This window comes from Rhodoblastus acidophilus, from assembly GCF_009720655.1.
Lineage (GTDB): Bacteria > Pseudomonadota > Alphaproteobacteria > Rhizobiales > Beijerinckiaceae > Rhodoblastus > Rhodoblastus acidophilus_A.
Window position 1 is genome coordinate 1 of record NZ_WNKS01000014.1, and the last position, 56,954, is coordinate 56,954.

A 56,954-nucleotide genomic window follows, 5' to 3' on the forward strand; every position below is an offset into this window, starting at 1 on the left:
AAGGAATCGCGCACGGGAGCGACGTCGGTCACGATCCGGGGCGACGCGAGCGCCAACGCCGCCGCCTTCGCCGCGAGCACGAACAATGTCTCGTCGCGGACCAAAACCTCGGCCAGCGTCGGCTGGACCATCGCGCCATGGGGCGCGATCGGCGCGGCGGGCGTCGACCAGCGCACGCCCGACCTGACCGCGATCATACAGCAGATCGTCAGCACGAGCGGATGGGCCGCGCTCAACAGCATGGCCTTTGTCGTCACAGGCTCCGGCACGCGCACGGCCTGGGCCTATGACGGCAACGCCGCCGCCGCCCCGTTGCTGCACATTGAATATACGATGACGCCGCCGGCCGTCGGCGACATCTCGATCAACGACGTCTCGATCACCGAAGGCGATGCGGGAACCAAGACGGCGACTTTTACGGTCAGCCGCACCGGAACGGCGGCTTTCGCGGTCAATTACGCGACGGCGGACGGAACGGCGACCGCCGGCGGCGATTATGTCGCGGCGTTGGGCGCGCTGACTTTCGCGCAAGGCCAGACGTCGCAGACGATTTCGTTCACGATCAACGGCGACACGACGGTCGAACCTGACGAAACCTTCTTCGTCACTCTGACCAACCCCACCAACGGCGGCGTCATCGTCAAACAGCAGGGGCAGGGAACGATCACGAACGACGATGCGGCGCCCGTCGTCGGCAACATCTCGATCAGCGATGTGTCGATTACGGAGGGCAATTCGGGAACGAAGATCGCCACCTTCACGGTGAGCCGCACGGGAACAGCCGCCTTCACCGTCAATTACGCTACGTCCAATGGAACGGCGACGGCCGGCGGCGACTACATCGCGACGTCGGGCGCGCTTACTTTCGCGGAGGGGCAGGCGTCGCAGACGATCTCGGTCACGATCAACGGCGACACGACGGTCGAACCCGACGAGACCTTCTTCGTCACTCTGTCCAACCCCACCAACGGCGGCGCCCTCGCCAAGGCGCAGGGGGTGGGAACGATATCGAACGACGACGCCTCGGCGACTCCGGTCACGTTTGAAAAGCGCGTCGCCGCCTCGATCGACGATGTCGAGCAGTTCGCCTCGGGCTTTGTTTATGCGGGCAGCTCCGATCTCGAACTGACCGATGACGTCGAAACCACGGGAGGAACCGGGCAGACCGTCGGCATCCGCTTCACCGGCGTGAACATTCCCGTAGGCGCCACCATCACCAACGCCTATATCCAGTTTCAGGCTAAGGAATCGCGCACGGGAGCGACGTCGGTCACGATCCGGGGCGACGCGAGCGCCAACGCCGCCGCCTTCGCCGCGAGCACGAACAATGTCTCGTCGCGCACCAAAACCTCGGCCAGCGTCGGCTGGACCATCGCGTCATGGGGCGCGATCGGCGCGGCGGGCGTTGACCAGCGCACGCCCGACCTGACCGCGATCATACAGCAGATCGTCAGCACGAGCGGATGGGCCGCGTTCAACAGCATGGCCTTTGTCGTTACAGGCTCCGGCACGCGCACGGCCTGGGCCTACGACGGCAACGCCGCGGCCGCCCCGCTGCTGCACATTGAATATACGATGGGGCCGCCCGCCGTCGGCGACATCTCGATCAGCAATGTCTCGATCACCGAAGGCGATTCGGGAACCAAGGCGGCGACCTTCACGGTGAGCCGCACGGGAACGGCGGGTTTCGCGGTCAATTACGCGACGGCGGACGGAACGGCGACCGCCGGCGGCGATTACGTCGCGGCTTCGGGCGCGCTGACTTTCGCGCAAGGCCAGATTTCCCAGACGATCACGGTGACGATCAACGGCGACACAACGGTCGAATCTGACGAAACCTTCTTCGTCAATCTTTCCAACGCCAGCAACGGCGGCGTCATCGCCGTTGCGCAGGGCGTGGGGACCATCACGAACGACGACGGCTCAGGCGTCAACCACGCGCCAACCAACATCGCCTTGTCCACGACACAGCCGTTCAAGGAAAACGTCGCTGGCGCGGCAGTCGGAACGCTGTCCACCACGGACGATCCGGGCGACACGCAGAGCTACACGGTCAGCGATTCTCGGTTCGAGGTTGTCGGCAATACGCTCAAACTGAAGGCGGGACAGCGTCTGGATTACGAGCGTACGCCCACCGTCAACCTTTCCGTCACCTCGACGGATCAGGGCGGGTTGAGCGTTTCGAAGCCGTTCACCATCGCTGTCGGCGATGTTGCCGAGGTCAGGTTCGCGGCGTTCGGCGATTACGGCGGCAACGGCTCGGGGGTACAGGCCGTCGCCAACCTCGTTTCGAACATGAATGTCGACTTCGTCGTCACGACAGGAGACAATGTGTACGTCAATGCGCCAATCGACGAGCAGATTGGGCGCTACTACTCGAATTATATCGGGAACTATGTCGGCGCCTATGGCGCAGGAAGCGCAATCAACCGCTTCTTTCCAACCGTCGGCAATCACGAATATGAGGATCCCGCCGGCGGGGTGAACGCGATCAATTACTACAATTACTTCAATTTGCCGGACAATGAGCGCTACTACGACTTCCAGATGGGGTCCATTCATTTCTTCTCGCTGAACAACACGCAATACGAGCCGGATGGGTACACAGCGAATTCGACCCAAGCCGGTTGGTTGCAGTCAGGACTTGCAGCCTCTGATTCGGCTTTCAACCTGGTGCTCGGCCACTACCCGCCCTACTCTTCGGGTGTGGAACATGGATCGCAAACATCCGCGAAGTGGCCTTTCGAGGCCTGGGGCGCCACTGCGGTCCTGAGCGGACATGATCACGATTATGAACGGATCATGCGCGATGACAATTCTGACGGCAGCTCACTGCCGTATTTCGTCACGGGTCTTGGCGGCGCTCAAAGGTACGCTTTTAACACGCCAGTCGCGGGCAGCCAGGTCCGCTATAATGCCAATGACGGCACAATGCTCATTCAGGCCAGCGACGCCACCATCACCTTCGAGTTCTGGTCCGTCGCGAACGGCGGAACGCTGATCGACACTTACACGATCGATCGTCAAGGCGCCGATCCGCTGCTGGCCAGCGACGATGACGTGATGAACGGCAGTTCAGACTCGGACTACATGAACGGGCTTACGGGCAACGATCGCCTCGAGGGCAAAGGCGGCGCGGATATGCTCATTGGCGGAACGGGATCGGACACGTTCGTATTCAATTCGGGTTTCGGAAAGGATGTCATCGCCGACTTCACGGTGTCCGGGGCGGAGCACGACACCATTGAAGTCTCGACGACGGTGTTCGTCGACTGGATCACCCTGATCGGCGGCATCAGCGACAGCGCCCAGGGCGCCGTCATCACGGCTGATCCCAACAATACGATCACGCTGACCGGCGTGACCGCGTCTCAGCTGATCGCCAACCCGGCCGATTTCAAATTCGTGTAATACGGTTTCCGAACGATCAGTTCGGAAACCTATTCCGCTTGCGCGAACGTCAGCGTTCGCGCAGCGCCTCCTGTCCGGCCTTTTCGAGCGGCGAAAGCAGATAGCTGATGATGCGGCGCGAGCCCGTGCGTATCTCGACCGTCACGGCCATACCGGAACGCAGCGGCGTCGCCTTGCCGTCGATCCGCATCTCCGGCCTGTCCAGCGCGATCCGCGCGACATAGTCGAGTGACGGCGCCTGCTTCTCACCGCCCTGCGCTTGCCGCGCCTCACCCGATTTGGCCTGAGGCGCGGCGTCCTGGGAGACGTTCGCCACCACGCCGTGCAGCAGACCGTAGCGTGTGAAGTTGAACGTTTCGACCTTGATCGCCGCGTCCTGCCCCGCATGAACGAAGCCGACGTCGCGGTTGCCGAGCGTGGCCTCGATCTCGACGGCGTCGCCATCGGGCACAATCACCGCGAGCGTCTCCGCCGGCGAGACGACGCCGCCCACCGTGTGGACGGCAAGTTGCTGCACGACGCCGCCAACCGGCGCCAGCAGTTTTTGCAGACCGGCGCGGCGCTCGGCCTTCAACGCGTCCTGTGCGAAACCCGCGGCGCGCTGTTCGGCCTTGGCGAGATCCGCGTAGACGGCGTGGCGATATTCCGCCTCATTGCGGGCGCGGGCCTCGCGCAGGGCGGCGATCGCGGTGTCCGCCTCGCGCAGCCGCCTGCGCTGCACCTCGGCGTCATGCTTCATGCCGACGAGATCCTGATACTCGGTGAGATAGACGAGCTTGCTGCCGAGCGCCTTGTCATAAAGCACCTTGCGCACGTCGACGCGCTCCTGCAGCACCGGAATGGTTGCCTCGATCTTGGCGATCTGGGCGTCGACCGTGGCGCGTTCCGCCGCCTTCTGCGCCTCCTGGCGCATGAGCTCCGCGCGCTTGGCCGCCTGTTCCGAGGTTTCGCTTGTCAGAAACTGGCGCTGCGTCTCGATTTGCTGCGGCGTCGCGCCGGCAGGCGGCGTGAAGAGCTCGGCCGGCGTCCTTTCGGGTTGCTCCAGCCAGGTCAACGCCGCGCGCAAGCGGGCCACATCGAGTTGCGCGGAGACAAGATCGCCGCGCAGGTGTTCGAGTTCCGCGCCGGTCGTGGTCGGGTCGAGCTCGATCAGGATTTCGTTGGCCTTCACCCTCTGTCCGTCGCGGACATGGATGGCGCTGACGACGCCGGCTTCCAAAGGCTGCACCAATTTGGTGCGGCCGCTCGGCACGATCTTGCCGTTGGCGGTCGCGACAATGTCGACCTGGCCGAAGGTCGCCCAGATCAGCGCGAAGCAGAAGATGACGACAATGGTCGCGCCGACGGCGCGTCCGACCGGCGAGGGCGGCGTCTCCGTGATTTCGAGCGCGGCGGGCAGGAAGGCGATGTCCTGCGCCGTCCGCTGCGGGGTTTTGCGCGCCGGAAACGGGACAATCTTCTGGCTAGCCGACGTCATGGAGTCCCGCCTGCATCTGGTGAAGAGACGCGTAGCGGCCGCCGCGTCGCAACAGCTGTTCATGCGAGCCGTCTTCGACGATTCGTCCGTGTTCGAGCGTGATGATGCGGTCGGCGTTTCGGACCGTGGAGAGCCTGTGCGCGATGACGAAAACCGTTCGGCCCGCGGTGATGCGCTTCATGTTTTGCTGAATGACTCGTTCGCTTTCATAGTCGAGGGCGCTTGTCGCCTCATCCAGAATGAGGATGCGCGGATCTGTGACCAGCGCGCGCGCGATGGCGATGCGCTGCCTTTGCCCGCCCGAAAGCGAGCCGCCGCGCTCGCCGACAATCGTGTCGTAGCCGTCGGGCAGTTCGAGGATGAACTCGTGCGCGCCGGCGAAACTGGCCGCCGCGATGACGCGATCCATGGGAATCGCGGGGTCGGCGAGCGCGATATTGTCGCGGATCGACTGGTTGAACAGGGTGGCGTCCTGCATCACCACGCCGATCTGCCGCCGCAGCCAGGCGGCGTCGACCATGGCGAGATCGACGCCGTCGACCAGCACGCGGCCCTTCTCCGGCACGAACAGCCGCTGCGCCAGCTTTGCGAGCGTGCTCTTGCCGGAGCCCGACGAGCCCACGATGCCGATCATCTCGCCGGGACGCACGGTGAAATTGATGTCGTCGAGCGTCGTCACGCCGTCGATGCGGTAGCGGAAGCTCACATGTTCAAAAGTCACCTCGCCGCGGATGGCCGGCAAAGCGATCCGGCCGGGCGCAAAACTCGGCTCCGGCGCGGTGTTGAGGATGTCGCCCATGCGGTCGATGGACAGGCGCGCCTGGTGGAATTCCTGCCACATCTGCGCCAGCCGCAGCACCGGCGCGCAGACGCGGGCGGACAGCATGTTGAAGGCGACGAGTTCGCCGACCGTCAGATCGCCTTCGATTACCAGGCGCGCGCCCACATAGAGCGTCGCCGCGACGACCAGCTTGTTGATGGTCTGCACCGCCTGGCTGGCGTTGTTGTTGAGCGTGAGCACCTTGAAACTCGCCGCCACATACCCTGCGAGCTGCTCCTCGTAGCGGCGCTGCATCTGCGGCTCGACCGCCATGGATTTCAGCGTTTCAACGCCGGTCACGCATTCCACCAGAAAAGAGTGGTTTTCCGACCCGCGCCGGAATTTTTCGTCGAGGCGCTTGCGGAACAGCGGCGCGGCGACCACCGAAATGCCGACGTAAAGCGGGATCGAAGCGAGCACGATTCCCGTCAGCGCCGGCGAATAGTTCAGCATCACCGCGAAAAAGGCGAAGGTGAAGACAAGATCGACCATCAGCGTGAGCGCCGAACTCGTCAGGAACTGGCGGATGTTTTCGAGCTCGCGCACTCGCGCCAGCGAGTCGCCGACGCGGCGCGCCTGGAAATAGGCGATGGGCAAAGCCAGCAGATGGCGAAACAGCCGCGCGCCGAGCTCCACATCGATCCGGTTCGTCGTATGCGTGAAGAGATAGGTGCGCAGGGCGCCGAGAACGCCTTCCGCGAGCGTCACGGCGACGAGGCCGCCGATCAGGACGTCGAGCGTGCTGAGGCTCCTGTGCGCCAGCACCTTGTCGATCACGACCTGGAAGAACAGCGGCGACACCAGGCCGAAGAGTTGGAGAAAGAAGGAGGCGACCAGCACTTCGCCAAACAGGCGGCGATATTTGTGCATGGCGCCGACGAACCAGCTGATGTCGAAACGGCGGGTGACGTCGGCGAGCGCGCTGCGGCGCGCCATCAGCAACAGGCGGCCATCCCAGCACGCCTCCAACTCTTGCCGCGTCATGGTTTCGGGGCCGGGCGCGGTCGGTCGCTGAACGAGCGCCGCGCCGTCTGCGATCTTGCCGACGATCAAAAAACTCCCGTCGCGCAGGGCGGCGACGCCCGGCAGCGGCGCGCGCGCAAGGCGGTCCCAATCCGCCCGGCGCACGCTGGCCTTGAGACCCAGCTCGCGCGCACAACGCAGCATTTCGACCAGGCCGACGCGCGCGACGCCCAGCCTGTGGAGGATTTGCGCGGGCTCCGCGCCGATCCCATGACAGCCGAGCAGCAGCACGAACGCGCCCAGGCCTGTCTGGTCGCCATCGGCGGCGCCGGCCTCGAAGGCGAGGCGCTCGGACCCGGACGCGGGCCAGCGCGCCTTGCACCGGGCCACGAGCGCGCGGCCGAAGAGCAGAAGCGGCTCGACCAATCGCTTGACCCGCGAACGCGAGTCTTGAGAAGGCGCGCCGAAGACAATGCGGCCCGTCCAAACGCGATCAAAGACCTCGCGGGACATCAGCTCGGCCTTTGGGCCGCGCTCCGATCTGCGCACGACAACGACGCCGGCCTCGCCGACGCGGCCGACCACGAGGTAGCCGCCGTCGCGCAATTCCGCCAGCGCCGGCAAGGCCGCCGTCGCCAAGCCGTCCCAATCCGTGGAGCGGACCTGCGCACGGAGTCCCGCCGCCTGCGCTCGGGCCGCCAAGGTTCTCGGACTGCAACGCGCCCGCCCCGCGGAGCGAACGGCCTCCGCCCGCGCGTCGGCGACGCCGCACAGGCGCAAGAAGAGCGCCAGCGCGTCGGAGTCGGAGTCCAGGGCATGCGAATTTTCCTGCCGAGACATAGGCCCGCCATCAACTGAGATGATAAGCGCGCCCGATGGCGCGCACCAGAGCATTTTCACGTTTCATGGAAACATGAAAATGCTCTAGGCTTTTGTTTTTATGCGCTTTATTTACGCTAACCGGTATCCGTTTCGCTCGAAAACGCTGTGGTCCGGTCAGTGATGACGCGGCGAGGACAAGACCCCATGGTCTTGGTCAAGGCCGGTCGCGGCGACGCTCAGAGAGGCTGCGCCTGACGTCGCGCCGAAGTCGCCCGCCATCGCTTGGTTCAGCAAGGCGAGCTGGCTGGTTTGCGCGGCGGTTGAACTGGTGGCGATCGTCATGGACTGGGCGGTCGAGGTGTAGGCGACGCCCGCGACCGTATCGCTGGCGGTGAGCGTCAGCGTGGCGGTGGGGTGCCCGGAGCGGCGATAGTTCGACGTCAAGGTCAGGCCGCTGTTGACCTGGGCCGCGGTCAGCGTGATCGACGAGCCGGAGAAGGTCTTGCCGTCGAGCTTGTCCGTAATGGTCTCATAACGCGGAAGACCGGTGATCGTGACTTTGACATTGGTTGCGCCGGCGGGCGCGGTCTCCTTGATCCCCAGGTCGATGGAGCCGTGGGGCGCCACCGTGAGGGTGGTATCGGCGATGGTGAGCGTCGGCGGTTGCGGGTGGGGCGTGGGATCGGGGACCGGCGTCGGATCGGGGGCCGGCGTCGGATCGACCGGCGGATTGCTTGCGTTGTGCGCGGCAAAGACCGCGAGGAGGCTGGGATCCGTCGCGAGCGCCGTATCGCCGTTTTGCGTGCCCCAGCTGTAGGCAAAGTCGAAGGCGGGATTCGGCGTCACCGACGCCCACGTCGCCAGGATCTGTTGGGCCTGCTCGGGAGTTGGCAGAATGTAGGTGTCATATCCGCCGCCGCCGAACGCCTGATAGACGGGCACGATGCTGGCAAGCGGAATGCCCGCCTTTTGGGCGGCTGCAACCGCCAAGGGAATGATGTTGTAATCGAGGTTGTTCGGAACGTTGGTCTGAACGGGATAGGGATCGAGGCCGTAGAGGTCGATGCCGGTGTTCGCGGGGGTGTAGTAGAAACTCGGATTCGTTTCGCTGCTGAGGTTCTGCTCGGTCATGTAGGTGATGGCGCCAGGAATGTTGGCTTTGATGTAGGCCACTTCCGCTTTCAGGTTTGCGGCGGTCGTTGCGCTCGCGCCCGGCTCATCGACCATATAGAAGCCGTAGAGGTTGGGATTGCCCTTGCAGGCGTCCACAGCCGCCTTGAACGCCGCCGTGACGCCATCCGTCATGCCGAGATAGACGAGACCCTTCACGCCTGATGGCAGCGCGTTCAGTTCGTCGGCAGAGCCGACATCGGCAAGGTTGAAACCAGCCGAGCCCGGCGCATAGTCGCCATTCACGAAATTTCCGTTGGCCGCGTAATGCAGCGAAGTTATCGGACCTGCCAAAGCCATGATCGCCCCTGTTGTTTCGAGATTTCATTATGTTGTTGGTGATTGCAGGCGGGAAAATCACGATGGTTTCAGTCGAAAATGTGGCGCAAGCTAAACAATGTACAACTTATTGTGATTCATTGACTTAAGCTAAGCGATCGAAGATTGATCTTTATGCGTTTTATTATTTGCAATACCCCTTATGGAGAAAAAGGCGTACCTCTTTCGGACAAAACCGGACTCTCGAAAGACCGCTCCAGCGGCCAATTCCCGAATCAGTTTCCGATTGAGTCTCCAAAGGCGCGGCGCCCCGCCCCCCGCACTCAAGGTCAGGCGAGGCCGGGGGCGCGGAGGCGATCCTGCCTTGGCGCGGAAGTGAGCCGCGCCGTCGAGTTCAGACCGGCCGCAGGGCCACCAACCGCTCGGGCGGCCGTCCGAACGTCTCGGCGACCGGAGCGTCCGGGGCGAGGTCGAGCGGCAGGGCGGTCGTGGACTTGATTTGTTGCAATTCGAATCGCGACGTCACGCTGCGCAGCGGCATGATCGCGGTGAGGCGCTTGTAGAAGGCGTCGTAAGCGGAAATGTCGGTCGTGACCACTTTCAGCGCGTAATCGACCTCGCCGGCGAGTCGGCTGAACTCCAGAACCTCGGGCATGGCGGAGACGGCGCGGACGAAGGCCTCAAGCTTCTCGGTCGAATGCTCGCCCGCCTGGATGGAAATGTGGACGGTCAGGCCGAGGCCGACCTTCGCCGCGCAGAGCAGGGCGACTCGCTTCCTGAGAATTCCGAGCGTCTCCAGCTTTTGAATCCGCTTCCAGCAGGGGGTCGCCGACAGCGCCACGCGCGAGGAGATGTCGGCGACCGTGACGGTGGCGTCCTCCTGGAGAATTTTCAGGATATGAAGGTCGATGCGGTCCATGAAAGCGGCTCCGGAGCAAGGCAGTTAATTTAGTCTATAAAATTAGTATAATATGTCAAATCGAAACAGCATGGGCGGTCCCATCAGGCGACGTCCCCTCGTCGCGAAACAGGGCCGCGCCGTCGCGCGAAGTCGAAGACGCGGATTTGCCTCTCGGCTGATCCGTGCCAAAGTTGGCCATGACTTTTTCAGCATCTCCCGGCGAACGTTTGTTCGAGCGGCCGAGGCCCCCGGGGCCGGCCGCCAGGGGACGATTCGCCTTCATCCTCGTGATCTGCTTCCTGCTTCACGCCACCCCGATCTGGGTTTTCATCAATTTCGACCGGTCGCAGGAATTGGCGCCGGGAGAGCAGGAAATCCCTGTCGAGGTCGTCGTCGAGCCGCCGCCCAAGGAGCCGGAGCCTGAGCCGCCTCCGCCCCAGAAGGAAAAACCCCTCGACGAGACAATCGCCACCGACGCGCCGCGCCCGGCCAATGAAGAGAAGGTCGAGAGGAGGGACGCGCAGGACGACGCCTCGCATTCGCCGAAGACGAACAGCGTCGAGCCGGCCGCGCGCCCGCCCGCGGACGCCGCCGCCTCGAAGCCGGAGGCGTCGCCGGCCGCTGAGCCCATGGATCAGGACCCGAACGGGGAGCCGATCGTAGCCAAACCATCTCCGGCGCCGCAGGAGCAACAGAAGGCGCCTCAGCCCACGCCCAAGCCGGACACACAAAAGAAGCCGGCGCAAGACCCCATGTCGGCTTTCGCCGCCTTGCCTGACTACAGTTTCGCGCCCGTTTCCAAAAAAACGCCCATCGCCACGGGCAAGGCGGCTTCGACCTATCTTTCCATCATCTACGGCATGGTGATGTCGCGCATTCGTTACCCTGAGGGCGCGGCCGGTCACGGGCAGAATATCGGAGAGATCGTCTTCGGGGTCGATGGCGTCGGCCATCTTGTCGGGCAGCGGGTCATCAAGTCGAGCGGCTCGCCCGAACTGGACCTGGCCGCGCTGGCCGCCATCCGCGCCGCCGCGCCCTATCCGCCCCCGCCCACGGGACGCGGGATCACCCTGAATCTTCATTACCGACGGTAAGGCGCGGTCAGGTCGGGCGTCCGCGAAACCAGATCGTGTGCAGCGCGGACAGCGCCGCGACGAGGCTGACGACCAGGATGATGAGCGTTCCCAAGGCGTTGATCTCGGGATTGAGGCCCAGCCGCACTTTCGAGAACACCACCATGGGGAGGGTGGTCGAACCGGGGCCGGAGACGAAGGAGGTGATGACGAGATCGTCGAGGCTCAGCGAAAACGCCAGCAGCCAGCCGGAGAGCAGGGCGGGCGCGATCAGCGGCAGGGTGACGAGGAAAAAGACGCGCAACGGCCGCGCGCCCAGGTCGGCCGCCGCCTCCTCAAGGGACACATCGAGTTCGCTCACGCGGGTTTGGACGACCACGGCGACGAAGGCGGTCGAGAAGGTGATGTGCGCCATGACGATGGTCTGGACGTCGCGATGCGGCCAGCCCGTCGCCGATTCCAGCGCCACGAACAGCAGCAGCATGGAAATGGCCATGATGATTTCCGGGATCGCCAGGATCGCGATCACCATCCCGGAAAACAGGGTGCGGCCCGGGAAACGGCCGAACCGCGCCAGCGCATATCCGACCATCGTTCCCAGCACGGTCGCGCCCGTGGCGCTCAGAACCGCGACTTCAATCGAAATGCGGGCGGCGCGGAGGATCTGGTCGTCCTGGAGCAGGGCGGCGTACCATTTGGTCGAAAAACGCGACCAGACCGTGACGAGTTGGGATTCGTTGAAGGAATAGACGACGATCCAGAGGATCGGGGCGTAGAGGAAGACCAGCGCCAGCGCTGACATCCCCTTGACGATCCTTCCCGCGCTCATGGCCTGGCGCCCTTGGTGCGGTGGTGTTGCAACGCCAGCAGTGGTCCGACCAGCAGGGCGACCAGCGCCACCGCCACAGTCGAGGCCACCGGCCAGTCGCGATTGCTAAAAAACTCGTTCCAGAGCGTCGCGCCGATGGTGAGGGTGTCGGGGCCGCCGAGCAGGGCGGGGACGATATATTCGCCGACCGCCGGGATGAACACCAGCAGGCTGCCCGCGACGATTCCCGGCGCGGCGAGCGGCAGCGTCACCTTGCGGAACACACGAAACGGCTTCGCGCCGAGATCGCTGGCCGCTTCGAGCAGCGACCAGTCCATTTTTTCCAGATGCGCGTAGAGCGGCAGCACCATAAAGGGCAGATAGCCGTAGACCATGCCGACGATGACGGCGAAATTGTTGTTGAGAATGACGAGGGGTTTTTCGATGACGCCAAGCCAGAGCAGGGCGCCGTTGATCACGCCATTGGGTTTTAGAATGCCGATCCAGGCGTAGACGCGGATCAGGAACGAGGTCCAGAACGGCAGCATCACCAGCAGCAGCAGCGGCGCCCGCCATTTTTGGTCGCGCGTCGCGATGAAATAGGCGAGGGGAAAGCCGAGCAACAAGGTGAAGATGACGGTCACCGCCGCATTGCGCAGCGACGAGGCGTAGGCGATGAGATAGATGGGGTCGCTGAAGATGAGCTTGTAATTGCCGACATGCAGGGTGAGCACAAGCGCGCCGTCGTCAGCCCAGGAGATCAGCGGTTCGTAAGGGGGGATGGCCACCGCCGCGCTGGACAAACTGATCTTGGCGACGATCAGGAACGGCGCGAGGAACAGGGCTCCAAGCCACAGAAACGGAATGGCGATGACCAGGAAGCGCCCGAGCGCGCGCTTTCGCTCTTCCGAAAGCCCTCTCATTTGTCGAGCGCCACGCCGGCGTCGGCGCCAAAGCCGATGCGCACGGGCTGTCCGGACGAAAACCGGGCGCCGAGGTTGGGCGCGGCGACCCTGACCAAAAAACCGCTCGGCAGAGCCACGCGGTAGAGCATGGATTCGCCGAGATAGGCGACCTCCCTGACCACGCCCTCACACACATTGTCGGCGGCGAAATTTTCGTCCAGCGGCGCGATGCGGATTTTTTCGGGCCGCACGCCCAGCGCGACCTGGTGGTGGTCGAGCGCGGCCAAATCCTGCGCGGTGCGCAAGGGCCAGTGCGCGCAGTCCACGCGCCAACCGTCCGGGCCGTGCGCCGCCATGCCCTCGAACAGGTTTATCGAGCCGATGAACGTGGCGACGAAGCGGGAGTGCGGATATTCGTAGATTTCGTGGGGCGCGCCGACTTGCACGACGCGCCCCTTGTCCATCACGGCGATGCGGGTGGACATGGCCATGGCCTCTTCCTGGTCATGGGTGACCATGATGAAGGTGACGCCGACCTGCTTTTGAATGTTGATCAACTCGAACTGGGTGGCCTCGCGCAATTTCTTGTCGAGCGCCGACAGCGGCTCGTCGAGAAGCAGAATTTTGGGGCGTTTGACCAAGGCGCGGGCCAGCGCCACCCGCTGTTTCTGTCCGCCGGAGAGTTGATTGGGTTTGCGATGGGCGAATTCCGACAATTGCACCAGTTTCAGCGCGTTGACGACGCGCTCTTCCAGGTGGTCCCGCGAAAGCCCTTCGCTGCGCAGCCCGAAGCCAATGTTTTGCGCCACGCTCATGTGCGGAAACAGCGCGTAGCTCTGGAACATCATGTTCACCGGGCGCTCGTAGGGCTGCAATTTCAGCAGGTCGAGCCCGTCGAGTTCAACCGCGCCCCGGTCCGGGAATTCAAAGCCGGCGAGCATGCGCAAAAGCGTGGTCTTGCCGCAGCCCGAGGCGCCGAGCAGCGAGAAGAATTCGCCACGATAAATGTCCAGGCTGACGTCGTCCACGGCGGCGAACCCTTCGAACGTCTTGACGACGTTGCGGATTCGCAGTTGCGGAGTCGCGGCGGCGTCGGCCCACGGGCTGTCTTGAGGCGCCGGGATCATCAATGCCCGGTCTTGATTTCGGTCCACAGCCGCGTGCGCAGCCGGTCGGCGGCCGGATCGGCGCCGGTGATCGTGTAAAGGGTCTTTTCCACTTCGGGCGACGGAAAGATGACGGGGTCGGCTGCGGCTTCCGGCGACACGAACGGCTTGGCGTCGGCATTTCCGCTCATGGCGTAGACTTTTGAGGACGTCTTCGCCACTTCCTCCGGCTGCATGACGAAATTGATGAATTTGAGGGCGGCTTCGGGATGCGGCGCGTCCTTGGGGACGGCCAGCACGTCGATATAGCGCTCGGCGCCCTCCTTGGGGATGACGACGGAGATATTGACCCCCTTGCCCGCTTCCATGGCGCGATGTTTCGCCACCTCGAGGTCGGAGGAATAGCCCCAGGCGAGGCAAATATCCCCGGCGGCCAGCGCGTTGATATATTCGGAGCTGTCGAACCGGCGCACCGACGAGCGGATTTCCTTCAACAGATCGGCGGCTTTTTTCAAGTCCTCGGGCTTCTTGGAATCCGGATTGAGCCCGAGCCACAGCAGCGCGGGCGGAAACACCTCGGTTGGCGAATCCATGATGGAGACGCCGCATTCCTTGAATTTCGCAACCACTTTCGGGTCGAACACCATGCGCAGGCTGTCGAGCGGCGCGTCGGGCATGATCTGCTTGATCTTGTCGACATTGTAGCCCATCACCACGATGGCGGAGAGCCACGGCACGAGATGGTCGTTGCCTGGGTCCTGCGCCTCCATGCGCGCCAACAAACCCTTGTCGAGATGGCCGTAGTTCGAAAGTTTCGACTTGTCGAGCGGCTGGTAGAACCCGGCCTTGATCTGGCGCGCGGCGAAGGGCACGAGGGTCGGGACGACGATGTCATAGCCCGAATTGCCGGCGGACAGCTTGCCTTCCAGCGTCTCGTTGGCGTCGTAGAGGTCGTAGCTGACCTTGATGCCCGTGGCTTTTTCGAAGGCGGGGACCGTGTCGGGCGCGATATAATCATTCCAGTTATAGATGTTCAGGACGGCGTCGGCGGCGGGGGCGGGCGCCGCGCTGATCATCACGGCGACGGCGCCGGCGAGAAGGGTCCTGCTTTTTTTCATGTCCGACCTCGTTACGTCTCAGGCGCGCGCCGCGCGCAACTTGACAATATGAGGGTATCGCCGATTCCGTCGAGCCCGATTTTCAGTGTTTCCCGCATTGAACGGGGTGCGCGAATCTGTCCAATCGAATTTTAACGAGTGATTCGCTAAAGGGGCCGCGATCCCTGGACAAAATAGAATTTGAGGAAACCGACTTGCTGAATTCCGACATCCGCGACCGTCTGGCCGCCGCGCAGGCTTTCCGCTGGGAGGTCGCGCAGACCTTGTCCGACATGGCCGAACGCCTGCGCAAATCCGACGGGCGGGAACAGGAGTGCGACGAGGGCCGCACGCTCCTGGCCGAATGGCTGCGGCGCGGGGCGGAGGGCGGACGCGACCTCGAGTGATCAGAGGGAACCGCGTCGCGTCACGTTCGTTTTAAGAGTGAACGCGCGACGCACTTTTGCTCAAAAGGTCGAAATCGGAACCATTTTGCTGGCATGGGGCGTGAAGCGAGCCGGAGACGACCGCTTGACAGTTTGCACAGCAATGGAAGCCACATTGAAAGCGCGGTCTCCCTCAGCGAGCCGCACATTCGGGAACTTGGCGCCGTGACGGATCGGCGCCCCCTGACCCACCATGAGATCCTGCGGCTGATCGAACCGTTCACCCGGCGCAACCACCACGTCGATCTCGCCGCGAGCGACCGCGCCGAGCGGCGTCTGTTGTTCAAGCCGATCGTGCATGGCGCCGACGCCGACGTTTTTGAAGGCGCCAGCGAAGGTCTCACGCTTGAAGACCTGCGGCCCAACGTCTGGCGGTTGATCCGCACGGTGACCCTGGCGACCGGCGAGACGGCGAAGCTGGCCACCGAAGGCTCCGACCTGGGAGACCTGCTGGACCGAATCGAAGCCGTTTCTCTCGGGACCCATTTCATCGAGGTCGGCGGCGTCGTCCTCGCCCGGAGCTATCGGCTGGAGCCCACCGCCCGCACCCTGGGCGCGCCGGTTGTGATGGCGCTCACGGCGGCCGAAGCCAGGCTGGACGGCCTGACCCTGAAGATGAAGCTGAGCACAGCGCAAGGCTATCCGGCGGAAATCGAACTGTTGCCGCAGGCGGATCAGCCGCATGACCTGCCCGACGACATACTCGCGGCGCTGGGCTGGGACTGGAGGGTGCTGCGCCGGCGCGGAACCGGCTGGATCGGGACCCTGCGCGCGCCGGGCCGCGAACCCGAACGCAGCAAGCGCATCGAGACGGCCCTGGAGGTGGGCGTCGCGCATCTGACGCGGACGCTGGCGGAGCCGCCGCGCCGTTTTCACGAACGGTTCGTTCGGGCGCGCTGGCTGGTGTTGATCAGGCGGATGACGCCCGCGCTGGGGCTTGCGGCCCTGCTGGCGGGCAGCGTCGCGCTGGCCTTCGCGGATATTCCTTCCGACACGCCGCTGGCGCGGTTCCTGTTGGCCCTGCCGGGGTTCATGTTCTACGGGATATTCGGATTGCGCGAATTGCCGCGGCTGGAAGTTCCGGCGCCGCCGCGTCCGTCCAGCGCGCCCTCATGGTTTCCCCTGCGGGCGAGCCGTGAGGCCCAGCACGTCGTGAGTGTTCAAAACGCCTGAGCCAGCGAGGTTCGATGCGCGGAAATCCGATGTACATCGACCGTCTGGCCGTCGCGGAGGGAGACCCCGTCCGACCGTCTGCGCAATTCCGAGGGCCGTTCTCTATGGCTGCGGCGCGGGGCGGAGGGCGGACGCGACCTCGAGTGATTCGAGGGAACCGCGTCGCGTCGCGTTCGTTCTAAAAGGGCACGCGCGACGTACTCTTGCTCAAAAGGCCGAAATCGGACACATTTTGCTGGCATGGGTGTGAAGCGAGCCGGAGACGACCGCTTGACAGTTTGCACAGCAACGGAAGCCACAGCGAAATCGCGGATTCCCTCAGGTAACCGCAGATACACGGAGCAGGCGGCGTGACGGAGCGGCGCCCCCTGACCCACCACGAGATCCTGCGGCTGATCGAGCCCTTCGCCGGGCGAGGCCGCCACGTCGATCTCGCCGCAAGCGACCGCATCGAGCGGCGCCTGCTTTTCAAACCGATCGTGCATGGCGATGACGCCGAAGTTTTCGAGGGCGCCATCGAAGTTCTCCAACTCGAAGACCTGCGCCCCAGTGTCTGGCGGCTGATCCGCACGACGAAATTGCCGACAGGCGAGACGGCGCAGCTGGTCACGGAGGGTTCCGATCTCGGCGAATTGCTGGACCGCATCGAAAGCGTTTCCTTGCGGACACATTTCGTCGGGGTCGGCGATGTCGTTCTCGCCCGAAGCTATCGGCTGGACCCCACCGCCCGCGTTCCCGGCGATCCGTTTCTGATGGCGCTCACCACCGCCGAAGCGCGGTTGAACGGCCTCACCCTGTCCGTCAAGACCAGCACCGCAAGAGGCTATCCGGCCGAAATCGAGCTGTCGCCGCAGGAGGAACAACCGCACGAACTGCCGGACGACCTTCTCGCCGCTCTCGGCTGGAACTGGGGGCTGTTGCGCCGGCGCGGGACCGGCTGGATCGGAACCCTGCGCGCGCCGGGCCGCGAACCCGACCGCAGCCGTCGCGTCGAAACCGCGCTGGAGAGGGGCGTGGCGCATCTGGCCCAAACGCTGGCGGAGCCGCCGCGCCAGTTTCATCAAAAGTTTGCGCGCGCGCGCTGGGGTGTGGCGTTCCGCCGCACGATTCCGCTGCTGGGGGCCGTGGCGCTGTTCGCCGGCGCTCTGGCGATGGTCTTCATCGATGTTCCTCAGGACTCGCCCTTGGCGTTGATGATGTTCAACGCTCCGCCGATCCTGCTGGCCACGCTCTTCACCCTGCAGGAAATGCCGCGGCTGGAAATCCCTTCGGCGCCGCGTCCTTCCCGCGCGCCGTCGTGGTTTCCCGGACGGGCTCAAAACGTTCGTCCAAGTCCCGAAGGAGGGGAAAGTCCCGAAGGAGGGGCAAGTCCCGAGAAAGGGACTGGTCCTGAAAACGTCAGGAGTTCTCAGAACGTCGCAGGTCCTCAAACTATCTTGCCAAGCGAGGTTTGATGCGCGGAAATCCGATGAACATTCCCCCGGTCTCGATCGCCACGGCCAAGGCCGCGCTGATCGAGCAATATGCCGACCCGGTGCTCCGGCGCCGCGCCACCATGCTGTGGGGCACGCGCGGCGTCGGCAAATCCTCGATCGTCCGACAGGTCGCCGACCATTTCAAAATTCCGCTGATCGACCTGCGCCTGACCACGATCGAGCCGGTGGACATTCGCGGCGCCATTTATGCCGATGACGCGCTGGCGAAAACCGTGTGGTTCCCGCCGGAATTCCTGCCCAACGCCGAGACGCCGGAAGGAATCCTGTTTCTCGACGAACTTACCGCCGCCGACCAACGGCTGCAAATTTCCGCCTATTCGCTGATCCTCGACCGCCGCGTCGGCAATTACGTCCTGCCGGATCGCTGGCAGGTGGTGGCCGCGGGCAACGCCAGTTTTCACGGCGCGGTCAGCCACGACATGGGCACGGCGCTGGCCGACCGCATGTTCCATTTCAATGTACAGACCGTGATCGACGCCTTTCTCGACCATGCCGGCGCGGGCAATTTCGCGCCGGAGGTCATGGCCTATTTGAAAGTGCGGCCGGACAAGCTCGACGACACCCAGGCGCAACTTGCGGGCGACCATCTGATCGGCGCGAGCCCGCGCGGCTGGGAGGATATTTCGAATGTGCTGAAGTCCGGCCTGTCCAACGCGGCGAAACGCGTGTTCGTGCAGGGCCGCATCGGCGCCGCCAACGCTGCCGAGTTCTTCGGCGTGCTCAAGGAAATTCAGGCCGGCGCCGATGTGGTGCGCCTGCTGGCGGCGCGGCCCGGCGCGGAAACCGTCGCCCTGCTGCCCAAAACCCTCGACGCCCTCTATGGCATGATCTACGGCCTGCTGGCGGCCAGCACCGATGAAAACACGCTTTCGCGCGCCGTGGAGATCATCGGGCAATTGCCGGAAGCTCGGGGGAGCGGGCTTCCGCTGCGCGAGGCGCAGACACTGGCGATGGAGCTGCTGATGCAGCGCGCGCTCGCTTCCGGCCTGGAGGCGGCGGTCCTCGACAGCCCCACCTACCATCGTTACGCCGATGCGCGCCGCCGCGATGGCGTCGATGCGTGACGACCACAGGGGCGTTCGCGCGATCCAGCGCATGGTGGAATTCGCGCCCTCCACCGGCGGTCTCGCCCTGTGGGTCCGCCACCGGAACAGCGACGATCCCGCCGCGCCCATGGTGATGACCGACGGCGAGACCCTTGTGTACGGCCCCCGCTTCGACAGGCTCGCTTTGCCCGAGCAGACCGGATGGGTCGCCCACGAGGTTTTGCACGTTGCGCTGCGCCATCCGCAGCGGGCGCTCGAATTGCAGCGGCTGCTCGGCGACATCGACATGCGGCTGTTCAACATCTGCGCCGACGCCATCGTCAACAGCGCGCTGTCGCATCTGAATTGGCTCAAACTGCCGCCGACATCGGTTTTCCTCGACCAGCTTCTGGCGCAGGCGCTGGAGCGGAAACAGGATGTCGAAACCGCGCTGCTCGAATGGGACGTCGAGCGGCTCTATCGCTCCATCGACGATCGCCGCGAGACCAGCGGTCAGCAGCGGGCCGACAGCGGCTCGACGAGCAGTCAGGACTCCCAGTCGCCGGATGGCGGTTCGCCGAAGCAGGGAGGCAGCCCGTCGCGGCCGAGCCCCCGCCAGGACGGGCCGCGCGCGGCGCAGGTGCGGGCGATGGGCGCGCAAACCGAGTCCGATCTCGCGCCGGGCCCGGAAGACACGGCGCCGGAGCTGGAGGCCGAACAGTCCCGCGAATGGAGCGAGCGCCTGCTGCGCGGCCATGCCGGCGATGGCGATTTTTCCATGCTGCGCGCCCTGATCGCCGATCTGCCGCGCACCCGCACCCCCTGGCGCCAGCTGTTGCGCACACGTCTCGCCAAGGGGCTCTCACGAAAACAATCCTTGTCGTGGTCGCGGCCGACGCGCTCCTACATCGCCAACCAGGGCCGCGCCGGCGACAAGCGCATGCCCTTCGAGCCCGGCCATTGCGCCAACAAGATGGAGCCGCGCCTCGCCGTCATCGTCGATGTCTCCGGCTCGATCGACGACGATCTGCTTGAATGTTTCGCCGACGAGATTTGCGCGATCAGCCGCCGTCAGGAGGCGGGCCTCATTCTGGTGATCGGCGATGACCAGGTCCGCCGCGTCGAGGTTTTCCAGCCGGGGCGTCTGGACCTCGGGCGCGTCGATTTTTCCGGCGGCGGCGGCACCGATTTTACGCCGTTGCTGGAGTGCGCCAACCAATATCGCCCTGATATCGGTGTGGTGCTCACCGATCTCGATGGACCCGCGCGCTTCCAGCCGGTCTGGCCGGTGATCTGGGCGGTTCCCGAAGCGAACGCTTTGGCGCAGCCGCCCTTCGGCCAGAAATTGACGCTGGAGCACGGATGATCGTCGCCGATGGGTGTCGAACTTGGGCCTGACTTTTTGGGTAAGCGAGCGTAGGCTGACTTAGCATTAGCGCGACGTCGAGCCGGGATTGCTCTCATGCAGGACAACAAGCGCTCGTCCTTGTCTCGCAATGTGATTATGGCCACCAGCGCGGTCATTGTCGCATTGGCCGTTCTGTGGAATTTGGACATATGGCCTGTCCTGAGCGTTTACGTGGCTAGCATGGCCCTCGCGCTCGGCGGCACATCCTCGTCGCCTTCCTCGGATGGCGGGTTCCCTACTGGCTCGGCGCCGATCTGGCGCTCCCGACAGGCGTGTCCATTTCCGTGCTCGCGGGCGTCGGTCTTTGCGCGGCCCTGGGCTTCGGAGTTTTCTTCCTGGCGACGGCGTTGATCGGTCTGGCCATTCCGGCGTGGACAATCCTGCCGCTCGGCGCCGTGCTGGTTCTGGTGGTCGCGGCTTTTGATTTTTTCGATTGGTGGTGAGCCGCGCCTGCAACTTCCGGTCGTCGTTGTTGACTTGCAACAATGCGGATTCTCGCCTGCTTGCTAATGTTAACATCAAGGTTGCGGGCGTCGGCAATCAGATCGCGATCATCCCGCTGCCGAGTTTCGCGCCGGGAGCGCCCGGCGCACCCGAGTGAGGAGCGCGTCATGTTTTCCGCCTCGAAACTCATCTTGACAGGTCTGGTCCTCGCATTCGCCGTCACCATTGCGCCGGGCGCGCTGCAACCCGTTCGAGCCCAGGCGGGCATGAGCTGCGGCGAACTTTGGTACGCGCGCAACAAGATCTATGCGCGTAACGGTTATTGTTTCAAGACGCCGCGCGCCATTTCCGTGTTTGGCGAGGGTTGCTTCCCACCCTTCGGCCGCTTGAGCGGCTGGGAGAAAGACCGCGTCGACGAAATCCAAATGTGGGAAGCCCGCAAGGGCTGCTGAACCGTTCGGTGAACTCCCGATCGCCGAACGGGCTTTCGTCTTTTGTTTCTGCGCGTCTTCGTTGATGCGGCCCTTCGGGTCTTCATGCGAACCAGCATTCGCTTCGCTCGAAGACGCTGTAAAAACCGGCGCCAAGCTGGGAGGCAATCATGCTCGTCTGTCCCACACGGTCGGCGGTCGCCATGCTTTTCGCCGCATTGCTGTTGGCGCACGGCGCTTCGGCGGAGGGCGCGCTGGACAAGCTGGTCGCCGCCTATCCTGCCTTTCTCGTCGGCCATGACAGTCAGACGCTGCAATGGAAGGATGGAACGCGAATGCCGGTCTCCGACGGCAAGGCGGACAAGGCGTTTGACCAGAAACTGCGCCATCCCAGCCTCCTCGACCAGATGGAATTGCCCTATCCCAGGGGGCCGCTCGCTGCGCCGCCCGGACCTCAGGACGATCCCGGCCGATTCCGTAACGTCGCCTTCTTCGACAAGATCTATGGCGACTGCTCGAAGGGGCAGGTTGAGAAGAAATTGGTCACAGTACCCTGGTTGCCGAAATCTGGTGGCGGTGTCGTAAAAATCACCTCGGTCAATGGCGTGGCGGAAAAATTGCGCGCTGTGTCGGAGGAACTCGACGCTCTTCCGTCCGCGTTGAAAACTTATGCATTTCCGAGCGCTGGGACCTACAATTGCCGCGTGGTGAAGGACACCGGCAACCGCAGCATGCACGCTTGGGGGGCCGCCATCGACCTGAACACCAAGCACGCGGACTATTGGATGTGGAGCAAGGGCGGATACCGCAACCGCATGCCCGCCGAGATCGTCGCCATTTTCGAGAAGCACGGTTTCATCTGGGGCGGCAAATGGGGTCATTACGACACCATGCATTTCGAATACCGGCCCGAGCTGTTCTGAAACGCCTTAGGTGAACTTCCACTGCGCTTGCGCAAGCTTTCGTCAAGCTCCGGCTTGCATTCCATGTCGCCGCGTTATAAGACCAAATCCATGGAATTTCGTTGGTCCGTTAGGACGGCGAACCGGTCGATGCGGAAGCGCACCCGCCTTGCTTTACTCTTTCGCGACTGATCCTATCTAAGCTCCGAACCAATGCGCGGGCGCTGCGGAGTTATACGATTTCCGAAGGATCAGTTCGGAAATCGTATTCCGCTCGCGCGGAAATCCGCCCTTCGCCTGAAGGATTTCCGCGCGATTTCGTTTTCGCGGATCGCGAAGCGATCTTGCGGAAACCGTATTACAGGAGACGCATGACGATGACCAATGCCGAAGCGACCGTCACCGCCCCAAAGAAAAAGGCCGGCGGCGCCTTCAACCGGGAGACCGTGCTGGAGGTCCAGCACTACACCGACCGTCTCTTCCGCTTCCGCACCACGCGCGATTCCGCCTTCCGCTTTATCAATGGCCAGTTCGCCATGATGGGCCTCGAAGTCGACGGCAAGCCGCTGCTGCGCGCCTATTCCATGGCCAGCGCCAATTACGAGGAAGACCTCGAATTCTTCTCGATCAAGGTTCCTGAGGGTCCGCTGACCTCGCATCTCGCCCATCTGAAGCCCGGCGACGAGGTTTTGGTGGGCCGCAAGCCCACGGGCACGCTGGTGCAGTCGAACCTGCTGCCGGGCAAGCGCCTCTACATGTTTTCGACGGGAACCGGCATCGCGCCCTTCTCCAGCATCATCAAGGACCCCGAGGTTTACGACCTCTACGATCATCTGATCTTGATCCATGGCTGCCGCGAGGTCGCCGAGCTGAAATATGGCCTCGACATCGTCGAAGCCGCCCGCAACAACGAGTTTTTTGGCGAAATCGTGCAAGAGAAACTCCTGCACTATCCTACGGTCACCCGCGAGCCCTACAAATATCAGGGCCGCTGCACCGATCTGATGGAATCTGGCAAACTCTTCGCCGATCTCGGCCAGCCCATGATCAATCCCGAGGAGGACCGCGTGATGATCTGCGGCAATCCCGGCCTGCTGCGCGATCTCGTCAAGATGCTCGAAGCGCGCGGTTTCAGGGAGGGCTCGGGCGGCGAGCCCGCCTCCTATGTGATCGAAAAGGCTTTTGCGGAAACCTGAATTCAGCGAGCCTGAAAAAAAGCCCCCCGCAACATTGGCGGGGGGCTTTTTTTATTCGTCGTGCATCCAGAATTCGGAGATGACGTCCGGCTCATGCAGGGGGATGGATTTTCGCGCGAGGAATCTCGGCCATTCCTCGTCGCTGAGATCGGCGGCGCAGCGGCCCGCGCAATTCACCAGCGGCGTGCGGATCAGCGCGAAGTCCGCGCTCATCGCGACGAGCGCCCCCTGGGCGTTCATTTTGCGCGGATCGATGTCACCCGATAGGATTTTTGGCGCCTTGGGGTCGAACCATTCCGCCACCGGTCTGGTGTCGAAATACGGCCGCAGCAGCGCTGATGTCCAAATCTCCTCGTCGATGTCGCGGATTTCGATTTCATAGCCCTTGTCGGCAAGCGTCTTATTGTAAGAGAACGCGCTTGTTTCGCCTGGCTTCACATAGAACGTGATTTTCGGCATGGGAAAGTCTCCCTGACATTGCGCGATGAACCATGCAAAATTGGCGCCGCGCGAAGGCGAACAATACTTGCGCTGGACGACGGTAATGTGAATCGGCAGCGCGCGCCGAGCGATTGCTCTTCGACTTTACTGCGGAAACACCAGGGTTTTCGCGCCTGAGAACCGAAAAACGCCGGGGTGCGCGAAACGGTTCAGGCGCGGCGCCAAACTTCGTTTGGCTGTTGTGTGGCGATGACGTGGAACTGTCCGTCGGGCCCCAGCTGGCGCACGGATATGTGCAGGCGCCGCAATTTTGGGTCGATGTCGATCAAATAATAGGCGGCGCGCCGGGTGGGATTGCGGCCGATCGACGAGGCTGAGCCGATGCCGAGCACGGGGATGGGGCCGGCGGGGCCGATCATGCTTTTTCGCGTGATGCTGTGGGCATGGCCGTGCAGCACGAGTTCCGCGCCGTGTCGCGCCAGCACGTCGGCGAAGTCGCGATGGTCCTGCAAGTTGCGGATCGCGCCGCCGCCGTCCACGGGCGGATGGTGGAGCAGCACCACGCGCATGTCGCCGCGCGTCGCCGCGAGCATGTCCTCCAGACGGTCCAGCTGGGCCGCGCCAAGTTTTCCCGCGGCGACGAAAGGCAGGGTCGGCACGCCCGAGCACAGGCCGATAATGGCCACGCCCTCGCGCCGGCGCAGAAACGGAAATTTTCCGTCCTCATCGTCGCCGATGATCCAGGGTCGCCATTCGCGCACCATGTGGCGGACGGAGGCGCGCAGATAGGCGTCGTGATTGCCCGGCGCCAGGCTCACGTCGGCCGGCTCGCCAAGCGTGCGCATCCATTGCGCGGCGAAGGAGAATTCGCCGGGCAGACCGATGTTGCAGATGTCGCCCGTCAGCGCCACGTGGTCCGGCTTGTGGGCGCGCAAGTCGGCCACCAGCGCCGTCAGCGCGTCCATATCGTGGGCGCGATGGCGGCCGCGCCGCCAATTGATGTAGCCTGTGGCGCGTTTGCCCAAGAGTTCGCGCCATTTCGGCCGGGGCAGGGGGCCGATATGCGGATCGGAGAGGTGGGCGAGCCGAAAGATAGCCATCACGCGCCGCCAATCAAAATGCCGGTGAAAAGGACGACCACGCCGCCGACCACGATTTGCCCTACCGCCTTGAGGAAGGGCGTGTCCATGTAGCGCGCCCGGATCCAGGCGATGGCCCAAAGTTCGACGAAGACGACGGCGGCGGCGATGCTCGTTGCGGTCCAGAAGGCGTTCGGCCAGGAATCCGGCACGAGAAAGGGGAGCGTATGCCCCAGCCCGCCCAATGTCGTCATCACCCCGCACACCGCGCCGCGTAAAAGCGGCGCGCCGCGTCCGGTGATCGAACCGTCATCGGACAGGGCTTCGGCAAAACCCATGGAGATGCCGGCGCCGAGCGACGCGGCGAGTCCGACCAGAAAGGTGGAAAAATTGTTGTGGGTGGCGAAGGCGGCGGCGAACAGCGGCGCCAGTGTCGAAACCGAGCCATCCATCAGCCCGGCGAGGCCCGGCTGCACAAATTGCAGCACGAAGAATTTGTGCGCGGTGCGGCCTTCCTCGTCGCGCGCGGATTCGGTGAGGATGGCCTCCGAAAGGGCGTTGGCCTTCTGGCCGTGGCTGCGCTCGACAAGCGCCAGATCGCCCAACAGCTTGCGCACGCCGACATCCTGCGAGGCCTCGGCGGCCTGGACATAAAAGCGCTGGGCGTCCTTCTCCATCGCTTCCGCCTGGGCGCGGATCGTGTCGAGCGGCAGGTTCTTCATCAGCCAGGTGGGGCGGCGGCTGTAATAGCCCGCGACATCCTCGCGGCGAATCGCCGGGAGGTTTTCGCAGAACCGCTGACGGTAGATTTCAAGCAATTGCCGGCGATGGCCGTCTTCTTCCTCAGCCATTTCGGCGAAGACTTTTGAGGTCGCCGGGTAACGTTCCGCCAGTTCTTCGGAAAAGGAGATGTAGATTCGGCTGTCTTCCTCTTCCGAGGCGATGGCGATCGCCAGGATTTCGCGCTCGGTCAGGTCCGAGAATTTCTTCAGGGCCAATCGTTTCTCCTTGCGCGCCGCGGCGGAATTCGGTTTGCAATTTGGCAGGATTTTCGCCGCATGATCGCGAATCAGAACATATAGGTGGTGTGGGATGACCTGTGCGGAAATTACGGGAGAGATGGTCCCGGCTCAAGCCCCTTGGCAGCGCTTCGTTCGCCTGGGACAGCGCGTCGCCGGATTGCTGTTGCGTCCCAAAACTCTGGGCGTGCGCGCCGTCGCACTGGACGACCAGAACCGCGTCTTCCTAGTGCGCCACACCTATTTGCCCGGCTTCTGCCTCCCCGGCGGCGGCGTCGAAGCGCGCGAAACAGCGCTGCGTTCGCTGGAGCGCGAGCTTGACGAGGAAGGTGGGCTGGAGACCACCGGCCCGGCGCGGCTGGTCGGCTTCTATTACAATCCAAAACACTCCTCGCGCGACCATGTCGTGCTCTATCTCGTCCGCGCGCGCCAGACAAAACCGCGCCCGGCCGACTGGGAGATCGCCGAATGCGGGTTCTTTCCGCTCGACGCGCTGCCGGAAAACACAACCCCCGCGACGCGCGCCCATATCCAGGAAGCGTTGGGATTTTCGCAGCCCTCATTGCATTGGTGAGTTGCCCAACCATCCGACTTTCGTATGATGCAGGCGCCGCGTCGTGCGGCGGCTGCATGATCGGGACGAGATGAACAACACCACGCCAGAGGAAAGCGCCAAGCTGGCGCCTTTGTTCGCGGACATTCGCCTGCTCGGGCAAATTCTGGGCGAAACCGTCCGGCAGCACGAGGGCGACGCGGTTTTCGAGCGAATCGAGCGGATACGCCGTCTCTCCGTGGCGGAAACGCGCGGCGGCGCCAGGGCCGCCGCCGAACTTGATGAGTTGCTGCGCGGCCTGACCAACGCCGAGGCGGTGGTGGTCGTGCGCGCCTTCACCTATTTCTCCCATCTCGCCAATATCGCCGAAGACCGGCATTTTCTGCGCCGCCGCGCCGCCCATGCCGGCGACGTGCAGCCCGGAAGCCTCGGCCACGCTTTTGCGCGGCTTAAGGCGGCGGGCGTGGCGCCGGAAAAAATCAGCGCGGCGCTTGAGGGCGCCTATGTGTCGCCGGTTCTGACCGCCCATCCCACCGAGGTGCAGCGGCGCTCGACGCTGGACGCCGAGCGCGATATCGCCGACTTGCTGCACGCGCGCGAATTCTGCCGGGGCGAGGCGGAGTTTTCTGAAAACGAAGCGCAGCTCGCCGCCCGCGTCACCCAGCTCTGGCAGACGCGCATCATTCGCACCGCCAGCCTCACGGTCCACGATGAGATCGAAAACGCGCTGCTCTATTACCGCTCGACCTTTTTGAAGGAGATTCCCAAACTCTACGCCGATCTGGACCGTCGCCTCGGCGCGCCGGCGGCGTCCTTTTTCCGCATGGGCAACTGGATCGGCGGCGACCGCGACGGCAATCCCAATGTCGTCGCGGCGACGCTGAAAGACAGCGTGCTCCTGCATTGCGAGACGGTGTTGCGCCATTACCTCGTTGATGTCCACAGGCTCGGCGGCGAGTTGTCGATTTCCGACATGGTCACGCCATGTTCCCCGGCGCTGAAGGCGCTGGCCGAGGCGTCCGGCGACCATAACCCGCACCGCGACGACGAATTTTATCGCCGGGCGCTGATCGGGGTTTACGCCCGGCTCGCGGGCACGCTTCGGGCGCTGACCGGCGGCGAGGCCATGCGCCATGCGGCGACGCCGGGCGCGCCCTATGCGCGTCCGGAAGAGTTTCGCGCCGATTTGCTGATCATTCGCGATTCGCTTGAGGCCCATCATGGCGGCGCTCTGGCTGCGGGGCGGCTCAGCCGACTGATCCGCGCCATAAATGTGTTCGGTTTTCACATGGCGACCACCGACCTGCGCCAGAACTCCGACCGGCACGAGGCGACGCTGCGCGAACTGCTCGCGGCCGTGCGCATCGAGCCTGATTATTCCGCGCTGGCCGAGCCGCAAAAGATCGAGCTGCTGTTGCGCCTGCTCGCCGACCCGCGCCCGCTGCGCGCGCCCGACCGCGTCTACTCGGCCGACGCGCTCAGCGAACTCGCGGTGCTCGAAACCGCGCGCGACCTGCGGGAGAAATTGGGTTCCGGCGTGATTCGCCACGCCATCATCAGCCACACCGAAAGCGTCAGCGATCTGCTGGAGCTGATGCTGCTGCAAAAGGAATGCGGTCTGCTGCGCGGCGCGCTTCATGACAGCGAACAGGCCACCTTGGGCCTGATCGTCACGCCGCTGTTCGAGACCATCGAGGATTTGCGCGCGGCCGAAAAAATCATGCGCGATTTCTACGCCCTTCCGGGGATGGCCGACCTGATGCGGCGTTCGGGCGGCGTGCAGGACGTGATGCTCGGCTATTCCGATTCCAACAAGGACGGCGGCTATCTCACCTCCAACTGGGAGCTTTATCGCGCCTCGACCGCGCTGGCGGCCCTGTTCGATTCGCTGCCGGGCCTGCGTCTGCGGCTGTTCCACGGACGCGGCGGCGCGGTGGGGCGCGGCGGCGGGCCGTCCTATCAGGCCATCCTCGCCCAGCCGCCGGGCACGGTGCGCGGCCAGATCCGCCTCACCGAACAGGGGGAGGTCGTCAACGCCAAATACGCCAATCCGGAAATCGGCCGGCGCAACCTCGAAACGCTGATGGCGGCGGACCTCGAAGCCACCCTGCTCGCGGATGGTCAGCAACCGCCCGCCGCGTTCTTGAACGCGGCAGCGACCCTGTCGGAAGCGTCGATGCGGGCCTATCGCGCGCTGGTTTACGACACGCCCGGTTTTGTCGACTATTTTTACGCCGCGACCCCCATCGCCGAAATCGCCGAACTCAACATCGGCTCGCGCCCGGCCTCGCGAAAAGCGACGCGACGCATCGAGGACTTGCGCGCCATCCCCTGGAGTTTTTCCTGGGGTCAGAGCCGCGTCGCGCTACCGGGCTGGTACGGGTTCGGCGCGGCGGTGGAAAAATTTCTGGCGGACGGCGGCTCAGAGGCGGTGCTCCGGCGCATGCACGCGGAGTGGCCGTTCTTCCGCACGCTTCTCTCCAACACGGACATGGTGCTGGCGAAAGCCGATTTCTCCATCGCCCGGCGCTATTGCGAACTGGTCCCCGATCCGGCGTTGGCCAAGCACATTTTTGCCGCCATCGAGGCCGAGGCCGAGCGGACGACGCGCGCGCTCAAAACCATTACGGGCGAAGAGGGGCGTCTCGCCGACAATCCGGCGCTCGCCCGCTCCATCGCGCATCGCTTCCCCTATATCGCGCCGTTGAACTATCTCCAGGCGGACTTGTTGCGCCGCTGGCGCGCCGGCGACCATGACAGGAAAGTTCGCATCGGTATCCTCGTGGCGATCAACGGGATCGCGGCCGGTTTGCGCAACACGGGCTGAGCGCCGTCCCGGCCCCGGAGCCGCCATGACACGAGCCAAGAATCCCGATTTCGCTGAACATGTCGCCGCCAGCTTCGATAAGCAGAATGCGATGCGCCTGATCAGGGCGACCTTGCCTGTCGTCGAATATGGCCGAACCGAAATCCACGTTCCCCATTGGGATGGCGTCGAACAGCAGCACGGCTTCGTGCATGGCGGCGAGGTCGGAATGATCGCCGATTCCGCCGCCGGCTATGCTGCAATGACGATGGCGCCGGCCATCGCCACGGTGTTGACCGTCGAGTACAAGATCAACCTGTTGGCGCCGGCGGACGGCGAAAAGCTGATCGCGCGGGGGCGGGTCGTCAGGTCGGGCCGCACGCTGGTCGTGACCGGGGCGGAGGTGGTCGCCGTGAAAGCGGGTCAGGAAACTTTGTGCGCCCTCATGCAGCAGACCATCATGGTCATGCAGGCGAAGGCCGAGAAATAGACGGCAAGGCGCGGACCCGAACGCGCAAAACCCGCCCGGGAACATTGCCGCGCCAAAACCGTTCACAGACCCTCGGGAGAGGGAGTCCGATCATGAAGACAACTCGAAGCATTGCGGTCGCCATTCTGGCGCTACCGCTTACGGTGTCCGGGGTTCCGGCGCAGGGTATTCATATCGGCCCGGGCGGTGTCGGGGTCGATATGGGCGGCGATCATCACCGCAGGGTCATCAGGGAATACGAGGACGACGACGGCTGCACCGTCCGGGTCATCCGCTACCGGCGCGGCGACGGCGACATGGTCACGCGGCGCGAGCGGCATTGCTGACAATCGCGCCGGCCTGTTCCAGAGCGTTTTCAAGCGACGTGGATGCCGGTTCGCGTGAAAACGCTCTGGCGTCAGGCTCGGACATTCGTGTGAGGCTTGGTTAAGAGACGGATATTCCAAAGAAAAAAGCCGGAGCGACGCCCCGGCTTTTGAAAAGGAAGATCGAAAAAAGACCTCAGTTCATCAGCGTCTTCACGCTGGCGATGCCCTGGTCGACGAAGCTGGCCTGGTTCCCCGAGGATTTCAGGACGGTTTCGGCGGCCTTCACCGCAGCGTCGGTCGCGGCGGAGCGCACGTCCGCGATGGCCTGGGCCTCCGCAAGCGCGATCTTGTCGTCGGCCTGCTTCTTGCGGCGGGCGATATAGTCTTCGAGACGGACCTGCGCCTCCTTGGCGAGCACCTCGGCCTCGGTCTTGGCCTGGGCGACGATGGAGGCGGCCTGCGCCTCGGCTTCCGCCGTCTTGGCGGCGAAGCTGTCGAACAGAGCCTGGGCCTCGGCGCGCAGGCGCGAAGCCTCTGCGAGTTCCTTCTCGATGCCTTCGATACGGCCGTCGAGCCCCTTGGCGATCATCTTGTGCACGCCGATGTAGCCGAAGAACAGGATCAGCAGAAGCGCGCCGACGAAGAAATAGAATTCAGCGTCAAATTCCATGTTCTTCTCCTCAGGCCTTGGTGGCGGCGACGGCGGCGGCGACAGCCGCGGAATCGGCCGGCTTGCCGGTCACGTGCTGCAGAATGGCGTGCGCGACCTCGGTGGCGATGCCTTCGACATTGGCCATGGCGGCGGTCTTGGTCTCGCCGATCTTCTTTTCCGCTTCCGCGAGCTTGGCGCCGAGTTCGGCCTCAAGTTTTGAGCGCGAGGCGTCGGCGGCCTTGGCGGCCTCGGCGTGCGCGGCCTGGCCGAGCGCCTGCGCCTTGGACTTGGCCTCGGTGAGGGTCGCCTCATGCGCGGCGGCGGCGGCGGCGGCGTCCTGCTGCGCCTTGTTGGCGGCGGCGAGATCGTCCCCGATGGTCTGCTTGCGGGTCGAGAGAATGCCGGCGACGCGCGGCAGGGCGACCTTCGACATCAGTAGATAGAGGCAGCCGAAAATCAGCGCCAGCCAGATCAGCTGGGGCGCGAAATAGGTCGAGTCGAAGGGCGGGAACACATCTTCGTGGGCGTGACCGGCGGGAACCTCGGTTCCGGCGGCGTGCCCTTCAGCGCCTTGCGTGGCCATATACGTTCCTTGGGTCGTCTTGAGAAGCGTTTTCAAGCGAAGGAAATCGCGTGAGGAAAACGCATGGAACACAACAGGAAAGACGCGCCCCGGGCGAACCGGGGCGCGCAAAGATCACTTCGCGACGAACAGCAGGATCAGCGCGATGAGGAAGGCGAAGATGCCCAGACCTTCGGCGAGCGCCGTGCCGATGAACACGCGGCCGAACTGGCCGTCCGCGGCCGACGGGTTGCGCAGCGCGCCCGAGAGGAAGTTGCCCCAGATCGCGCCGACGCCGATCGCGGCGGCGCCGACACCGATCGCCGCGAGGCCGGCGCCGATAAGTCTAGCTGCTTCAGAACCCATCATAAGACTCCATTTTATTGTGGGCGACCATTTGTTGTTGAGATGAGATTATCAGTGGCCCGGGTGGATCGCGTCGTTGATGTAGACGCAAGTGAGAACGGCGAACACATAGGCTTGCAGCACCGAGACCAGCAGCTCAAACGCGGTCAAGACAGTGATGCCGAGCAGCGGCAGCGGCGCCAGATAGGAGAAGCCGGCGCCAAGCAGCATCACGCAGAAGCCGCCGAACACGACCAGCATGATGTGGCCAGCCAGCATGTTGGCGAAAAGACGAACCGAGAGCGAAATCGGCCGGGAGATGAACGACAGGATTTCGATGATGATGATGAAGGGCAGCAGCGCCGGCATCACGCCGGAGGGCTTGAACAGGCCGAAGAAGTGGAAGCCGTGTTTCCAGATGCCGTAGACGATCGTGAGCAGGATGATCGAGAAGGCGAGGCCGGCGGTGATGATGATCTGCGCCATCACCTCGAACGTATAGGGCCACAGGCCGATCAGGTTGCAGGCCAGCACGAAGACGAACAGGGTGAAGACCAGCGGAAAGAACTTCATGCCGCTTTCGCCGCAGACCGAGCGCACCATGTCAGCGACGAACTCGTAAGCCATTTCGGCGGTGGCCTGCATGCGGCCGGGAACGACCTTCTTGCCGCCGGTGCCTATCAGCATGACCAGGATCACGGCCGCCGCGGCGATCAGCATGAACAGGGCCGAGTTGGTGAAGGAAGCGTCAACGCCAAACAGGTCCAACGGCGCGAGCACGTTGATGTGAAACTGGTGGATGGGATCGACCGCTGCGGAGCCGGCTTCCGACATGTTGCGTCCTTCACTTTTGGCGGGGCGCGCCCGCTATTCTCAGGTTTGCGGCGGCTGCCCGCCGTCGCGTGGCGGCGGCGTCGTTTTCGCCGCCATCCGGTATACGTTGTTGAACCCCGCGGCGACGCCCAATCCCACGAACAGGACCAGCAGCCATGGGGTCGTCCCCAGCCATTTGTCAAGGAGCCAGCCAATCAAGCCGCCCACGACCGCAGCCGAGACAAATTCCGTCAGCACGCGAAAGCCGAGACTCATCGCCCGCCCGAGGCTCTTGTCGGGGCCGGCATCGGAGCGGCGACGCTCTTCGGCGGTGTCCGCCTCGCGTCTCGCCTGAAGTGCGCTCGCCAGTTTTGCAAGCCGCACCTTCATGTCGGCGTCGTCGTCAGACCCGTTCTGCATCGTGCTCCCCGCCGATTCGTAAGAATTGCGTTGTCAGGGAAGGCGCCTGGGGCGGCCTCGATCACAGGTCGTCTGAAGCGCCATCCGATGGAACCGGACTCCGGAACGCCTTGCCGCGTTCCGCCCTTCTTGAACCGGGCGCACCATATTGGCGGCCCTTTCGGCTGTCAAGATTAGGACGGTATTTCTTGTCGCGGGACAAGTCATTGTAAATAAAGACGATAAGGGTGTTTTTGGTGGGGGCGCCCGAAGGTCTAGGCTGGGGCGCGCGGTTCCGGGGGCTTGAAAAGGAGGGCGGCGTGTCTAGCGAACGGCTGAAGGCGTTTTCGGATGGTGTGATCGCCATCATCATCACCATCATGGTTCTGGAGCTGAAGGCGCCCCATGGCGAGGATTTTTCTGCGCTGGCGAAGCTTTGGCCGATTCTCCTCGCCTATGTCGTCAGTTTCACCTATGTGGCGATCTACTGGAACAACCACCACCACCTTTTCTATGTGGTCGAATCGATCGACGGGGCGGTGCTCTGGGCGAATCTCGTCCTGCTGTTCTGTCTGTCGCTGCTGCCCTTCGCCACAGCCTGGGCGGCGGAAACCGAGTTCGCCGCCGCCCCCATGGCCCTTTACGGCGTCAACTTGTTGGCTTGCGCCACGGCGTATCTGGTGCTGGTGCGCACCCTTTTGCGCGCGCAAGGCGCCGGTTCGAAGCTGCAGGCGGCGATCGGCGGCGATTTCAAGGGCAAACTGTCGATGGCGCTCTATGTCGCGGGGATCGCCGCCAGCGGGTGGAAACCCTGGCTCGCCGGCGCCTTTTATGTCGCCGTGGCGGCGATCTGGCTGATTCCCGATCGGCGAATTGTCAGGGTTCTTGAATAGACTCCGACATATTCGCTCGGTTGATTCCATTTCACGACCGTCATGGACCGGGACAAGTCCGGTCATGAGGGCGTCGCCGATCCCGCGCCAATCAATGCCGCGAGAAAAAATCCCGCAGCTTGCAGAGGCTTGTGGTGATATCGAATCGCTGGTCCGGCAAATCCTCGCCCGCGATCAGTTTTGTCAGCGCGACCGCCGGGTCGGGTTCGCCTGTCAGGACGACGTCCGCGCCGCGCTTCTTCATGTGGCGGACAAAACCGTCGCCGGCGCTGCCGGCGATCATCACTTCCACGCCATCAAGGGGATGCGGGGCGTTGTCGTCCTCGATGTAATGCGGCGTCTGCTCCTTGGTGAGGGTGACGCGGGCGGGCTCGGGCAGGGGGCCGCCCGGCGTGTGTCCGGCGAGATCGTAAACAAACCATTGCTGCGCCTTGCCGGCGTGGCCGCTCACTTCTTTCCACTCTATTGTTGCAATGGCGACTTTCATGGCGTCTTGCTCTCTTTTGTGTCGCAACGCGGGCCAAAACGCCGCCTTGCCGGGCTTTTGAGCGGAAAGAGCATATTTTGCGCCAGACGAACGACGCGACATGCGCGCTCTGCGGCCGGCGGCTCGGCGCGCGGTTGGAGGCGCAGCACCTCATGCCCAAAACCTTTGGCGGGCGGGAGACCGTGGCCTTGCACCCGATCTGCCACCGCAAGATCCACACGTCCTTGTCGGAGCGGGAGTTGCGCGACCGCTATCATACGGTTTCCGCAAGATCGCTTCGTGATCCGCGAAAACGAAATCGCGCGGAAATCCTTCAGGCGAAGGGCGGATTTCCGCGCGAGCGGAATACGATTTCCGAACTGATCCTTCGGAAATCGTATCACACGTTCGAGGCCCTGCGCGCCGACCCCGACATAAGCCTGTTCCTGCGCTGGATCGCGAACAAGCGTCCGGATTTTCACACGCGCACGGAAACCAGCCGGCAGCGGCGCTAGAGCGTGATGCGTTTCCACGGAAACGCATCACGCTCTAAAGTTCTTGTTTAAGCATGATCTTTTCCGAAAACCGGTTTCCATTTTTCGGGATCATGCTCTAACCCGCGCGCAGCGCCTGGCTCAACTGGCCGAGTTGCGCTTGTAATTCGGCCGCCTGACCCCTCATGTCGCGGGCGGACTCGGCGACTTCCTGCGACTTGCCGTCGGCGGCCAGCGCCTGATCCTGCAGGGAGGTCATGCTCCGGGTCAGCTCGCAGACCAGGGTGAGCGTGCCCGTGATCGCCTCGGCGATCTGGTCCACGGCGGCGCTCTGCTGGTCGAGGGTCGCTGCAATCGCCGATGCGCTCGAATCGATGCGCCCGATGGTCTCCTCCACCGTCCGGTTGGAGGTCATCGAGGCGTCGGCGCCATGCTGGATAGCCTCGATTCGCCGCGTGATGTCCTCTATGGCCTTCTTTGTGGAATCGGCGAGCGTCTTCACTTCCGCCGCCACCACGCCGAATCCCTTGCCGGCCTCGCCGGCGCGCGCCGCCTCGATGGTGGCGTTCAACGCCAACAGGTTGGTTTTGTTGGCGATGTCCTCGATCAGCGCGACGACCTCGCCGACCTGCCGGGACGATTCGCTCAATTCATGCATGGCCGCCTTGGCCTGCGCCGATTCGGCCACGGCCACGCTGGAGAATTCGGCGGCGCGCGACACCTGAGCGAGGATTTCACGGATCGAGGCGGACAGTTCCTCCGCCGCCGCCGAGGCCGCCTGCACGTTTTGCTCCACCGTGCGGCCGGTTTGCGCGCTGGTCGCCGCCTGGTCGCGGGTCGCGCTGGACAGCGCGTGCAGGTCGCGCGACACCAGCTCGAACCGTTGGGCCTGGCTGTCGATGGCGCCGGCGGCGCCGCCCACCCGCACCTCGAAGTCGGACGCAATCTTTTGCAGCGTCTCGCGGCGCACCCGATCCGCGTCGGCGCGCCGGTCGCGCTCGGCCTCCGCGTCGCGCGCCAGTTTTTCGCGCAGAAGGTTGCGGAATTCGGCGACGGCGCGCGCGATCTGGCCGATTTCGTCGCCGCGCGCCTCGCCGGCGATCGCCGCGTCGAGATCGCCCCGACGCAATTGCTCCATTGAATGGGTCAGGCTTTTGAGCGGACGACCAATGCTGCGCTGAACGATGAAGGCGATGATCGCCAGCGTCGCCATGGCCGCGCAGATCGCGGCGATCAGCAGGCGCGAACTGCGCGCGAGCGCGGTCTCGATGTCGCTGACGTGAAAACCCGTGCCGACGATCCAATCCCAGCCCTCAACAAGCTCGGAGTAACCGAGCTTGAGCGAGGGGGCCTGTTCGCCCGGCTTGACCCAGAGATATTTTGTGAGGCCGCCGCCGTCCTTGGCGTGCTCGATCAGGTCGCGGACAAAGGGGACGCCGTTGGAGTCCTTGAGTTCGATCAGGTTCACGCCCTCGCGCTTGGGATTGGGCGGAAGCAGAACGTTGACCCCGTCGGTGCGATAGATGAAGAAATAGCTGTCCTCGCCGAAGCGCACGGGCCGCAGCGCTTCAACCGCCCGCGCCTTCGCCTCGTCCTGCGAAAACTCTCCCTTTTCCGCTCTCTGCCGGATCGAGTCTATGAAGGTCTTGGCGGTGTCGACCTCATTTTTCAGTTGAAGCTCCTTCTGATCCAGAAGGTTTGCGCGCAAATTGAAATAAGAAAACGCGCCGCCGCCGCCGATGCAGACAAAAGCCAGTGCGACGATGCCGCCAATGCGTGTCGAAATGGAGTTAAGCTTAAGCGCCACAGGCCGATCCCCCCTCTTCGGGCTCAATGGTGCGCTTCAGGTCTTGTGTGAACCTTTCGGAATCGCCTAACTGGCCTCGAGCAGGCGCTCGGCCTGCGCCAGCTCCACCGAAACCAGCTGCGACACGCCGCGCTCCGCCTGGGTGACGCCAAAAAGCCGGTCCATGCGCGCCATGGTGATGGGATTGTGGGTGATGGCGATGAAGCGCGTGTCGGTCTTGCCGCGCATGTCCTCCAGCAGATCGCAAAAGCGCTCGACATTGGCGTCGTCGAGCGGCGCATCCACCTCGTCGAGCACGCAGATCGGCGAGGGATTTGTGAGGAACACGGCGAAGATCAGCGACATGGCGGTTAGCGCCTGCTCGCCGCCCGACAGCAGCGACATGGTCGCGGGCTTTTTTCCCGGCGGTTTCGCCATGATTTCGAGGCCGGCTTCGAGCGGGTCGTCGGATTCCACAAGCTGAAGCTCGGCCGAGCCGCCGCCAAACAGCACTGTGAACAGCTCGCGGAAATGCGCGTCCACCTTTTCGAAGGCGGCGAGAAGGCGCTCGCGGCCCTCCTTGTTGAGCGCGCCGATGGCCGCGCGCAATTTCCGGATGGCTTCGGTGAGGTCGGCCTGTTCCTGCGCGAGTTTCTGATGCTCGGTCTCGACCGCCGCCAGCTCCTCCTCGGCGCGCAGGTTGACGCCGCCGAGACGTTCGCGGTCCGCTTTCAGGCTGGCGAGTTTTTGTTGCACCAGCTCGATGTCGGCGTCTTCGCTGATTTCCGCCACACCGGCCATTTCCAGCAGCGCGTGCGGCGCGCATTGCAATTCTTGAAGAATGTTTTGGGTGAGAAAGGCCAAGCGCTGTTGCGCGGCTTCCGCCTGAGCCTCAAGGCGGGCGCGGCTTTCGCGGGCGGATGACATCGCCTCCAGCGCGGCGCGGGCGGCGCGGTCGGCGGTGGCGAGCGCGGTTTCGGCGAGCGCGCGGGCGTCGGCCGCGTCTTTCAGCTTTTGCTCGGCCTCCTCTATGCTTGAGGTGAGCGTCCGGCGCTGCAATAGGAATTCGTCGGGCGCCTCGGCGAGCCGGTCCATCTCCTCCTGTGTCTCGACGAGGCGGTCCTGAATTTCCTCTTTCTGCGCCAGCGACCGGGCTTTTCTGTCGGCCCAGGATTTTCTTTCCTTTTCGATGGCCTCGCGCCGGCGAATGCGCGACTCCGCCTCGCGCGCGAAGTTTTGCAGGGCGGCGCGGGCTTCGGAGGCCGCGGCGCGGTCGAGCGCATTGGCGGTGCGCGCCGCGTCGCGTTCGCCCAACAGCGTCGCGGGCTCGGGCAGGTCGTCATAGGCTTCGCGAGCCTGCGCCAGGCGCTCCCGCGCCTCGTCGCGCATGTCCTGGGCGCGGCGTCGGGCGTCCTCCAGGCTCGACAGCCGCGACAGCAACTGGCCCTGGCGCCGTTCGGCGGCGCTGGCGGCCTCGCGGGCTTCCGAAAGGTTTTTTTGCGCCATGCGCGCGGCGATGCGGGCGCGCTGGTCGGCCTCCAAGGCGTCGGCGACGGCGTTTTCCGCCGCCTCCATGCGCTCGCGCAGCAGATAAAGCTCTTCGCGCGCGACTTTCGCCTCGGCTTCAAGGTCTTCGAGTCGGTTTTTCTCGCTCAGCCGGCGCGCGGCGGCGGTGGGCGCCTCGGCGGCGCGGACAAAACCGTCCCAGCGCCACAGGTCCCCCTCCACGGACACCAGCCGCTGCCCCGGCTTGAGGCGGCTTTGCAGCAGCCGCCCTTTTTCGCGGGGAACCACGCCGATCTGGGCGAGGCGGCGCTTCAGCACGTCCGGGGCCTGCACTCTGCCGGAGAGGGCAATGGCCTCGTCCGGCAGGGCGGGGTCACCCAGGCCAAAGGAATGCGCCCAGAAGGCGGGGGCCTCATCGTCGGTGGAGGCCTGGAGGTCCTCGCCGAGCGCCGCGCCCAAAGCGCCTTCAAATCCCTTTTCGACGACGATTTCCTCGATCACCGCCGGCCAGGCGCCATGTTCGGAGCGCAGCAGGTTTGAAAGTGTGCGCGCTTCCGTTTCCAGCGCCTGCGCCTTGCGCTCGGCCTCCTTCAGCGGGTTGCGCAGAAATGTTTCCTCGTCGCGGGCGAGCGCAAGGGCGCTTTCGGCGGCGAGCGCATCTTCTTCGGCCTGGGCGGCGGCGTCCATGAGACGCTCGGCTTCCGTAAGAACCTCGGCGAATTCCGAATCCTCGCCGGCGCTGTCGCGCAGCGCCTCGATCTCTTGGATCAGTTGGTTCAGTTCGGCGTCGTAGCGGGCGAACGCCTGTTCCTCGCGCCGCGCCGAATCGGCCAGCGCATTGCGTTGCGCCTCGACCCCGGCGAAGGCGTTTTGCGCGGCTTCGAGCGCGGCTTCCGACAGTTTGAGCTTGGCCTCGGCTTCCTCGCAGCGCAGCCGCGCCTCTTCGGCGAGGTCGGCCTCGTCCTCGCCGGCGCCCGAAAGGTCCTCTTCCTCGGCGAGCAGGCGCTCCAGCGCGGCGGCGGCGTCGTCGTAATGGTGGGTCTCGCGACCCATGTCGTTGGAAAGCTGGGCGAAGCGCCGCTCCAGCTCCAGCCGCCGCGATTGCGCCCGCTTTTCCTCGCCTTCCAGCGCCTCGCGCGCCAGAATCAAGCGTTGCAGCGCGGCGCCGGCCTGCGATTCCGCGTCGCGCGCCTTGGGCGCCTCCAGCGCGGCTATGGCTTGCAGGCGGGCGGTTTCGGCCTGATTGCGGGTGGCCTCGGCGACATCGAGCACGTTGGATTCGACGGCGGCCTTGGTCTCCTCAGCCTCCTTGGTCGCGCCGCGCAGGGCGATCAGGGCGACCAGAGCCTCGTTCTTGCGGATTTCGGCGGCCAGCGCCCGATAGCGCGCCGCCTGCCGGGCCTGGCGTCGCAGCGATTCGGTCTGCGCGCCGATCTGGCCAATCACGTCCTCAAGGCGAAGCAGGTTTTCCTCCGCGCCTTTGAGACGCAGTTCGGCCTCGTGGCGGCGCGAATGCAGACCGCCGATGCCGGCGGCTTCCTCGAGAATGCGGCGGCGGGCCTGGGGCTTGGCGGAAATGATCTCGCCGATCTGCCCTTGCCGCACCAAGGCCGGCGAGCGCGCGCCCGAGGAGGCGTCGGCGAACAGCAGTTGCACGTCGCGGGCGCGCACTTCGCGGCCGTTGAGCTTGTAGGTCGAGCCTTCCTCGCGCTCGATGCGCCGGGTGATTTCCAATATGTCGGAATCGTTGAAGGCGGCGGGGGCGGTGCGGGCGCTGTTGTCGAGCACCAGCATGACTTCAGCGTGATTGCGCGCGGGCCGCGCGCCGGAGCCGGAGAAGATGACGTCGTCCATGCTGGAGGCGCGCATCTGCTTGTAGGCGTTCTCGCCCATGACCCAGCGCAGGGCCTCCACGAGATTCGACTTGCCGCAACCGTTTGGCCCAACGACGCCCGTCAGGCCCGGCTGGATGGCGAATTCCGTGGGCTCCACAAAGCTCTTGAAGCCGGTGAGGCGAAGTTTGTCGAATTTCATGGGCTGTTCCAGAGTGGAACAAGGCGCCATGTGTCAGGCGGAATCAAGCATCGCGCGCGCAAAAGCTGGGGAAAAGGACGGGAGCGAACGCGCTAATCGTCCCAGCGGTCCCAGAACCGGCGCGGCCGAGTCTCGGGGGCGGCCCTGAGCGTGACCCTGGAGACGCCGGCGGCGACATTGACGCCCACATGGCCTTCGACGGCGATCGGTTGCAGCGTGAAGCTGGAGTCGTTGTCGCCGGTGAGGATATTCACCCCCACGCCGCCGCCAGCGGAGGCTTGGGCGCCAAGTCCGGAATAGGAGCCGGCGAGCGCGCCGGGCGGCACGGAGGTCGAGGGGGCCAGCACGGCCCAGGCGAGTTTGCCGCGCGCCACCGCGCCGAGCGCGATGCCATAGGCGTCAATGCGTCCCTTGTAGAAAACCTCGGGTCCGCCATTGGCCGGAAGGAAGGTGCAGCGCATGTCCTGGCGTTGCATCACGATCATGGCGATGCTTGCGGAAACCTCGCACATCAAGGCGCCGGCCTCGATCGGCGCGGCCAGCGTGGGCTGCGCGGCGAGGGCGGCCGCACAAACAAGGGCGAAACGAAGGGTTTTCATCAATGCGCTCCAGCAATGAAAGCGCACCCTAGCCGATCAGGCCAAGCCTGAAAACCTCGATTTCATATGCCGGCGCCGTCGGGCGTGACGTCGTCCCCGGCCTTGCGTTTCGCCATGGCCTGGCGGAAGTCCGCGTACCATCCCCGGACCAGCGGGCGGAAGGCCGCGTCGGCCAGCGCAAGCGCCACCGCCGTCGAGGTCGGGGCGCCAAAAATCTTGGCGCCGAGGCCGACCAGCGCGCCGCCGCCGAGCGCTGGAAGGAATTTTTCCAACACATCCTTTCCCAGCCGCGCCCAGTCGATCTCGCCGTCCTCCGTCGCCGGCTCCTCCTCCACCGCCCGGCCTGGCTCGATCATGCCGAAGGCGACGGTCTCGTTGGTAATGCGGTCGATGAGAATAAAGCCGCCGAGATCGCGGTTGTCGCGATAGAGGCTGATCGGGAGGGCGCGGTCGAAACGCAGTTGCGCCGTGGCGATCTCGTTCAACGCCAGCGGCCGTCCCGGACCCGGTTCAAAGGTGTGGATGTCGATGAGATGCCGGACTTTGGCGACCGTCGCATTGGCCGTGCGCGCGCCGAGCTTGACGATGTAGGAGGCGCCCGGATGCATGTCGGTCTCGGCCGTCCACAGCAGCCGCGCTTCCACGGTCAAGGCGACGTCCGGCTGGCGTTCGACGCTCGACAAAATATCGCCGCGCGACACGTCGATCTCGTCGGCGAGCGTGATCGTCACCGACTGACCGGCCACAGCGACGGGCAAATCGCCATCCTGCGTGACGATGCGCGCGACCGTGCTGGCGCGGCCCGAGGGCAGGGCGACCACGGAATCGCCGGGCTTTATCGAGCCGCTCGCCACCCAGCCGGAAAATCCGCGGAAATCCAGGTTTGGGCGGTTGACCCATTGCACGGGAAAGCGGAACGGCGCCTCGCTGATTTCACCACCGGCTACCTCGATCTGTTCGAGCAGCGGCAGCAACGGCTCGCCTTGGAACCAGGGCGTACGCTCGGACAAAGTGGCGATGTTGTCGCCGTTGAGCGCGGAAATCGGGATCGGCGCGATGGTTCGAAAACCGAGGTCTTTCGCCATCTCGCGATAGGCGGCGACGATCTCGTTGAAGCGCGCTTCGCTGTAGTCGACGAGGTCCATCTTGTTGATAGCGAGCACCACATCGCGCACGCCAATCATGGAGACGATGAAGGAATGGCGGCGCGTCTGCGGCAAAATTCCTTTTCGCGCGTCGATCAGGATGATGGCCAAATCCGCGGTGGAGGCGCCCGTCGCCATGTTGCGGGTATATTGCTCGTGGCCGGGCGTGTCGGCGACGATGAAGGCGCGCTTGTCCGTCTTGAAATAGCGGTAGGCGACGTCGATGGTGATGCCCTGTTCGCGCTCGGCGGCGAGACCGTCCACCAGCAGCGCGAAATCGAGCGCGCCGCCCTGCGTGCCGAATTTTTTGGAATCGCGGTCGAGCGCGGCGAGCTGGTCCTCCGCGATCATCTGCGAATCGTAGAGCATGCGCCCGATCAGGGTGGATTTGCCATCGTCCACGGAGCCGCAGGTGATGAAGCGCAGCAGCGCCTTTTCCGACGTGTGGGGACGAGGTGCGGGCGAAAGGATTTCGGCCTCGGCGACGTGCGCGTTCATGTCAGAAATAGCCTTCCTGCTTCTTCTGCTCCATGGAGGCGGAGCCGTCGTGATCGATGATGCGGCCCTCGCGCTCGCTGGTTTTTGACGCGCGCATTTCCGCGATGATTTCGGGGAGCGTGGACGCCTCGCTTTCCACGGCGCCGGTGAGCGGATAGCAGCCGAGCGTGCGGAAGCGGACGCTCAATTCCTCGACCTGCTCACCGGGGCGCAGCTTCATGCGCTCGTCGTCGCGCATGATCAGCGCGCCGTCGCGGCGCACCACCGGACGTTTTTTGGCGAAATAGAGCGGGACGACCGGAATGTCCTCTTTGGCGATGTAATCCCACACGTCGCTCTCGGTCCAGTTGGACAGCGGGAACACGCGGAAGGATTCGCCGGGACGCTTGCGCGTGTTGTAGAGCCGCCACGGTTCCGGCCTCTGGTTCTTGGGGTCCCAGCGATGTTCGGGGGAGCGCAGCGAAAACACGCGCTCCTTCGCCCGCGATTTTTCTTCGTCGCGGCGGGCGCCGCCGAAGGCCGCGTCGAACTTGTACGTGTCGAGCGCCTGTTTCAACCCTTGAGTCTTCATCACGTCGGTGTGCAGGCGGGAGCCTGAGTCAAACGGATTGACGCCGGCCTTCACCCCGTCCTCGTTGATGTGGACGAGGAGCTCCAGGCCCAGCTCCTTCACGCGCTGGTCGCGGAAGGAAATCATCTCCTGGAACTTCCAGGTGGTGTCGACATGCAGCAACGGGAACGGCGGTTTTGAGGGATAGAACGCCTTCATAGCGAGGTGCAGCAGCACCGCCGAATCCTTGCCGATCGAATAGAGGAAGACCGGCCGTTCGCATTCGGCCGCGACCTCGCGGAATATGTGGATCGATTCCGCTTCGAGCTTTTGCAGATGGGTCAAAGGCGCGTTCATTCCGCAGCTTCCTTTACGCGCGACACACGGCCCTCGGTGGAGACGTGCAGGCCGCATTCCTTCTTGTCTTCGCTCTCCCACCACCAGCGTCCCGCGCGTTCGGGTTCGCCGGGCTTGATGGCGCGGGTGCAGGGCGCGCAGCCGATGCTGACAAAGCCTTTTTCGTGAAGCGCGTTCACCGGCGCGTGGTTCGCCTTGGTGTAGGCGACGACGTCGTCGCGCGAGAAATCGAACAGCGGGTTGGCCTTGAGCAGGCCGCGCTCCGCGTCCCATTCAACGAAGCCGAGATTGGAGCGATGGGCGTTCTGGTCGCCGCGCAGACCTGTCACCCAGACTTGCGCGCCAGAAAGCGCGCGCGCCAGCGGCTCGACCTTTCGCACCTCGCAGCACGCCTTGCGCATGTCGAGGCCATAGTAAAAACCATTGATTCCCTGGTCGGCGATCAGCGCTTCCACCGCATGAGCGTCAGGATAAAAGGCCTTTATGCGCAGCGCGTATTGTTCTTCGGTGCGCTGCCACAGTTCATAGGTCTCGGGAAAGAGGCGGCCGGTGTCGAGCGTCACCACCTCGAAATCGACCTCCGACTCCGCCAGCGCGTGGGTGATCGCCTGGTCTTCGATGCCGAAACTGGTGGTGAAGACGATGCGGCCGTCAACCGCCTTGCGCAGCGCGCGCAGACGATTGGGCAGCGTGGCGCTGGCGAAGGCGGCGTTGAGCGTGTCGACGAGGGAAAGCGAGGACTCAGACATTGTTGCCGACTCCGGCCAGCCGCGCGGCGCGGCGTTGTTCGAGGATGTTGGTGACGGCGCCATAGCTGTAGCCGCGCTGATAAGTGACGCTGATGCGCTGCGCGGCGTCGAGCCATTGCTCGACCGGCTGGCGCTTGGCGCTGTCGTCCGGCAGCTCGATCTCGTCGAAACCGCAGGCGAGCGCATGGGGGAACTGGTCGGACACCAGCGGTCCGCTGGCGCGCAGCGCGCCAACAAAACCGCGTTCGCGCAACTGACGCGCGATGGAAAGGCCGCGGCCATTGTAACCCGTGGGGAAGGCGATCACGATCAGGGCCAGTTCACGGAAAAAAGGCTCCAGCGCCGCCGCCCTTTCGGTGTTGTCGATTGCCGCGCCGATGTGCTGGCCGGGCCGGCGCGCGGCGAGCGCGTCTCGCAGCTGCGCCAACGCAACGATGACGTTGTCGGCGGTGAGATCGAGCGTTTCGACGCGCGTCCAGACGTCGGCCTTGGCGCCCTCGCGATCAAGCAACAACATCGGCGATCTCCTTGAATGCGGCCTTGAACGGATCGAGGCCGAGCCGGCGATAGGCTTCGATGAAGGTTTCGCCTTGCTGACGCTCCGCGAGATAGACGGCGATCACCTTGTCGATCGCTTCCGGCACGTATTCCGCGGGCAGGCCTGGGCCTAAAAGTTCGCCCAAAGCGTAAGTCTCGCTGGGGTCGCCGCCGATGGTGATCTGATAGGACTCGACCCCCTTCTTCTCCAGGCCGAGAATCCCGATATTGCCGACATGGTGGTGCCCGCAGGCGTTGATGCAGCCGGAAATTTTTATGCTGACTTCGCCAATCTCCTTCTGCTTCTCCGGATCGGCGAAATGCTTCGACAAGGCTTGGGCGATCGGGATGGAGCGCGCGGTGGCGAGGCTGCAATAATCGAGGCCAGGACAGGCGATGATGTCGGTGATCTGCCCGACATTCGCGGTGGCGAGATCATGGGCTTTGAGCGCCGCGTAAACCTCCGCGACATCGTCGAGCCGCACATAGGGCAGGACGAGGTTTTGGGCGTGGGTGACGCGCAATTCGTCGAACGAATATTTTTCGGCGAGGTCGGCGACCACCCGCATCTGCTCGGAGGACATGTCGCCGGGCGTTCCGCCGATGGGTTTCAGCGAGATCGTCACCGCCGTATAGCCCCGGCGCTTGTGGCGAAACAGATTGTGCTCGACGAAGCGCGCCAGTTCGGGGTCGCGGATCTGCGCTTCCTCCAGCTTGCGCGAGACTTCGGGCAGGTCCTGGTAGGCGGGGGGCGCGAAATAGGCGGCGATGCGCGCCTGCTCCTGGGGATCGGCGTTCACCCTAGCCTTGTCGATGCGGGCGAACTCCTCCTCGACCAAAGCGCGGAACGCCTCGATGCCGATTTCATGTACGAGAATCTTGATGCGCGCCTTGTATTTGTTGTCGCGGCGTCCGTCGAGATTATAGACGCGCAGCGTCGCCTCGAGATAGGCGAGCAGGTCTTCGCGCGGCAGGAATTCGCGCAGCACCTGGGCGGCGAGCGGGGTGCGGCCGAGGCCGCCGCCGACGAGGATTTCATAGCCGGCCGCGCCGCTCTTGGCGTCGCGCACGATGCGCACGCCGAGGTCGTGCGACTTTACGACCGCGCGGTCATGCGTCGCGCCCGACACCGCGATCTTGAACTTGCGGCCCAGCCATTCGAATTCGGGATGCAGGGTCGACCATTGCCGGATTAGTTCGGCGATTGGGCGGGGGTCCTCGATCTCGTCATAGGCGACGCCGGCGAATTGATCGGCGGTGACATTGCGGATGCAATTGCCGGAGGTCTGGATGCAATGCATTTCCACATCGGCGAGCAGGCCGAGGACGGTCGGGACGTCCTTGAGCTTCGACCAGTTGAATTGCAGGTTGGTGCGCGTGGTGAAATGGCCGTAGCCGCGATCGTATTCGTCGGCGATGCGGGCGAGCTGGCGCAATTGCCGCGCGTGCAGCGTGCCGTAGGGAATGGCGATGCGCAGCATGTAGGAATGCAGCTGGAGGTAGAGGCCGTTCTTCAGGCGCAGCGGCAGGAATTCCGCATCGGTGAGCGAGCCATCGATGCGGCGCGCAACCTGGCTGGCGAATTGGGCGACGCGCTCGCGCACCAGCCGTTCGTCGAATTCATCATAGCGATACATGGGACCTCCTTCGAGGCGATCTGGCTTTGTATTGACGCGTTTTCCTGGCGCGAACCTCGCCTGGAAACGCTCTAGATCTGGAAATCGGCCTGCTTGCCGAGGTCGGGCCGGGTGCTTGGCCCAGACGCGCGGATCGCCTCGCGGATGTGGCGTGGAACCGGCGCGCCGTCGCGCAGTTCAACGTCGACCAGAGCGGCGCCGACCACTTTCGCGTGGAGAAACTCCCGCGCGGCAAAAGTTTCGAGCGCCTGGGCGGCGGCTTCGTCCAGGGCGACCTTGGCGTGGCGCGGGTCGCGGCTCCAGCCGTCCTCCGACGCGAAAACAACTTCGCCTTCGAGGAGGTCGTTGGCGACGAGAATGACAGGAAAAGGCGGACGCTTGACGGCGGCCATGGGGACCTCGCGAGTTTCTTCGCGGAAACTAGCCGCCCCGGGATCACCTTTCAATGCGATGAAACAGAATGAAATTGGCTATTTTTGCCACAATGGGAGAAGGATGGTCTCTTTGTCGATGTCATGGCTGCGTTCAGGGAGGAAAATTTACTTCCTGGTGCGCCGTACGTGGCGTCAAGGCTTTCCGCGTTGGGGTCGGGCTGCGCCTGTGCTAGGAGGACGTCCGGCATGCCGGCGCGTGTTGCGCGGAAGGATCGAAAGATGAGTTCAGGCGGCAAGGTTCTGGTGACCGGCGCGACGGGCTTTGTTGGCGCGGCGGTGGCGCGGGCGCTGATCGCGCGCGGCGAGGACGTGGTGCTGCTGGCGCGGAAAAATTCGCCGCGCGGCAATGTCGAGGGGCTCGATGCGCAAGTTGTGATCGGCGATCTGCGCGACGCCGACTCGCTCGCCCCCGCCTTCCAGGGGGTGGACCGGCTTTATCACGTCGCCGCCGATTACCGACTCTGGGCGCCTGACCCCAACGAGATCGTCGAGGCCAACCGGATCGGCGTGGCCAATATCATGAGCGCCGCCTTGCGCGCGGGCGTGTCGCGGATCGTCTACACCTCCTCGGTGGCGACGCTAAAACTCAACGACGAGAGCCGCCCCGTGGACGAGACCGCGCCCGCCACGCCCGAGCAGGCCATCGGCGCCTACAAGAAGAGCAAGACGATCGCCGAGCGTCTCGTGGAGAAGATGATCGCCGAGCAGGGCCTTCCGGCGGTGATCGTCAATCCCTCCACCCCCATCGGCCCGCGCGACATCAAGCCGACGCCCACGGGGCGGGTGATCGTCGAGGCCGCCAACGGCAAGATGCCCGGCTATGTCGACACCGGCCTGAACCTCGTCCATGTCGAGGATGTCGCGGCGGGCCATCTCGCCGCGATGGACCGGGGCCGGATCGGCGAGCGCTACATTCTCGGCGGCCAGGACGCGCCCTTTGGCAAATTCCTCACGGAAATCTGCGAAATGGCGGGCCGGCGTCCGCCCATGCTGAAAATTCCGCGCGCGCCCCTGTTCCCCTTCGCCCGCGCCGCCGAATTTTTGGCGCGCTTCACCGGAAAGGAACCCTTCGCCACGGTGGACGCGTTGCGCATGTCGAAATACCGCATGTATTTCTCGTCGGCGAAGGCGCAGGCCGAACTGGGCTATGCGGCGCGCCCCTATGCCGACGCCATCGCCGACGCGCTCGCATGGTTCCGCGAAAGGGGCATGGTCAAGTGATTGGTCTCGGCCTCCTCGTCCTGGCGATCTGGCTGGTTCTGATTTTCCTGCGCGGAAAATTCTGGGCCTGCCTGGATACGGATTTTGACAGCCCGCGCGTGCTGACGAACTGGCCCTCGGTGGTCGCGGTGGTTCCCGCCCGCGACGAGGCCGCGCTGATCGCCAAGAGTCTCGGCAGCCTGCTGACGCAGGAGTATGGCGGCGATTTCCACGTCGTGCTCGTTGACGACCAGAGCAGCGACGGCACGGCGGACATCGCCCGCGCGCTGCCGGGCGCCGAAGCGCTCACCGTGCTCGACGGCGCCGCCCCCCCGCCGGGCTGGACGGGAAAAGTCTGGGCGATGGAACAGGGTTTCAGGCACGCGCGCGAAAAATTCGCGCCACGCCTCCTGCTGTTCACCGACGCCGATATTTTGCACGCGCCGGACTCGCTGCGGATGCTAGTGGCGCGCGCGGAAGCCGACGTCATTGGCCTGACCTCGCTGATGGCGCTGCTGCGCTGCGAGAGTTTTGCCGAAAAGCTTTTGGTCCCCGCCTTCGTCTATTTCTTCCAGATGCTCTATCCGTTCCGCTGGGCGCGCGATCCGCGCAAGCGCACCGGGGCGGCGGCGGGCGGCTGCATGCTGGTGCGTCCCGACCTGCTGATGACCGCCGGCGGCCTCGAAAGCATGAAAGGCGCGCTGATCGACGATTGCGCGCTGGCGCTGCGGATGAAGACGGTGGGGCCGGTCTGGCTCGGCCTGACCAAGCGCGTGCGCAGCCTGCGCCCCTATCCCGGGATCGGCGACATCGGCCGGATGATCTCGCGGTCCGCCTATGCGCAGCTGAAATTTTCGCCCATGCGCCTTTTCGGCGCGACGCTGGGCTTGGCCCTCACCTTCCTGGCGCCGGTCTGGCTGGCGCTGACCGCGCCCGGCGCCGCCGGCTTGTTGGGCGCGCTCGCGCTGGGCTTGATGATCGCGAGCTTCATGCCGATCAACCGGTTCTACGGCCTGAGCCGGGCGTGGGCGGCGCTCTTGCCGCTGATTGCCGGGGTTTATATGGTCTATACGGTGCGCTCGGCGCTCGACTATCATCGCGGGCGCGGCGGCATGTGGAAAGGCCGGGCGCAGGCGCCGAACGGGAAAGGGGAGGCATGAACGCGCAAGCCCAAGAGAATGCGCACGCGCAGTTGACGGCGGAGAGCCTGCGGTCGGGCAAGACCGGCGCCGACGAGAATTTTCCCGTCGCGTCCCTGCTGATCGACGCGCCGTTGCGGCCCATCGTCCTCGCCTTCTACGATTTCGCCCGCTCCGGCGACGACGTCGCCGACAGCCCAACCCTTTCGCCGACGCAAAAGCACGCGCTGCTCGACCAGATGGACGATTCGCTCATTGGCAAGAGCGACGCCGAGCCGCTCGGCGTCAAGCTGCGCGCCGCGCTCGCCGAGCGTCGCGTGACCAACCAGCACGCGCGCGACCTGCTCAACGCCTTCCGCCTCGACGTGGACAAGAACCGTTACGCCAGCTGGGACGAGCTGATCGACTATTGCCGGCTCTCGGCCATGCCGGTCGGGCGCTTCATGCTCGACGTCCACGGCGAGAGCGAAAGCCTTTGGCAGGCCAACGACGACATTTGCGCCGCCCTGCAAATCAACAACCATCTCCAGGATTGCGTGAAAGACTACAAAGCTCTGGACCGCGTCTACATTCCGCAAGACGCCCTCGCGGCGGCCGGCGCGCGCACGGAAGAGCTGGACGGCCCCAAAAGTTCGCCGGCGCTGCTGTCCTGCCTGCAAAATCTCGCGCGGAAGAACCGCGAGCTGCTCGAACGCGGCGCCGGGCTTGGCGGCGCGGTCAAGAATTTCCGTCTCGGCCTGGAGATCGCCGTGACCGTCGCCCATGCCCGCAAAATCGCGGATTTGCTGATCGCCAACGATCCCCTGTGCGAAAAGGTGCGGCTGAGCAAGAGCGAGATGATCGGCGGCGCGCTGGCCGCCGCCGGCCTCGCGGCCGTGTCGCGCTGGACCGGGAGGGCGGCATGAGCATCATCACCCACGACGAAGCGCGCAACACCGCGCGGAACAGCTCGTTTTATCGGGCGATGGCGATCCTGCCGCGCGCGCAGCGCGACGCCATGTTCGAAATCTATTCCTTCTGCCGCGCGGTGGACGACATCGCCGACGGCGAGGGGACGAGAGAGGAAAAGACCGCCGCCCTCGACCATTGGCGCCGCGACATTCGCGCGCTCTACGAGGGCGACCATGCCGGGCTGGCCGAGGGCCTGATCAACGCGCTGCGCGACTTCAGCTTCGAGCAGGACGATTTTCTGGCTGTCATCGACGGCATGCAGATGGATGTCGACGAGCACATTGTCGCGCCGGACGCGCAAAAGCTCGATCTCTATTGCGACCGCGTCGCCAGCGCGGTGGGGCGGCTGTCGGTGCGCGTGTTCGGCCTGCCGGAGCAGGACGGCATCGACCTCGCCTATCACCTGGGCCGGGCGCTGCAGCTCACCAACATTCTGCGCGACGTCGACGAGGATGCGGGGCTCGGCCGGGTCTATCTCCCGCGCGAGCTGCTGTCGAACGTCGCCATCGCCAACCCGACGCCAGAGACCGTCGCAGCCTGCGAAAACCTCGATCCGGTGTGCCGCCCGCTGCTGACGCAAGCCGAAACCCATTTCGACAAAGCCGCCGCGATCATGGCCGCGCGCCCCCATGCGGAAATCCGCGCGCCCATGATCATGTATCTTGCCTATCGCGCGATCTGGCGGCGCCTGGACTCCCGCGGCTTTAGCGCGCCGCGCCAAAGAATCGCGACGCCGAAACTGGCCGTGCTCGGCGCCTTCCTGCGCTACGGACTCTTTTGATGACCCGTGTTCATGTGATCGGCGCCGGCCTCGCCGGCCTCCAGGCGGCCGTGGAGCTATGCGAGCGGTTTGACGTCACGCTCTACGAGGCGGCCCCGCAGGCGGGCGGCCGCTGCCGCTCCTATTTCGACGCCACGCTCGGCATGACCATCGACAACGGCAACCATTTGCTGCTGTCGGGCAACAGCGCCGCGCTGGATTACGCGAAAAAAACCGGCGGTTTCGAAAAACTCTCCATCGCCGCGGAAGCCGAATTCGATTTTTGCGACCTGGAGACCAAGGCGCGCTGGCGGCTGCGGCCCAACGCCGGGAAAATCCCATGGTGGATTCTCGCCCCGGACCGGCGGCTGCCCGACACCGCCGGGCTGGACTATCTCGCTCTGGCCAAACTGCTGTTCGCCAAGCCGGGCCAGACCCTGCGGCCATTCCTGGGCAACGGCGACATGGCGCGGCGGCTGTGGGACCCGATTTTCGTCTCGGCGCTGAACACGGCGCCCGAAGAGGCGTTCGCGGCGCTGGCCGCGGCCATCGTGCGCGAGACTTTTGCCAAGGGTGGCGAGGCCTGCCGTCCCGTGGTGGCGGTGGACGGGCTGTCCGCCGCCTTCGTCGATCCCGCGCTGTCTTATCTGCAGGGCAGGGGCGCGCGCGTCGCGTTCGGGGCCAAATTGCGCGGCCTCGCCTTCGAGGGCGACCGCGTCGCGAGCCTCGAATTTGGCGAGACCGTCGCGCTCGCGCCGGACGACAAGGTTGTGCTGGCGGTCACCGCGCCGGTGGCGCAGGAGCTGTTGCCCGGCCTGTCCGCCCCCACCGAATTCCGCTCCATCGTCAACGCGCATTTCGCCCTGCCGGCGCCCAAAAACATGCCGCTGCTCACCGGCGTGGTCGGCGGCTGGAGCGAATGGGTGTTTGCCTTCCCGGACCGCTTCTCCGTCACCATCAGCGCCGCCGACCGGTTCATGTCGACCGCGCGCGAGGAGCTGGCGGCGCATATTTGGGATGAGGTGCAGGCGGTCGCGGGGATTTCGGCGCCTTTGCCGTTCTGGCAGATCATCAAGGAGAAGCGCGCCACTTTCGCCGCGACGCCGGCGCAGGACGCGCTGCGGCCGGGCGCCGAAACGCAATGGCGCAATCTTGTCCTGGCCGGCGACTGGACGCAAACCGGCCTTCCCTCGACCATAGAGGGCGCGATCCGCTCCGGCCTCGCCGCCGCCCGGCTTGTAAATCAGTAACCCTCACGGACGGGCGAGGGCGCGATCCGCTCTGGTCCGTCGGCTGAGCAGTTTTTCAATCAGTAGCCCTCACCCTGAGGAGCCGCCGAAGGCGGCGTCTCGAAGGGCGCGGGCGGTCCACGGGTTTGTCGGCGCGCCGCGCCCAAAAGTCTTTTCCTTTTGGGGATCATGCTCTAAGACCCCGCCATGTCGATCAGCATCACGCAGGCCTTCACCTTCGAGGCCGCCCATCATCTGCCCCATGTGCCTGAAACCCATCGCTGCCGCCGGCTGCATGGGCATTCCTATCGCGTCGAACTCACCCTGGCCGGCGAGGTCGACCCGCACACCGGATTTGTCGTCGATTTCTTCGACGTCGAGGCGGTGTTCGCGCCGGTGCTGGCGCAACTCGACCATTATCTGCTCAACGATATTTCAGGACTGGAAAACCCCACGGCGGAAAACATCGCCTTGTGGATTTTCCGAAAGGTCAGCCCGGACCTGCCGCAACTAACGGCCGTCAAAGTTTTTGAAACGCCGATGTGCTGGGCGGAATATCGGGCCTGATCGGCCGCCGCGCCCGTTTTTTCGAAAAGTGAAAATGGCGAAACGCGCCAAAACCATCAATATGTCGAAAACATGTTCACGTTTTGTTTTCACGTGAAACATAGGCCGAAATCATGTGTTTTCATAAGTATATGTAATGTAAGGTTTATTTTTGTTCGCCCGTTCGAGGCGAAACGTCGAACACTGTTCACCCGCAGAGGCTGCCGCCACAACCCGCAAGATGCAATCGCGAAAATCGCGTGTTTTTCATCAAAAAACGCGCGTTTTTTGCACAAATGGGCCTGTTTTGCGCGATTTTTCGCGACGAAACTTCAACCAGAACGGGAAGTTTCCGAAAAAAGCCCGTTCGCGAGCCCATGAGACGGCGCCAAAAAAAAGACCATAGCCCCGCCTCGGGCGCCTGCTTCACGAGCGGATTACGGAAGCTCGTCGATGCCCGGCAAGGTCATGAATTTCGCCAATTACAATAATCGAGGTCACGTCGGCTAGTTTTTGTTTTACCGTTTATGCTTAGCTGAGCATCGTCCATCTACGGAGGAACGGATGAGCGGGTTTACCGACGCCGAGATACAGGCAGAGCTAGAGCGTCGATCAAAGGCCAATAAGGACCGAGATGATCAGCGCGAGTCGAGTATGCGCAAGATGGGTAAGGAGGACACGACCTGCCTGCACTGCGGGAGGCCAATGTATTCATGGCAAGCCACTAGCCCAGAAAACCCGCTTTGCGATTTGTGTCTTTGATTGTGGGTTGCCAATTTGGCTCGGTGTAGAATGACCGGAACGGGTCAACACGGGACGGTCGCAGGCTTGGTCGCGATCGTCTCTTCAGACCCGCTTGCTCGCGCCACGCGTCGCCCCGCTAAACCCTGAAATCGGCGGGATCGTAAACCCGTTTGGTCCAGAAGAATTCACACGTCACGGTGATCCGGCCGTCGTGAACCACGTCGTCGCGCTCTTGCTGCGAAAAGTTGCGCAGCATCTCCTCGATTCGCGCGTCGGAGTAGCGGCAGGCCTCGCGCAGCGGGCGCGGCAAAAAAGACCAGAGCGCCCGGGCGCCCGCATCGGGAATCAGCGAGAAGCGGACGACCCCGAGCGGCGCCGCAAACGCCCGCCTCGGCGCCCCGACCAACCGCATGGACTCTCGAACGGGTGGTTTGCAGCTTCAATGACCTGATGAACGGCGCTACTCTCCCCCGAGGCCAGTGCGGATCAGATCGGGAGCATTTTTGTGAACCTGCTCAGCCTTGAGGGAAAACGCATCCTGCTGACCCAGGCCGACATGTTCATGGGTCCTGCCCTGGCCAAGATGTTTTCTGACCTCGGCGCCGATGTGATCGCCGACACGCGTGCGCTGATCGCCGCCGAGGCAGCCAAGACCCTCGTGCAATCGGCGGGACCGATCGACGCGCTGGTGGCCAATCTGGCGATCGCCGCGCCCAGCACGCCCGTCCAGGCCGCCGATGACGCAGAATGGCGAGAGGTCTTCGCACATCTTGTCGACCCTCTTCCCAGGCTGGTCCGCGCGGCGATCCCGGGAATGCGAGAGCGCGGCTCGGGGAAGATCCTGGTGATGGGCAGCGCCTCCGCCCTTCGCGGCATCAAACGCGCATCCACCTACAGCGCCGCCCGGGGCGCGCAGCTCGCCTATGTCCAGGCCGTGGGGGTCGAACTCGCGCCTCAAAATATCCAGGTCAACGCCATCGCCCAGAATTTCGTCGACAACCCCACCTATTTTCCCGCTGAGGTCCAAGCCAATCCGGCGTTTCAGGACAGGTTGAAGCGGGAGGTTCCTCTGGGAAGGCTGGTGAGCCCGCAAGAGGACGCCGCTCTGGCGGCCTATTTGTGCAGCGACGCCGCAAATTGCTTCGTCGGGCAGGTGTTCCCGATGTCCGGCGGGTGGGCGACGAAATAGCCCCTTTCGACGGCGAACCGCCGCTTCGGCTCAACTGGAGGCCGTCGTTGGCGCGTCGGGAGCGTCGGCAAAGACCCGCCCGCCCTCGACGCGTGTCGCCCCGCTAGAGCTTTTTCACGTTTCATGGAAACATGAAAAAGCTCTAGAGTCTTGTTTCGACGCATTGTCTTCACGCGAACCGGCATCCGCTTCGCTTGAAAATGCTCTAAACCCTGAAATCCCCGGGATCATAAACCCTTTTCGTCGAACAGAATTCACAGGTCACGGTGATCCGCCCGTCGTGAACCATGTCGTCGCGCTCGGCTTGCGAAAAGTTGCGCAGCATCTCCTCGATCCGCGCGTCGGAGCAGCGGCAGGCCTCGCGCAGCGGGCGCGGCGTAAAAACCTTGACCCCGCGCTCGTTGAACAGCCGCCACGCCAGATCGGCGCTGGACAGGCCGGGATCGAGCAATTCGTGATCCTCGACGGTGGCGGCGAGCAGCCGCGCCTCGGTCCAGGCGTCGTCTTCCGAAAATTCCGGAACGACATGCCCCTCCGGCGCGTCGCCGGGATGAAAATCCGCCATGCGCTGACGCTCCGGCGAATGCGGCAGGAATTGCGTCAAAATTCCGCCGGCGCGCCACTGGCTGCCCTGCGGCGTCACCACCTGCCCGACCGCGAGCCGGACGAAGGAGGGGATTTGCTCGGACTGAGTAAAATAGCTCAGCGCCGCCTGGTCCAGCGACCCCGCCTCGACCGGGGCAATGCCCTGGTAACGGGCGTTCTCGCCGCCCTGTTCGATGGTGAAGGCGAGATGGCCGCGCCCGAGCAGATGTTCGCGATCGCCCGCCGCCAGCTCCGCAAGTTTTCGCGCGTCGAACCGCGCAAACGCCCGCAGCCGGTCAGGCGCGTCAAAATCCACCACCAGCAGATCGACCACGCCGTCGGTGCGGGTCTGCAACTGGAAGCGGCCCTCGTCCTTCAGCGTGGTGCCGAGCAGCACGCACAGAGCGGCGGCCTCGCCCAAAAGCTGCGCCACGGGCGCCGGATAGGCGTGTCGCGTCAGAATCGTGTCGAGCGCCGGGCCGAGCCGGGCGATGCGCCCGCGCATGTCGAGCGCCTCCACCGCGAACGGCAGGACGGCGTCGTCTCCAGACGAAAAAACATCAGCCATCAGCCCTGGACCCCGGCGAATTCGGCCTCCAGGCACCAGGCCAACACGCCCTTTTGCGCGTGCAAACGGTTTTCCGCCTCGTCGAACACCAGGGATTGCGGTCCGTCCATCACTTCGTCCGTGACCTCCTCGCCGCGATGGGCGGGCAGGCAATGCATGAACACCGCGTCCTTGGCGGCGTGACGCATGAGATTGGCGTTGACCTGATAGGGCGCAAGCAGGGCGTGGCGCAATTTTTCATCCTTGTCGCCCATGGACACCCAGCAGTCCGTGAGCACGCAGTCCGAATCCTTCACCGCCTCATAGGGGTCGCGCATCACATTGACGATGCCGCCCTGCTTGCGCGCCCAGGCGATCAGTTCGGGACGCGGCGCCAGCTCTTCCGGCGTGGCGATGTCGAGCGTGAACCCGAATTTCGCGGAGGCATGGATCCAGCTGGTCAAGACGTTGCAGGCGTCGCCGACCCAGGCGACGCGGGCGCCGGAAATGTCGCCGCGATGCTCCTCGAACGTCATGATGTCCGCCATCACCTGACAGGGATGGGTTTTTTTCGTCAGGCCGTTGATGACGGGCACGGTGGCGTGCGTCGCGAGATCGGTCAGATGCTCGTGGCTGAGGATGCGGATCATGATGGCGTCGACGAAGCGCGACAGCACGCGCGCCGTATCCGCCATGGTCTCGCCGCGTCCGAGCTGCATTTCCGCGCCGGTGAGCATGATGGTCTCGCCGCCGAGTTCGCGCATGCCCACGTCGAAGGAGACGCGCGTGCGTGTCGAGGGCTTGTCGAAAATCATCGCCAGCGTGCGGCCTTCAAGCGGCCGGTTTTTCGCGGGCCGACCTTTCACCCGGCGGCTCTTGATGTCGCGGCCGAGATCCAGAATGGTCCGCAGTTCGGCGCGGGAAAAATCGGCGAGATCGAGAAAGCAGCGGCGGGTGCGAGGATGTTTCGACATGTTCATGCTTCTTCCGGCTCCTTGGCCGTCTTCATCGCCGCGCAGGCTTCCGCCAGCCTGCCGACGCCGGTCCTGATCTCCTCGTCGCTGACGATCAGCGGCGGCAGGATGCGGACGACAGTGTCGCCCGCCGGTATGACAATCAGTTTTTTCTCGCGCGCGGCCGCGGCGAAATCGGCGGGCGGCACGGTGAGTTTCAGGCCCTGCATCAGCCCTTCGCCGCGAATTTCCGCGACGATTTCGGGACAGGCGGCGGCGAGCCCCGCGAGCTGCTGGCGCAACAACAAACCCTTTCGCGCGACATCCGCCAAAAAGCCGTCCGACAGCAGCACGTCGAGCACGGCGTTGCCGCAGGCCATGGCGAGCGGATTGCCGCCATAGGTCGTGCCATGGGCGCCGACGGTCATGCCCTTGCCGGCCTCCTCCGTCGCCAGCACAGCGCCGAGCGGAAAACCGCCGCCGATGCCTTTCGCCGACGCCATGATATCAGGCGCAACGTCATAAAGCTCATAGGCGAACAGTTTGCCGGTGCGGCCCATGCCCGACTGCACCTCGTCGAAGCACAGCAGCAGGCCGTGTTCGTCG

At 64.3% G+C, this 56,954-nt stretch carries 54 protein-coding genes (1 of these 54 running past the window's edge); 24 read left to right on the forward strand and 30 right to left on the reverse strand.

The features are described 5' to 3' along the window. Positions 1-3,411, forward strand: a 3,411-nt coding sequence (locus GJ654_RS14235) for a Calx-beta domain-containing protein (RefSeq protein ID WP_155446841.1), incomplete at its 5' end; no start/stop codon positions are given. Between the two features lie 49 nt (positions 3,412-3,460). On the opposite strand, the gene GJ654_RS14240 is transcribed toward GJ654_RS14235, so the two are convergent. From GJ654_RS14240 to GJ654_RS14255, 4 genes are all read right to left on the reverse strand, one after another. Then, positions 3,461-4,888 (reverse strand): HlyD family type I secretion periplasmic adaptor subunit, encoded by a 1,428-nt coding sequence (locus GJ654_RS14240; protein ID WP_155446842.1) that lies wholly within the window; start codon positions 4,886-4,888, stop codon positions 3,461-3,463. Continuing rightward, complete coding sequence (locus tag GJ654_RS14245) at positions 4,875-7,511, reverse strand: type I secretion system permease/ATPase (RefSeq protein WP_155446843.1); 2,637 nt, start codon at positions 7,509-7,511, stop codon at positions 4,875-4,877. Before GJ654_RS14245 ends, GJ654_RS14240 begins: the two co-directional genes overlap by 14 nt. A gap of 156 nt (positions 7,512-7,667) precedes the next feature. Further along, positions 7,668-8,909 (reverse strand): hypothetical protein, encoded by a 1,242-nt coding sequence (locus GJ654_RS14250; RefSeq protein ID WP_155446844.1) that lies wholly within the window; start codon positions 8,907-8,909, stop codon positions 7,668-7,670. Between the two features lie 427 nt (positions 8,910-9,336). Next, positions 9,337-9,861, reverse strand: coding sequence for an Lrp/AsnC family transcriptional regulator (locus tag GJ654_RS14255; RefSeq protein WP_155446845.1), 525 nt, complete (start codon positions 9,859-9,861; stop codon positions 9,337-9,339). A 179-nt stretch (positions 9,862-10,040) separates the two neighbouring features. On the opposite strand from GJ654_RS14255, the gene GJ654_RS14260 reads away from it, so the two are divergent. Next, the gene (locus GJ654_RS14260; protein WP_155446846.1) at positions 10,041-10,937 is read left to right on the forward strand and encodes a TonB family protein; all 897 of its coding nucleotides are present in this window, start codon (positions 10,041-10,043) and stop codon (positions 10,935-10,937) included. Positions 10,938-10,944: 7 nt separating this feature from the next. Here the strand turns inward: GJ654_RS14260 and GJ654_RS14265 are convergent, their stop codons facing one another. Genes GJ654_RS14265 through GJ654_RS14280 form a run of 4 tightly spaced genes read right to left on the reverse strand, consistent with a single transcriptional unit; the run spans position 10,945 to position 14,853 of the window. Further along, positions 10,945-11,745, reverse strand: a complete 801-nt coding sequence (locus GJ654_RS14265) for an ABC transporter permease subunit (RefSeq protein ID WP_155446847.1) — start codon at positions 11,743-11,745, stop codon at positions 10,945-10,947. Continuing rightward, positions 11,742-12,647, reverse strand: coding sequence for an ABC transporter permease subunit (locus GJ654_RS14270; protein ID WP_155446848.1), 906 nt, complete (start codon positions 12,645-12,647; stop codon positions 11,742-11,744). Before GJ654_RS14270 ends, GJ654_RS14265 begins: the two co-directional genes overlap by 4 nt. After that, on the reverse strand, positions 12,644-13,756 hold the full coding sequence (locus GJ654_RS14275) for an ABC transporter ATP-binding protein (protein WP_155446849.1): 1,113 nt from the start codon (positions 13,754-13,756) through the stop codon (positions 12,644-12,646). Before GJ654_RS14275 ends, GJ654_RS14270 begins: the two co-directional genes overlap by 4 nt. Continuing rightward, the gene (locus tag GJ654_RS14280; protein WP_155446850.1) at positions 13,756-14,853 is read right to left on the reverse strand and encodes a polyamine ABC transporter substrate-binding protein; all 1,098 of its coding nucleotides are present in this window, start codon (positions 14,851-14,853) and stop codon (positions 13,756-13,758) included. The genes GJ654_RS14275 and GJ654_RS14280 overlap by 1 nt, the downstream gene beginning before the upstream one ends. Before the next feature lie 194 nt (positions 14,854-15,047). On the opposite strand from GJ654_RS14280, the gene GJ654_RS14285 reads away from it, so the two are divergent. From GJ654_RS14285 to GJ654_RS14325, 9 genes are all read left to right on the forward strand, one after another. Further along, complete coding sequence (locus tag GJ654_RS14285) at positions 15,048-15,239, forward strand: hypothetical protein (protein ID WP_155446851.1); 192 nt, start codon at positions 15,048-15,050, stop codon at positions 15,237-15,239. 204 nt (positions 15,240-15,443) lie between these two features. Next, positions 15,444-16,451, forward strand: coding sequence for a hypothetical protein (locus GJ654_RS14290; RefSeq protein ID WP_155446852.1), 1,008 nt, complete (start codon positions 15,444-15,446; stop codon positions 16,449-16,451). Positions 16,452-16,801: 350 nt separating this feature from the next. Continuing rightward, positions 16,802-17,905: a hypothetical protein gene (locus tag GJ654_RS14295; RefSeq protein WP_155446853.1), complete on the forward strand. Its 1,104-nt coding sequence runs from the start codon at positions 16,802-16,804 to the stop codon at positions 17,903-17,905. Further along, a complete protein-coding gene (locus GJ654_RS14300) occupies positions 17,905-19,011 on the forward strand; it encodes an AAA family ATPase (protein WP_155446854.1) in 1,107 nt (368 codons plus the stop codon). The genes GJ654_RS14295 and GJ654_RS14300 overlap by 1 nt, the downstream gene beginning before the upstream one ends. Next, a complete protein-coding gene (locus GJ654_RS14305; RefSeq protein WP_155446855.1) occupies positions 19,004-20,338 on the forward strand; it encodes a vWA domain-containing protein in 1,335 nt (444 codons plus the stop codon). Before GJ654_RS14300 ends, GJ654_RS14305 begins: the two co-directional genes overlap by 8 nt. Positions 20,339-20,652: 314 nt before the next feature. Continuing rightward, positions 20,653-20,823: a hypothetical protein gene (locus GJ654_RS14310; RefSeq protein WP_155446856.1), complete on the forward strand. Its 171-nt coding sequence runs from the start codon at positions 20,653-20,655 to the stop codon at positions 20,821-20,823. 168 nt (positions 20,824-20,991) lie between these two features. Further along, positions 20,992-21,276, forward strand: a complete 285-nt coding sequence (locus GJ654_RS14315) for a YARHG domain-containing protein (RefSeq protein ID WP_155446857.1) — start codon at positions 20,992-20,994, stop codon at positions 21,274-21,276. Positions 21,277-21,425: 149 nt separating this feature from the next. Continuing rightward, positions 21,426-22,178: a M15 family metallopeptidase gene (locus GJ654_RS14320; RefSeq protein WP_246664758.1), complete on the forward strand. Its 753-nt coding sequence runs from the start codon at positions 21,426-21,428 to the stop codon at positions 22,176-22,178. Between the two features lie 356 nt (positions 22,179-22,534). Beyond that, a complete protein-coding gene (locus tag GJ654_RS14325; protein ID WP_155446942.1) occupies positions 22,535-23,353 on the forward strand; it encodes a ferredoxin--NADP reductase in 819 nt (272 codons plus the stop codon). A gap of 51 nt (positions 23,354-23,404) precedes the next feature. Here GJ654_RS14325 and GJ654_RS14330 read toward each other — a convergent pair whose 3' ends face one another. From GJ654_RS14330 to mbfA, 3 genes are all read right to left on the reverse strand, one after another. Further along, positions 23,405-23,812, reverse strand: coding sequence for a hypothetical protein (locus GJ654_RS14330; RefSeq protein ID WP_155446858.1), 408 nt, complete (start codon positions 23,810-23,812; stop codon positions 23,405-23,407). Positions 23,813-24,003: 191 nt separating this feature from the next. Beyond that, positions 24,004-24,894, reverse strand: a complete 891-nt coding sequence (locus GJ654_RS14335) for a metallophosphoesterase family protein (protein WP_155446859.1) — start codon at positions 24,892-24,894, stop codon at positions 24,004-24,006. Next, the gene (gene mbfA, locus GJ654_RS14340; protein ID WP_155446943.1) at positions 24,894-25,865 is read right to left on the reverse strand and encodes an iron exporter MbfA; all 972 of its coding nucleotides are present in this window, start codon (positions 25,863-25,865) and stop codon (positions 24,894-24,896) included. Before mbfA ends, GJ654_RS14335 begins: the two co-directional genes overlap by 1 nt. A 100-nt stretch (positions 25,866-25,965) precedes the next feature. On the opposite strand from mbfA, the gene GJ654_RS14345 reads away from it, so the two are divergent. From GJ654_RS14345 to GJ654_RS14360, 4 genes are all read left to right on the forward strand, one after another. Then, on the forward strand, positions 25,966-26,466 hold the full coding sequence (locus GJ654_RS14345) for an NUDIX domain-containing protein (protein WP_246664759.1): 501 nt from the start codon (positions 25,966-25,968) through the stop codon (positions 26,464-26,466). 70 nt (positions 26,467-26,536) lie between these two features. Next, positions 26,537-29,272 (forward strand): phosphoenolpyruvate carboxylase, encoded by a 2,736-nt coding sequence (gene ppc / locus GJ654_RS14350; RefSeq protein WP_155446945.1) that lies wholly within the window; start codon positions 26,537-26,539, stop codon positions 29,270-29,272. A gap of 25 nt (positions 29,273-29,297) precedes the next feature. After that, complete coding sequence (locus GJ654_RS14355; protein ID WP_155446860.1) at positions 29,298-29,741, forward strand: PaaI family thioesterase; 444 nt, start codon at positions 29,298-29,300, stop codon at positions 29,739-29,741. Between the two features lie 92 nt (positions 29,742-29,833). Next, entirely contained in the window at positions 29,834-30,067 is a 234-nt protein-coding gene (locus GJ654_RS14360) for a hypothetical protein (RefSeq protein WP_155446861.1), read from the forward strand. Positions 30,068-30,242: 175 nt separating this feature from the next. Here the strand turns inward: GJ654_RS14360 and GJ654_RS14365 are convergent, their stop codons facing one another. The 5 genes from GJ654_RS14365 to GJ654_RS14385 all read right to left on the reverse strand — a co-directional run bounded on the left by GJ654_RS14365 (position 30,243) and on the right by GJ654_RS14385 (position 32,841). Beyond that, on the reverse strand, positions 30,243-30,719 hold the full coding sequence (locus GJ654_RS14365; protein ID WP_155446862.1) for an ATP F0F1 synthase subunit B: 477 nt from the start codon (positions 30,717-30,719) through the stop codon (positions 30,243-30,245). Positions 30,720-30,729: 10 nt separating this feature from the next. Next, positions 30,730-31,284, reverse strand: a complete 555-nt coding sequence (locus GJ654_RS14370) for a F0F1 ATP synthase subunit B' (protein WP_155446863.1) — start codon at positions 31,282-31,284, stop codon at positions 30,730-30,732. A 114-nt stretch (positions 31,285-31,398) separates the two neighbouring features. Continuing rightward, a complete protein-coding gene (locus GJ654_RS14375; protein ID WP_155446864.1) occupies positions 31,399-31,629 on the reverse strand; it encodes a F0F1 ATP synthase subunit C in 231 nt (76 codons plus the stop codon). A gap of 51 nt (positions 31,630-31,680) precedes the next feature. Further along, positions 31,681-32,442 carry a F0F1 ATP synthase subunit A gene (locus GJ654_RS14380; protein ID WP_155446865.1) on the reverse strand — a complete coding sequence of 254 codons (762 nt, stop codon included), beginning with the start codon at positions 32,440-32,442 and terminating at the stop codon, positions 31,681-31,683. A gap of 39 nt (positions 32,443-32,481) precedes the next feature. Further along, a complete protein-coding gene (locus GJ654_RS14385) occupies positions 32,482-32,841 on the reverse strand; it encodes an AtpZ/AtpI family protein (protein WP_155446866.1) in 360 nt (119 codons plus the stop codon). A 299-nt stretch (positions 32,842-33,140) separates the two neighbouring features. On the opposite strand from GJ654_RS14385, the gene GJ654_RS14390 reads away from it, so the two are divergent. Next, the gene (locus GJ654_RS14390) at positions 33,141-33,713 is read left to right on the forward strand and encodes a TMEM175 family protein (RefSeq protein ID WP_264586229.1); all 573 of its coding nucleotides are present in this window, start codon (positions 33,141-33,143) and stop codon (positions 33,711-33,713) included. A gap of 91 nt (positions 33,714-33,804) precedes the next feature. On the opposite strand, the gene GJ654_RS14395 is transcribed toward GJ654_RS14390, so the two are convergent. Continuing rightward, on the reverse strand, positions 33,805-34,200 hold the full coding sequence (locus tag GJ654_RS14395) for a NifB/NifX family molybdenum-iron cluster-binding protein (RefSeq protein ID WP_155446867.1): 396 nt from the start codon (positions 34,198-34,200) through the stop codon (positions 33,805-33,807). Positions 34,201-34,277: 77 nt separating this feature from the next. Between GJ654_RS14395 and GJ654_RS14400 the strand changes: the two genes are divergently transcribed. After that, positions 34,278-34,694 carry a hypothetical protein gene (locus GJ654_RS14400; protein ID WP_155446868.1) on the forward strand — a complete coding sequence of 139 codons (417 nt, stop codon included), beginning with the start codon at positions 34,278-34,280 and terminating at the stop codon, positions 34,692-34,694. Positions 34,695-34,791: 97 nt separating this feature from the next. Here GJ654_RS14400 and GJ654_RS14405 read toward each other — a convergent pair whose 3' ends face one another. From GJ654_RS14405 to GJ654_RS14445, 9 genes are all read right to left on the reverse strand, one after another. Next, entirely contained in the window at positions 34,792-36,480 is a 1,689-nt protein-coding gene (locus GJ654_RS14405) for a methyl-accepting chemotaxis protein (protein ID WP_196305569.1), read from the reverse strand. Between the two features lie 66 nt (positions 36,481-36,546). Next, positions 36,547-39,999: a chromosome segregation SMC family protein gene (locus GJ654_RS14410; RefSeq protein ID WP_155446870.1), complete on the reverse strand. Its 3,453-nt coding sequence runs from the start codon at positions 39,997-39,999 to the stop codon at positions 36,547-36,549. Positions 40,000-40,091: 92 nt separating this feature from the next. Further along, a complete protein-coding gene (locus GJ654_RS14415) occupies positions 40,092-40,598 on the reverse strand; it encodes a DUF992 domain-containing protein (protein ID WP_155446871.1) in 507 nt (168 codons plus the stop codon). A 62-nt stretch (positions 40,599-40,660) separates the two neighbouring features. Next, the gene (gene cysN / locus GJ654_RS14420; RefSeq protein ID WP_155446872.1) at positions 40,661-42,241 is read right to left on the reverse strand and encodes a sulfate adenylyltransferase subunit CysN; all 1,581 of its coding nucleotides are present in this window, start codon (positions 42,239-42,241) and stop codon (positions 40,661-40,663) included. A 1-nt stretch (position 42,242) separates the two neighbouring features. Next, complete coding sequence (gene cysD / locus GJ654_RS14425) at positions 42,243-43,148, reverse strand: sulfate adenylyltransferase subunit CysD (RefSeq protein WP_155446873.1); 906 nt, start codon at positions 43,146-43,148, stop codon at positions 42,243-42,245. Beyond that, on the reverse strand, positions 43,145-43,897 hold the full coding sequence (locus tag GJ654_RS14430) for a phosphoadenylyl-sulfate reductase (RefSeq protein WP_155446874.1): 753 nt from the start codon (positions 43,895-43,897) through the stop codon (positions 43,145-43,147). The genes cysD and GJ654_RS14430 overlap by 4 nt, the downstream gene beginning before the upstream one ends. Further along, on the reverse strand, positions 43,890-44,414 hold the full coding sequence (locus tag GJ654_RS14435) for a DUF934 domain-containing protein (RefSeq protein WP_155446875.1): 525 nt from the start codon (positions 44,412-44,414) through the stop codon (positions 43,890-43,892). The genes GJ654_RS14430 and GJ654_RS14435 overlap by 8 nt, the downstream gene beginning before the upstream one ends. Then, positions 44,401-46,071, reverse strand: coding sequence for a nitrite/sulfite reductase (locus tag GJ654_RS14440; protein ID WP_155446876.1), 1,671 nt, complete (start codon positions 46,069-46,071; stop codon positions 44,401-44,403). The genes GJ654_RS14435 and GJ654_RS14440 overlap by 14 nt, the downstream gene beginning before the upstream one ends. 71 nt (positions 46,072-46,142) lie before the next feature. Next, complete coding sequence (locus GJ654_RS14445) at positions 46,143-46,463, reverse strand: DUF2849 domain-containing protein (RefSeq protein ID WP_155446877.1); 321 nt, start codon at positions 46,461-46,463, stop codon at positions 46,143-46,145. A gap of 228 nt (positions 46,464-46,691) precedes the next feature. Here GJ654_RS14445 and hpnA point away from each other — a divergent pair, with 228 nt between their 5' ends. The 6 genes from hpnA to queD all read left to right on the forward strand — a co-directional run bounded on the left by hpnA (position 46,692) and on the right by queD (position 52,351). Continuing rightward, positions 46,692-47,726 (forward strand): hopanoid-associated sugar epimerase, encoded by a 1,035-nt coding sequence (gene hpnA, locus GJ654_RS14450; RefSeq protein WP_246664760.1) that lies wholly within the window; start codon positions 46,692-46,694, stop codon positions 47,724-47,726. Then, positions 47,723-48,865 carry a glycosyltransferase gene (locus GJ654_RS14455; RefSeq protein WP_319802129.1) on the forward strand — a complete coding sequence of 381 codons (1,143 nt, stop codon included), beginning with the start codon at positions 47,723-47,725 and terminating at the stop codon, positions 48,863-48,865. Before hpnA ends, GJ654_RS14455 begins: the two co-directional genes overlap by 4 nt. Beyond that, complete coding sequence (hpnC, locus tag GJ654_RS14460) at positions 48,862-49,749, forward strand: squalene synthase HpnC (protein ID WP_155446879.1); 888 nt, start codon at positions 48,862-48,864, stop codon at positions 49,747-49,749. Before GJ654_RS14455 ends, hpnC begins: the two co-directional genes overlap by 4 nt. Further along, positions 49,746-50,576, forward strand: a complete 831-nt coding sequence (gene hpnD / locus GJ654_RS14465) for a presqualene diphosphate synthase HpnD (RefSeq protein WP_155446880.1) — start codon at positions 49,746-49,748, stop codon at positions 50,574-50,576. The genes hpnC and hpnD overlap by 4 nt, the downstream gene beginning before the upstream one ends. After that, positions 50,573-51,805: a hydroxysqualene dehydroxylase HpnE gene (gene hpnE / locus GJ654_RS14470; protein ID WP_155446881.1), complete on the forward strand. Its 1,233-nt coding sequence runs from the start codon at positions 50,573-50,575 to the stop codon at positions 51,803-51,805. Before hpnD ends, hpnE begins: the two co-directional genes overlap by 4 nt. Positions 51,806-51,997: 192 nt before the next feature. After that, positions 51,998-52,351, forward strand: coding sequence for a 6-carboxytetrahydropterin synthase QueD (gene queD / locus GJ654_RS14475; RefSeq protein WP_264586235.1), 354 nt, complete (start codon positions 51,998-52,000; stop codon positions 52,349-52,351). A gap of 859 nt (positions 52,352-53,210) precedes the next feature. Here queD and GJ654_RS14480 read toward each other — a convergent pair. Continuing rightward, complete coding sequence (locus tag GJ654_RS14480; RefSeq protein WP_155446883.1) at positions 53,211-53,486, reverse strand: Hsp33 family molecular chaperone HslO; 276 nt, start codon at positions 53,484-53,486, stop codon at positions 53,211-53,213. An 87-nt stretch (positions 53,487-53,573) separates the two neighbouring features. Here GJ654_RS14480 and GJ654_RS14485 point away from each other — a divergent pair, with 87 nt between their 5' ends. Further along, positions 53,574-54,263, forward strand: coding sequence for an SDR family oxidoreductase (locus tag GJ654_RS14485; RefSeq protein ID WP_264586236.1), 690 nt, complete (start codon positions 53,574-53,576; stop codon positions 54,261-54,263). Between the two features lie 205 nt (positions 54,264-54,468). On the opposite strand, the gene GJ654_RS14490 is transcribed toward GJ654_RS14485, so the two are convergent. The 3 genes in view from GJ654_RS14490 to GJ654_RS14500 are tightly spaced (at most 2 nt apart) and all read right to left on the reverse strand, a layout consistent with a single transcriptional unit that may run on beyond the window. Then, entirely contained in the window at positions 54,469-55,416 is a 948-nt protein-coding gene (locus tag GJ654_RS14490) for an Hsp33 family molecular chaperone (RefSeq protein WP_155446884.1), read from the reverse strand. Continuing rightward, positions 55,416-56,369, reverse strand: coding sequence for an ornithine carbamoyltransferase (argF, locus tag GJ654_RS14495; RefSeq protein WP_155446885.1), 954 nt, complete (start codon positions 56,367-56,369; stop codon positions 55,416-55,418). The genes GJ654_RS14490 and argF overlap by 1 nt, the downstream gene beginning before the upstream one ends. A 2-nt stretch (positions 56,370-56,371) precedes the next feature. Then, positions 56,372-56,954: the end of an aspartate aminotransferase family protein gene (locus GJ654_RS14500; RefSeq protein ID WP_155446886.1), read on the reverse strand. The gene runs 611 nt beyond the window's last position; 583 of the gene's 1,194 nt are visible here — the last part of the coding sequence; the start codon falls outside the window, past its right edge — the gene reads right to left on this strand; its stop codon occupies positions 56,372-56,374.

Bases quoted from the DNA above. Each gene is read 5' to 3' on its own strand.
- GJ654_RS14245 (WP_155446843.1), bottom strand. From the start codon at position 7,511: ATGTCTCGGCAGGAAAATTCGCATGCCCTGGACTCCGACTCCGACGCG.
- GJ654_RS14430 (WP_155446874.1), bottom strand. From the start codon at position 43,897: ATGTCTGAGTCCTCGCTTTCCCTCGTCGACACGCTCAACGCCGCCTTC.
- GJ654_RS14260 (WP_155446846.1), top strand. From the start codon at position 10,041: ATGACTTTTTCAGCATCTCCCGGCGAACGTTTGTTCGAGCGGCCGAGG.
- GJ654_RS14315 (WP_155446857.1), top strand. From the start codon at position 20,992: ATGTTTTCCGCCTCGAAACTCATCTTGACAGGTCTGGTCCTCGCATTC.
- GJ654_RS14415 (WP_155446871.1), bottom strand. From the start codon at position 40,598: ATGAAAACCCTTCGTTTCGCCCTTGTTTGTGCGGCCGCCCTCGCCGCG.
- GJ654_RS14330 (WP_155446858.1), bottom strand. From the start codon at position 23,812: ATGCCGAAAATCACGTTCTATGTGAAGCCAGGCGAAACAAGCGCGTTC.
- hpnD (WP_155446880.1), top strand. From the start codon at position 49,746: ATGAGCATCATCACCCACGACGAAGCGCGCAACACCGCGCGGAACAGC.
- GJ654_RS14265 (WP_155446847.1), bottom strand. From the start codon at position 11,745: ATGAGCGCGGGAAGGATCGTCAAGGGGATGTCAGCGCTGGCGCTGGTC.
- GJ654_RS14275 (WP_155446849.1), bottom strand. From the start codon at position 13,756: ATGATCCCGGCGCCTCAAGACAGCCCGTGGGCCGACGCCGCCGCGACT.
- GJ654_RS14335 (WP_155446859.1), bottom strand. From the start codon at position 24,894: ATGGCTATCTTTCGGCTCGCCCACCTCTCCGATCCGCATATCGGCCCC.
- GJ654_RS14370 (WP_155446863.1), bottom strand. From the start codon at position 31,284: ATGGCCACGCAAGGCGCTGAAGGGCACGCCGCCGGAACCGAGGTTCCC.
- GJ654_RS14410 (WP_155446870.1), bottom strand. From the start codon at position 39,999: ATGAAATTCGACAAACTTCGCCTCACCGGCTTCAAGAGCTTTGTGGAG.
- GJ654_RS14445 (WP_155446877.1), bottom strand. From the start codon at position 46,463: ATGGCCGCCGTCAAGCGTCCGCCTTTTCCTGTCATTCTCGTCGCCAAC.
- GJ654_RS14360 (WP_155446861.1), top strand. From the start codon at position 29,834: ATGAAGACAACTCGAAGCATTGCGGTCGCCATTCTGGCGCTACCGCTT.
- ppc (WP_155446945.1), top strand. From the start codon at position 26,537: ATGAACAACACCACGCCAGAGGAAAGCGCCAAGCTGGCGCCTTTGTTC.
- cysD (WP_155446873.1), bottom strand. From the start codon at position 43,148: ATGAACGCGCCTTTGACCCATCTGCAAAAGCTCGAAGCGGAATCGATC.
- hpnA (WP_246664760.1), top strand. From the start codon at position 46,692: ATGCCGGCGCGTGTTGCGCGGAAGGATCGAAAGATGAGTTCAGGCGGC.
- GJ654_RS14380 (WP_155446865.1), bottom strand. From the start codon at position 32,442: ATGTCGGAAGCCGGCTCCGCAGCGGTCGATCCCATCCACCAGTTTCAC.
- GJ654_RS14355 (WP_155446860.1), top strand. From the start codon at position 29,298: ATGACACGAGCCAAGAATCCCGATTTCGCTGAACATGTCGCCGCCAGC.
- GJ654_RS14300 (WP_155446854.1), top strand. From the start codon at position 17,905: ATGCGCGGAAATCCGATGAACATTCCCCCGGTCTCGATCGCCACGGCC.
- GJ654_RS14270 (WP_155446848.1), bottom strand. From the start codon at position 12,647: ATGAGAGGGCTTTCGGAAGAGCGAAAGCGCGCGCTCGGGCGCTTCCTG.
- GJ654_RS14320 (WP_246664758.1), top strand. From the start codon at position 21,426: ATGCTCGTCTGTCCCACACGGTCGGCGGTCGCCATGCTTTTCGCCGCA.
- GJ654_RS14480 (WP_155446883.1), bottom strand. From the start codon at position 53,486: ATGCGGTTGGTCGGGGCGCCGAGGCGGGCGTTTGCGGCGCCGCTCGGG.
- GJ654_RS14305 (WP_155446855.1), top strand. From the start codon at position 19,004: ATGCGTGACGACCACAGGGGCGTTCGCGCGATCCAGCGCATGGTGGAA.
- GJ654_RS14280 (WP_155446850.1), bottom strand. From the start codon at position 14,853: ATGAAAAAAAGCAGGACCCTTCTCGCCGGCGCCGTCGCCGTGATGATC.
- GJ654_RS14325 (WP_155446942.1), top strand. From the start codon at position 22,535: ATGACCAATGCCGAAGCGACCGTCACCGCCCCAAAGAAAAAGGCCGGC.
- GJ654_RS14365 (WP_155446862.1), bottom strand. From the start codon at position 30,719: ATGGAATTTGACGCTGAATTCTATTTCTTCGTCGGCGCGCTTCTGCTG.
- cysN (WP_155446872.1), bottom strand. From the start codon at position 42,241: ATGAACGCGCACGTCGCCGAGGCCGAAATCCTTTCGCCCGCACCTCGT.
- GJ654_RS14490 (WP_155446884.1), bottom strand. From the start codon at position 55,416: ATGGCTGATGTTTTTTCGTCTGGAGACGACGCCGTCCTGCCGTTCGCG.
- GJ654_RS14345 (WP_246664759.1), top strand. From the start codon at position 25,966: ATGACCTGTGCGGAAATTACGGGAGAGATGGTCCCGGCTCAAGCCCCT.
- argF (WP_155446885.1), bottom strand. From the start codon at position 56,369: ATGTCGAAACATCCTCGCACCCGCCGCTGCTTTCTCGATCTCGCCGAT.
- GJ654_RS14255 (WP_155446845.1), bottom strand. From the start codon at position 9,861: ATGGACCGCATCGACCTTCATATCCTGAAAATTCTCCAGGAGGACGCC.
- GJ654_RS14395 (WP_155446867.1), bottom strand. From the start codon at position 34,200: ATGAAAGTCGCCATTGCAACAATAGAGTGGAAAGAAGTGAGCGGCCAC.
- hpnC (WP_155446879.1), top strand. From the start codon at position 48,862: ATGAACGCGCAAGCCCAAGAGAATGCGCACGCGCAGTTGACGGCGGAG.
- GJ654_RS14375 (WP_155446864.1), bottom strand. From the start codon at position 31,629: ATGGGTTCTGAAGCAGCTAGACTTATCGGCGCCGGCCTCGCGGCGATC.
- GJ654_RS14435 (WP_155446875.1), bottom strand. From the start codon at position 44,414: ATGTTGTTGCTTGATCGCGAGGGCGCCAAGGCCGACGTCTGGACGCGC.
- GJ654_RS14440 (WP_155446876.1), bottom strand. From the start codon at position 46,071: ATGTATCGCTATGATGAATTCGACGAACGGCTGGTGCGCGAGCGCGTC.
- GJ654_RS14385 (WP_155446866.1), bottom strand. From the start codon at position 32,841: ATGCAGAACGGGTCTGACGACGACGCCGACATGAAGGTGCGGCTTGCA.
- GJ654_RS14240 (WP_155446842.1), bottom strand. From the start codon at position 4,888: ATGACGTCGGCTAGCCAGAAGATTGTCCCGTTTCCGGCGCGCAAAACC.